Annotated in this window: 41 protein-coding genes and 2 pseudogenes; 19 read left to right on the forward strand and 24 right to left on the reverse strand. The window is 61.5% G+C overall.

All coding sequences use genetic code 11. The annotated features are described in order from the left end of the window. The first annotated feature begins 63 nt into the window (after positions 1-63). Positions 64-1,023 carry an amino acid ABC transporter permease gene (locus CI807_RS08580; protein WP_095014368.1) on the forward strand — a complete coding sequence of 320 codons (960 nt, stop codon included), beginning with the start codon at positions 64-66 and terminating at the stop codon, positions 1,021-1,023. Next, complete coding sequence (locus CI807_RS08585) at positions 1,016-1,750, forward strand: amino acid ABC transporter ATP-binding protein (protein ID WP_028615399.1); 735 nt, start codon at positions 1,016-1,018, stop codon at positions 1,748-1,750. Before CI807_RS08580 ends, CI807_RS08585 begins: the two co-directional genes overlap by 8 nt. Positions 1,751-1,766: 16 nt before the next feature. On the opposite strand, the gene CI807_RS08590 is transcribed toward CI807_RS08585, so the two are convergent. The 12 genes and pseudogenes from CI807_RS08590 to ubiE form a co-directional block, all read right to left on the reverse strand. Continuing rightward, positions 1,767-3,674 (reverse strand): methyl-accepting chemotaxis protein, encoded by a 1,908-nt coding sequence (locus CI807_RS08590; protein ID WP_177409569.1) that lies wholly within the window; start codon positions 3,672-3,674, stop codon positions 1,767-1,769. 183 nt (positions 3,675-3,857) lie between these two features. Further along, entirely contained in the window at positions 3,858-4,730 is an 873-nt protein-coding gene (locus CI807_RS32060) for a methyl-accepting chemotaxis protein (RefSeq protein WP_371857997.1), read from the reverse strand. Then, positions 4,716-5,774, reverse strand: a pseudogene (locus CI807_RS32065) (methyl-accepting chemotaxis protein); the annotation flags it as partial. The gene CI807_RS32060 and the pseudogene CI807_RS32065, both read right to left, overlap by 15 nt. Before the next feature lie 180 nt (positions 5,775-5,954). Next, positions 5,955-6,662, reverse strand: a complete 708-nt coding sequence (locus CI807_RS08600; RefSeq protein ID WP_095014371.1) for a 16S rRNA (uracil(1498)-N(3))-methyltransferase — start codon at positions 6,660-6,662, stop codon at positions 5,955-5,957. Continuing rightward, on the reverse strand, positions 6,659-7,447 hold the full coding sequence (tatC, locus tag CI807_RS08605; RefSeq protein ID WP_010213805.1) for a twin-arginine translocase subunit TatC: 789 nt from the start codon (positions 7,445-7,447) through the stop codon (positions 6,659-6,661). The genes CI807_RS08600 and tatC overlap by 4 nt, the downstream gene beginning before the upstream one ends. Continuing rightward, positions 7,444-7,848 (reverse strand): Sec-independent protein translocase protein TatB, encoded by a 405-nt coding sequence (gene tatB / locus CI807_RS08610; RefSeq protein WP_028615402.1) that lies wholly within the window; start codon positions 7,846-7,848, stop codon positions 7,444-7,446. Before tatB ends, tatC begins: the two co-directional genes overlap by 4 nt. Positions 7,849-7,858: 10 nt before the next feature. Further along, positions 7,859-8,137, reverse strand: a complete 279-nt coding sequence (locus CI807_RS08615; protein WP_003171180.1) for a twin-arginine translocase TatA/TatE family subunit — start codon at positions 8,135-8,137, stop codon at positions 7,859-7,861. Positions 8,138-8,163: 26 nt separating this feature from the next. Continuing rightward, complete coding sequence (locus CI807_RS08620; protein WP_003187881.1) at positions 8,164-8,496, reverse strand: phosphoribosyl-ATP diphosphatase; 333 nt, start codon at positions 8,494-8,496, stop codon at positions 8,164-8,166. 2 nt (positions 8,497-8,498) lie between these two features. Continuing rightward, the gene (hisI, locus tag CI807_RS08625; RefSeq protein WP_012721796.1) at positions 8,499-8,891 is read right to left on the reverse strand and encodes a phosphoribosyl-AMP cyclohydrolase; all 393 of its coding nucleotides are present in this window, start codon (positions 8,889-8,891) and stop codon (positions 8,499-8,501) included. Between the two features lie 41 nt (positions 8,892-8,932). Then, on the reverse strand, positions 8,933-10,537 hold the full coding sequence (gene ubiB, locus CI807_RS08630) for a ubiquinone biosynthesis regulatory protein kinase UbiB (protein ID WP_095014372.1): 1,605 nt from the start codon (positions 10,535-10,537) through the stop codon (positions 8,933-8,935). Beyond that, on the reverse strand, positions 10,534-11,157 hold the full coding sequence (locus CI807_RS08635; RefSeq protein ID WP_095014373.1) for an SCP2 domain-containing protein: 624 nt from the start codon (positions 11,155-11,157) through the stop codon (positions 10,534-10,536). The genes ubiB and CI807_RS08635 overlap by 4 nt, the downstream gene beginning before the upstream one ends. After that, positions 11,157-11,927, reverse strand: a complete 771-nt coding sequence (gene ubiE, locus CI807_RS08640; protein WP_016972732.1) for a bifunctional demethylmenaquinone methyltransferase/2-methoxy-6-polyprenyl-1,4-benzoquinol methylase UbiE — start codon at positions 11,925-11,927, stop codon at positions 11,157-11,159. Before ubiE ends, CI807_RS08635 begins: the two co-directional genes overlap by 1 nt. A 144-nt stretch (positions 11,928-12,071) precedes the next feature. Between ubiE and CI807_RS08645 the strand changes: the two genes are divergently transcribed. The 3 genes from CI807_RS08645 (at position 12,072) to CI807_RS08655 (ending at position 13,883) form a co-directional block, all read left to right on the forward strand. Continuing rightward, positions 12,072-12,347 (forward strand): polyhydroxyalkanoic acid system family protein, encoded by a 276-nt coding sequence (locus CI807_RS08645; RefSeq protein WP_016979171.1) that lies wholly within the window; start codon positions 12,072-12,074, stop codon positions 12,345-12,347. A gap of 105 nt (positions 12,348-12,452) precedes the next feature. Then, on the forward strand, positions 12,453-12,875 hold the full coding sequence (locus CI807_RS08650; RefSeq protein ID WP_095014374.1) for a phasin family protein: 423 nt from the start codon (positions 12,453-12,455) through the stop codon (positions 12,873-12,875). Between the two features lie 12 nt (positions 12,876-12,887). After that, on the forward strand, positions 12,888-13,883 hold the full coding sequence (locus CI807_RS08655; RefSeq protein WP_095014375.1) for a phasin family protein: 996 nt from the start codon (positions 12,888-12,890) through the stop codon (positions 13,881-13,883). A gap of 49 nt (positions 13,884-13,932) precedes the next feature. On the opposite strand, the gene CI807_RS08660 is transcribed toward CI807_RS08655, so the two are convergent. The 10 genes from CI807_RS08660 to CI807_RS08710 all read right to left on the reverse strand — a co-directional run bounded on the left by CI807_RS08660 (position 13,933) and on the right by CI807_RS08710 (position 26,640). Beyond that, positions 13,933-14,553, reverse strand: coding sequence for a TetR/AcrR family transcriptional regulator (locus CI807_RS08660; RefSeq protein WP_095014376.1), 621 nt, complete (start codon positions 14,551-14,553; stop codon positions 13,933-13,935). A 27-nt stretch (positions 14,554-14,580) separates the two neighbouring features. Beyond that, on the reverse strand, positions 14,581-16,263 hold the full coding sequence (phaC, locus tag CI807_RS08665; protein WP_095014377.1) for a class II poly(R)-hydroxyalkanoic acid synthase: 1,683 nt from the start codon (positions 16,261-16,263) through the stop codon (positions 14,581-14,583). A gap of 89 nt (positions 16,264-16,352) precedes the next feature. Next, complete coding sequence (gene phaZ, locus CI807_RS08670; RefSeq protein WP_095014378.1) at positions 16,353-17,198, reverse strand: poly(3-hydroxyalkanoate) depolymerase; 846 nt, start codon at positions 17,196-17,198, stop codon at positions 16,353-16,355. Between the two features lie 134 nt (positions 17,199-17,332). After that, a complete protein-coding gene (gene phaC / locus CI807_RS08680) occupies positions 17,333-19,012 on the reverse strand; it encodes a class II poly(R)-hydroxyalkanoic acid synthase (RefSeq protein ID WP_095014379.1) in 1,680 nt (559 codons plus the stop codon). Positions 19,013-19,261: 249 nt separating this feature from the next. Next, positions 19,262-19,639, reverse strand: coding sequence for a gamma-butyrobetaine hydroxylase-like domain-containing protein (locus CI807_RS08685; RefSeq protein ID WP_016979178.1), 378 nt, complete (start codon positions 19,637-19,639; stop codon positions 19,262-19,264). Positions 19,640-19,742: 103 nt separating this feature from the next. Then, positions 19,743-21,080, reverse strand: a complete 1,338-nt coding sequence (gene hslU, locus CI807_RS08690; protein ID WP_095014380.1) for an ATP-dependent protease ATPase subunit HslU — start codon at positions 21,078-21,080, stop codon at positions 19,743-19,745. Positions 21,081-21,116: 36 nt separating this feature from the next. After that, the gene (gene hslV / locus CI807_RS08695; RefSeq protein WP_003171209.1) at positions 21,117-21,647 is read right to left on the reverse strand and encodes an ATP-dependent protease subunit HslV; all 531 of its coding nucleotides are present in this window, start codon (positions 21,645-21,647) and stop codon (positions 21,117-21,119) included. A 223-nt stretch (positions 21,648-21,870) separates the two neighbouring features. Further along, the gene (locus CI807_RS08700) at positions 21,871-22,572 is read right to left on the reverse strand and encodes an SPOR domain-containing protein (RefSeq protein WP_095014381.1); all 702 of its coding nucleotides are present in this window, start codon (positions 22,570-22,572) and stop codon (positions 21,871-21,873) included. A 1-nt stretch (position 22,573) separates the two neighbouring features. After that, positions 22,574-24,310 (reverse strand): arginine--tRNA ligase, encoded by a 1,737-nt coding sequence (argS, locus tag CI807_RS08705; RefSeq protein WP_095014382.1) that lies wholly within the window; start codon positions 24,308-24,310, stop codon positions 22,574-22,576. 110 nt (positions 24,311-24,420) lie between these two features. Beyond that, positions 24,421-26,640: a primosomal protein N' gene (locus CI807_RS08710; RefSeq protein ID WP_095014383.1), complete on the reverse strand. Its 2,220-nt coding sequence runs from the start codon at positions 26,638-26,640 to the stop codon at positions 24,421-24,423. Positions 26,641-26,855: 215 nt separating this feature from the next. On the opposite strand from CI807_RS08710, the gene rpmE reads away from it, so the two are divergent. The 3 genes from rpmE to CI807_RS08725 all read left to right on the forward strand — a co-directional run bounded on the left by rpmE (position 26,856) and on the right by CI807_RS08725 (position 29,354). Continuing rightward, positions 26,856-27,074 carry a 50S ribosomal protein L31 gene (gene rpmE / locus CI807_RS08715; RefSeq protein ID WP_010213765.1) on the forward strand — a complete coding sequence of 73 codons (219 nt, stop codon included), beginning with the start codon at positions 26,856-26,858 and terminating at the stop codon, positions 27,072-27,074. Positions 27,075-27,109: 35 nt separating this feature from the next. Then, entirely contained in the window at positions 27,110-27,904 is a 795-nt protein-coding gene (locus CI807_RS08720; protein WP_095014384.1) for a thermonuclease family protein, read from the forward strand. 181 nt (positions 27,905-28,085) lie between these two features. After that, a complete protein-coding gene (locus CI807_RS08725; RefSeq protein ID WP_016979185.1) occupies positions 28,086-29,354 on the forward strand; it encodes a malic enzyme-like NAD(P)-binding protein in 1,269 nt (422 codons plus the stop codon). A 255-nt stretch (positions 29,355-29,609) separates the two neighbouring features. Here the strand turns inward: CI807_RS08725 and CI807_RS08730 are convergent, their stop codons facing one another. Then, complete coding sequence (locus tag CI807_RS08730) at positions 29,610-32,069, reverse strand: penicillin-binding protein 1A (protein WP_371857998.1); 2,460 nt, start codon at positions 32,067-32,069, stop codon at positions 29,610-29,612. A 221-nt stretch (positions 32,070-32,290) separates the two neighbouring features. Here CI807_RS08730 and pilM point away from each other — a divergent pair, with 221 nt between their 5' ends. The 10 genes and pseudogenes from pilM (at position 32,291) to hemE (ending at position 46,597) form a co-directional block, all read left to right on the forward strand. After that, complete coding sequence (gene pilM / locus CI807_RS08735; RefSeq protein ID WP_095014386.1) at positions 32,291-32,944, forward strand: type IV pilus biogenesis protein PilM; 654 nt, start codon at positions 32,291-32,293, stop codon at positions 32,942-32,944. After that, positions 32,941-33,495: a PilN domain-containing protein gene (locus CI807_RS08740; RefSeq protein ID WP_095014387.1), complete on the forward strand. Its 555-nt coding sequence runs from the start codon at positions 32,941-32,943 to the stop codon at positions 33,493-33,495. Before pilM ends, CI807_RS08740 begins: the two co-directional genes overlap by 4 nt. After that, the gene (locus CI807_RS08745; protein ID WP_095014388.1) at positions 33,492-34,451 is read left to right on the forward strand and encodes a pilus assembly protein PilP; all 960 of its coding nucleotides are present in this window, start codon (positions 33,492-33,494) and stop codon (positions 34,449-34,451) included. Before CI807_RS08740 ends, CI807_RS08745 begins: the two co-directional genes overlap by 4 nt. Positions 34,452-34,589: 138 nt before the next feature. Beyond that, positions 34,590-35,846, forward strand: a pseudogene (locus CI807_RS08750) (type IV pilus secretin PilQ); the annotation flags it as partial. 4 nt (positions 35,847-35,850) lie between these two features. Next, positions 35,851-36,369 (forward strand): shikimate kinase AroK, encoded by a 519-nt coding sequence (gene aroK / locus CI807_RS08755; protein ID WP_016979191.1) that lies wholly within the window; start codon positions 35,851-35,853, stop codon positions 36,367-36,369. Between the two features lie 125 nt (positions 36,370-36,494). Then, positions 36,495-37,595, forward strand: a complete 1,101-nt coding sequence (gene aroB, locus CI807_RS08760; protein ID WP_095014390.1) for a 3-dehydroquinate synthase — start codon at positions 36,495-36,497, stop codon at positions 37,593-37,595. Positions 37,596-37,605: 10 nt separating this feature from the next. Next, the gene (locus tag CI807_RS08765; RefSeq protein WP_095014391.1) at positions 37,606-39,171 is read left to right on the forward strand and encodes an SPOR domain-containing protein; all 1,566 of its coding nucleotides are present in this window, start codon (positions 37,606-37,608) and stop codon (positions 39,169-39,171) included. A 352-nt stretch (positions 39,172-39,523) separates the two neighbouring features. Beyond that, the gene (gltB, locus tag CI807_RS08775) at positions 39,524-43,969 is read left to right on the forward strand and encodes a glutamate synthase large subunit (RefSeq protein ID WP_095014392.1); all 4,446 of its coding nucleotides are present in this window, start codon (positions 39,524-39,526) and stop codon (positions 43,967-43,969) included. Between the two features lie 32 nt (positions 43,970-44,001). Then, the gene (locus CI807_RS08780; protein WP_010213750.1) at positions 44,002-45,420 is read left to right on the forward strand and encodes an FAD-dependent oxidoreductase; all 1,419 of its coding nucleotides are present in this window, start codon (positions 44,002-44,004) and stop codon (positions 45,418-45,420) included. 109 nt (positions 45,421-45,529) lie between these two features. After that, positions 45,530-46,597: a uroporphyrinogen decarboxylase gene (gene hemE, locus CI807_RS08785; RefSeq protein WP_071482671.1), complete on the forward strand. Its 1,068-nt coding sequence runs from the start codon at positions 45,530-45,532 to the stop codon at positions 46,595-46,597. Positions 46,598-46,654: 57 nt separating this feature from the next. Here hemE and CI807_RS08790 read toward each other — a convergent pair whose 3' ends face one another. Beyond that, the gene (locus tag CI807_RS08790; RefSeq protein WP_371857999.1) at positions 46,655-47,881 is read right to left on the reverse strand and encodes an MFS transporter; all 1,227 of its coding nucleotides are present in this window, start codon (positions 47,879-47,881) and stop codon (positions 46,655-46,657) included. Positions 47,882-48,053: 172 nt separating this feature from the next. On the opposite strand from CI807_RS08790, the gene CI807_RS08795 reads away from it, so the two are divergent. Then, a complete protein-coding gene (locus CI807_RS08795) occupies positions 48,054-48,947 on the forward strand; it encodes a LysR family transcriptional regulator (protein ID WP_095014394.1) in 894 nt (297 codons plus the stop codon). The last annotated feature ends 61 nt before the right edge of the window (positions 48,948-49,008 follow it).

Consider the following 49,008-nt stretch of genomic DNA (forward strand, 5'->3'; position numbering starts at 1 on the left):
GCGCTCTCAGGTTTTTCGCGAGCAAGCTCGCTCCTACAAGTGCGACACACTCCGAGAGTTGAAATGAAACAGAAAAAAGCCCAATGGCCCTGGCACCTGCTGACCGTGGTCGTGCTGGTCGGCCTGGCTGGCGCCTTGTACTACGCCACCTCGCTGATGTCCTACGAGTGGCGCTGGAACCGCGTACCGCAGTACTTCGCCTACCAGGCTGAAACGTCCCAGCGCGCGGCGGATATTTCCACCGTGGTCGAGCTGGTGCGCAAAGGCGATGTCGCCGAAGTGACCCTGCGCAACGACGCGGGCGCCGAGCAGAAGCTGACCGTTGCCGCCAACAGCCTGCAAGTGGCGCGTGGCGACGATGTGGCCGAAGGCGACGTGGTCGGCGTGACCCGTCATTGGGCGTTGGGCCCGCTGATGTGGGGGTTGTGGACCACGTTATGGCTGTCGGTGGTGTCGGGCATCCTGGGACTGGCGATCGGTTTGGCGACCGGCTTGTGCCGGTTGTCCAGCAACCCGACCTTGCGGGATCTGTCGACGATCTACGTCGAACTGGTGCGCGGCACGCCGCTATTGGTGCAGATCTTCATTTTCTATTTCTTTATCGGCACGGTGCTCAACCTGTCCCGGGAATTTGCCGGGATCGCCGCGCTGTCGCTGTTCACCGGCGCTTACGTGGCGGAAATCGTGCGTGCTGGCGTGCAGTCCATCACCCGTGGTCAGAACGAAGCCGCGCGGTCCCTGGGCCTGAGCGCGAGCCAGTCAATGCGCCATGTGGTACTGCCGCAAGCCTTCAAACGCGTGCTCCCGCCGTTGGCCGGGCAATTTATCAGCTTGGTGAAAGACACTTCGCTGGTCTCGGTGATTGCGATTACCGAACTGCTCAAAAGCGGCCGCGAAGTGATCACCACCTCGTTCTCGCCGTTTGAAATCCTGTTTTGCGTCGCAGGCCTGTACCTGCTGATCAACCTGCCGCTGTCAAAAATGGCTAGCCGGCTTGAGCGGAGGCTCGCGCAAAGTGATTGAAGTCCGCGATCTGGTAAAAGTCTTCGACACCCGCGGCCATGTGGTCCGTGCGGTCGACAACGTGACCACCCAGGTGGCCAAAGGCGAAGTGCTGGTGGTAATCGGCCCGTCCGGCTCCGGCAAGTCCACCTTCCTGCGTTGCCTCAATGGCCTGGAAGAATTCGACTCGGGTTCGGTGAGCATCGATGGCCTGCAACTGGCTGACCCGAAGACCGACGTGAACGCCTATCGCCGCGAAGTCGGCATGGTGTTCCAGCACTTCAACCTGTTCCCCCACATGACGGTGCTGGAAAACCTGTGCCTGGCGCAGAAAGTCGTGCGCAAGCGCAGCAAAAAGGAGCGCGAGGCCAAGGCTCTGGCGTTGCTGGAAAAGGTCGGAATTGCACAGAAGGCCAACGAGTTTCCATCACGCTTGTCCGGTGGACAGCAACAGCGCGTCGCGATTGCCCGGGCCCTGGCGATGGACCCCAAGGTCATGCTGTTCGACGAACCCACCTCGGCGCTGGATCCGGAAATGGTCGGCGAAGTGCTGGACGTGATGAAGACCCTGGCTCTGGAAGGCATGACCATGGTCTGCGTCACCCACGAAATGGGCTTTGCCCGTGAAGTGGCTGACCGGGTGCTGTTCTTCGACCATGGCAAACTGTTGGAAGACGCTGCCCCGGCCGCGTTCTTCGATGCGCCGAAGGACCCTCGGGCGCAGGCGTTCCTGCGTCAAGTTCTGTAGGCCCCAGCCAGGGCGGTCAGACCTTGAACCGCCCCACGCACTGCTGCAAATCCGTGCCCAGTCGTGCCAGTTCGATGCTCGCCGCCGCCGTCTGTTCGCTGGCGGCGGCGGTTTGCTCCGAGGCATCGCGAACTTTCAATACACTGCGATTGATCTCTTCAGCGACCGCGCTTTGCTCTTCGGCGGCTGCGGCAATCTGCGGGTTCATTTCCTGGATGACCATCACTGTGCGGGCGATTTCGCTCAGGGCGTCCCCGGCGTTGCGTGCCAGGCCGACGCTGTTGTCGGTCAACGTGCAGCTGTAGTCCAGGATGTCGGCTACTTGCTGCGTACCGCTGTGCAAGCCACCAATCAACCCTTCGATTTCCTCGGCGGACTGCTGGGTCCTTTGAGCGAGACTGCGCACCTCATCGGCGACCACCGCAAACCCTTGTCCAGCCTCGCCGGCCCGTGCGGCTTCAATCGCGGCGTTGAGCGCCAGCAGGTTGGTCTGCTGCGACACGGACTTAATCACATCCAGCACGCTGCCGATCTTTTGGCTTTCCCGTTGTAGCTCCAGCATGGCTTGGCTTGAGCGTGCCATCTCACGGGCGAGGTGCTCAATCTGCGCCACGACATCCGTCACGACCTGATCGCCCAGGTCAGTCTGCTGATTGGCTTGGCCGGCCGCAATCGAAGCTTGCTCGGCATGGCGCGCAACTTCCTGGGCGGTGGCCAGCATCTGATTCATGGCGGTTGCCACTTGCTCGGTTTCCTCTCGCTGATTATTCACGCCCGTACGGGTTTGTTCGGTGACGGCGGAAAGTTCCTCGGCGGCGCTGGCGATTTGCCGCGCGTTATCGCTGATATTGCCAATCAGCCCGCGCAGGTTCTGCGTCATCTGAGTCATGCTGCGTTGCAACTGGCCCAACTCGTCCTTGCGACGGGTCTGCACTTCATGGCTCAGGTCACCTTCGGCAATGCGATGGGCTACCGCCAGCGCTTTGCGCAGCGGTGTCACGATTTGTCCGGCAATCACCCAGGCTGCCAGTGTGCCCAAGAGCAACGCGGCAGCGGTAACTCCGAGGGTCTGGGTGCGGGCTTGCTCGGCTTCATGGTCGCGTCGCTGGGTCTGATCCTGGCTTAACAGATCACTCTGCCCGAGTAACTGATCCAACTGCTGCTCCAACTGGTTTTGCGATTTCTCGGTCGTAAGTTGAGCTTCCTTAAGGCGTGTCAGGCGGGTGCGAATGTCGAGCACGGCATTTTTCAGCGCGCTGCTATCGACCGGCAGCTTCGCGACGGCCGCCTGGGCGAGTTCGAGGTTGCGCTCTGCTTCGCCCACGACCTGGGCATAAGCATCCAGCGAGCTGGCAGCCCAGGCGGGGCTTTGGGCACGATCTTCCGCCTGCTCTATGGCCTGGCGCAGATTTTCGACGGCGTCGAGGGCTTTTTCATCATCTTGATCAGGCAGGTCACTGGCCAGTTGCGCCAGCACGTCGCCGGTCCGCGTGGAGCTTTGTTTCAATTCTTCGCGAGTGTTCTCGCGTGTTTTCACCAGCGAGGGCACGTCCTTGAGTGTAGTTTTGAACGTTGCGCCAATACGGGCCATCTCTTGCAGATACTCAATGGCTTTCGGTGCTTTGAGTCGGTTGGAAAGCTCCTTCAGGTACCCATCGATTTTTTCCATGCTCACGCTCAACTTATTGAGGCTAGTGGCATCGTCAAGGGTGCGGTAAACGATTCTGTCAGCGCGCAATTCCTCGCCAGCGACTGCCAGTTGCGCGAGCACGGTCAGCGTTTGCGAACGATAAAGGGAGGCCGCCAGGGCTTGCCAGCCGGTCACGGCAATGACGAGGCTCAGGGCCAGTACCAGGGAAAAGCCCAGGGCCAGTTTGAGGGTGACACTGGCGTCACCCAATAAGTGAGTCATTCGACGAAGCATGATCAACCTCCGGCAAGGTGAGTAGCGGACGTTATCGTCGTGTGGGGCACCGCAGGTGCTCGAACACGTTGACGTGACTTGAACGCTAGCTCTCTTGGCGGTCGGGTGAGCCTGATAAATGCGTAGGAAATTTCACAGGCTGAAGGCGGCGACCCAGGGCAGGCCGCCGCGCGGTGAGGTGGGTCAGACCCTGAAGCGGCCGACCAGTGTTTGCAAATGGGTACCCAGGCGCGCCAGTTCGGTACTCGACGCAGCGGTCTCCTCACTGGCCGCAGCCGTCTGTTCCGACACATCGCGCACGTTCAACACGCTGCGGTTGATCTCTTCAGCCACGGCGCTTTGCTGTTCGGCGGCGGTGGCGATCTGCGAGTTCATCGCCTGGATGGTCGAGACTGTCCGAGTGATGCTCGCCAGGGCGCTGCCGGCGCGACGGGTCAGCTCGACGCTGCTGTCAGTCAGCCCGCGGCTGTTGTCCATGATGGTCGCCACTTGCTGGGTGCCGCTTTGCAGGCCGACGATCAGTTCTTCGATCTCTTCGGTGGACTTCTGCGTGCGCTGGGCCAGGCTGCGCACTTCGTCCGCCACCACGGCGAAGCCACGCCCGGCCTCACCGGCGCGCGCGGCTTCAATCGCGGCGTTGAGGGCCAGCAGGTTGGTTTGCTGAGCTACGGACTTGATCACATCGAGCACGCTGCCGATCTTGTCGCTCTCGCGCTTCAGGTCGCCCATGGCGACCGTGGAGTTGCCCACCTCGGTGGCCAGGCGTTCGATCTGGGCGATGGCTTCGCCGACCACCTTGTCGCCTTCACGGGCCTGTTGGTCAGCCGCCACGGCGGCTTCAGAGGCTTCCTCGGCGTTGCGCGCGACTTCCTGCACAGTGGCGGCCATTTCGTTCATGGCGGTGGCGACCTGGTCGGTTTCGACCTTCTGGCTGTTGACCCCGGCGCTGGTCTGTTCGGTCACGGCTGACAGTTGCTCGGCGGCGCTGGCGATTTGGGTCACGCCGTCGCTGATACCGCCGATCAACTCGCGCAGGCCGACGGTCATGCTTTGCATGGCCCGTTGCAGTTGGCCCAGTTCGTCCTGGCGCGTGGAGGTCAGGTTGTGGCTCAGGTCGCCGGAGGCGACGCGCTCGGCCACCTTGAGGGTCTGGTTCAGTGGGATGACGATCTGGCGCGTGATCGCCCAGGCGGCCACCAGGCCGAAGATCAGCGCCAGCACGGTCGCCAGCAGCAAGAGTTGTTTGGCCTGCGCGGCGTCGGTGTCGCGCACCACGGTTTGCGAGGTGGTGAGTTTTTCGCTGTGGGACTGCAGGATGTCACCCTGGGCGCTCATGATTTTCAGCGCCTCGGCGGCGGCGGTCTGGGAGTCGCGGTACTGGCTGACGGCCGCGCGGTAGGCCTGCAGCGAGGTGCTGGCCTGCTGCAGGTTGGCCTGGTACTGCGCGGGCAGTTGGCCTTCCAGTTCGGTGATCTTCTTGATGGCGTTATCAATGGCATCGAGGGCCGGCTGTTCAGCCTCGACCTTGGCGCTGTAGGTATAGCCACGCACCTGGAAACGCGCTTGCTGAATCAGTTTGCTCAGGTCGACCACGCTGTTGAACTGGGTGACGCTGTCGCCTTGCAGCAGGCTCTTTTCGACCTCGCTGACTTTTGCCACGGCGTTGTCGGCGGTGTCGCCCAGTTTGCTGCGGGCACCTTCACGCTTGAGCCCGGCCTGGACCATGGCGGCAAAGGCCTTTTTGTATTGGTTCAAGGCGTCTTGTTGCTGTTCCACCAAGGCCTTGTCGTCGGGTTGCTCGATCAGGTCGGCGGCGGTTTTCAGGCCGCTGTCCAGTTTGGTGATCAGGTTGTTGACCGCGTCGGTGCCTTGTTCGCCGCGCCGCATTTCGAAGTCCAGGCGCGCCAGGCGCAAGTCCTTGGTCAGGCCGTTGAGGCTGGAGATATAGCCCAGCTTGTCACCGCGACTGATCACATCGCCCAGGCCGGTCCAGCCGGTGAAGGTGATCAACAACGTCAGGATCAACACTAAGCCAAAGCCTACGCCCAGCTTGCGATTGACACCCACATTCCCCAGTTTCTCGGCTAACCAACGATACATGCTGCGAACTCCCCTGGAACAAGGCTTGGACTTATTCAAAGGTTATCGGCGGTTACAGACTTTTCTGTAGGAGCGAGCTTGCTCGCGAAAAACGTAAGGACGACGTGTTCATCTAGGATGGACGTGTAATCGTTAACGACCTTCGCGAGCAAGCTCGCTCCTACAGGAGGGCGGGCGCCGTTAGAAGAGCCTGGCGAGCAGGGCGGTGACGGCGGTTTCGACGCGCAGGATACGCGCGCCCAGTTGAACGGGTTGCAAGCCGGCCTTGGTCAGCAGGTCCACTTCATACGGAATCCAGCCACCTTCCGGGCCGATCGCCAGGGTCACCGGCTCATCGAGCCCACGCGGGCAGGCCGGGTAATCACCGGGATGACCGATCAGGCCCAGGGTGCCCGCGGTCATGGCAGGCAGGCGGTCTTCGACGAAGGGTTTGAAGCGTTTTTCGATGATGATCTCGGGCAACACCGTGTCCCGCGCCTGTTCCAGGCCGAGGATCAGTTGCTCGCGAATCGCTTCGGGTTCCAGGAACGGGGTTTGCCAGAAGCTCTTTTCGACGCGGTAACTGTTCACCAGCACTACCTTGGGCACGCCCATGGCGGCCACGGTCTGCAACACCCGGCGCAGCATCTTCGGGCGTGGCAGGGCCAGCAGCAGGGTCAGCGGCAGCTTGGCCGGTGGCGGCTGGTCGAAGCTGACTTGCAGCTCGGCTTCGGCGGTTTCCAGGCGCAGCAGTTGCGCATTGCCCATCTGTCCGCCGATGCGGCCGACCCGCAGGCTGTCGCCGACGGCGGCGCGATGGACTTCCTGCATGTGCACCAGGCGCCGATCACGCAGCACCACACGGTCGGCCGCGATGAAGTCGGCCTCTTCAAGGAGCAGCAGGTTCACGGCTGGGTCGCTGGCGGCTGGTCGTCGTCGGGCTGGTCATCCGGGTGTTCGCCGCGCTTGCTGATCAAGCCGCTGAACAGGATGCCGATCTCGAACAGCATCCACATCGGCACGGCCAGCAGGGTCTGGGAGAAGATGTCCGGTGGCGTAAGGATCATGCCGACCACGAAGCAGCCGATGATCACGTACGGGCGGATCTTCTTCAGGTACGCCACGTTGACCACGCCGATCCATACCAGCAGCACCACGGCCACCGGGATTTCGAAGGCCACGCCGAAGGCGAAGAACAGCGTCATCACAAAGTCGAGGTAGCTGGTGATGTCGGTCATCATTTCCACGCCGGCCGGGGTGGCGGCGGCGAAGAATTTGAAGATCAGCGGGAACACCAGGAAGTAGGCGAACGCCATGCCGGTGTAGAACAGCAGGATGCTCGACACCAGCAACGGCACGGCGATGCGCTTCTCATGCTTGTACAGGCCCGGCGCGATAAAGCCCCAGATCTGGTGCAGGATCACGGGGATCGCCAGGAACAGCGAGACCATCATGGTCAGCTTCAACGGCGTGAGGAACGGCGACGACACGTCGGTGGCGATCATCGTCGCACCGGCCGGCAGGTATTGGCGCAGCGGCGTGGAGACGAAGGTGTAGATCTGCTGGGTAAAGGCGAACAACCCGGCAAAGATGATGAAAATGGCCGCTACGCAACGCAGCAGGCGGGTACGCAGCTCGGTGAGGTGCGAGACCAGCGGCATATGCTGGTCGTTTTCCGGTTTATCAGCGCTCATGGGGCTCGCGGCGGCAATGTAGGGTCATGGGGCGCGGGCGACGCGGTGGGCGTCGGCGCAGGCTCGGTGGGCGCGATCGGTGCCACGGGGGCGGCTTCGGCAACAGGCGCGATGCTGTTTTGGGCCACAGGCTCCGCCGGTTTGGCGGGCTCCTGCACCGGTGACAGAATCTTGCGGGCTTCCTGTTCCAACGAAAGGATGTGCTCGTTGTGCAGTTGCCGGCGGATCTCGTCGGCGCCGATTTCCCGTTCAACTTCCTGTTTGATGGCGTTGAAACTGCGTTTCAGGCGCCCGATCCACAGGCCGGCCGTGCGCGCTGCACCGGGCAGGCGTTCCGGCCCCAGTACCAGCAGGGCCACGAGGCCGACGAGCAGCAGTTCAGAGAAGCTGATACCAAACATTAGTCAGTGCTCACGAGTCTTTGCGGGTCGGCTCTTCGACTTTCTCAGCCTGCACGTCGAAGGTGCGACGCTCGGTGATCGGCTGGGTGGCCTGCGGGTGCACAGGCTGCGCCGGAGGCACAGGGTTGGCGGCTGGGTCGGCAGGTTTTTCGTCGTCGTTCATGGCTTTGCGGAAGCCCTTGATCGACTCGCCCACATCGGTGCCCAGGTTCTTGAGTTTCTTGGTGCCGAACACCAGTACCACCACCACCAGAATGACGATCCAGTGTTTCCAGTCAAAAATGCCCATGCTGCAAATCCTCTAGTCTTGGTTATTCAGGCCGACGGGCGCGAGGCTTTCTCGGCATGCCCGGACAAGCCGAAGCGTCGGTCCAGTTCATCCAGCACAGCCTGCGGATGCTGCCCCAGTTGGGCGAGCATGACCAGGCTATGGAACCACAAGTCAGCGGTCTCGTAGATTACATCGCTGTAATCACCGCTGATTTGCGCGTCCTTGGCTGCAATGATGGTCTCGACGGATTCTTCGCCGAGCTTTTCCAGGATCTTGTTCAAACCCTTGTGGTACAGGCTGGCGACGTAGGAACTGTCGGCATCCGCGCCTTTGCGGTCTTCCAGCACCTGGGCCACGCGGTTCAGGGTATCGCTCATGTCTAGTGTCCTGCCGAGTAGATGGCGTGCGGGTCTTTGAGCACCGGCTCCACCACTTTCCATTCGCCGTTCTCGAACACGCGATAGAAGCAGCTGTGACGGCCGGTGTGGCAGGCGATGTCGCCGATCTGCTCGACCTTGAGGATCACCACGTCGGCGTCGCAGTCGATGCGCATCTCGTGCAGGGTCTGCACGTGCCCGGACTCTTCGCCCTTGCGCCACAGTTTGCCACGCGAGCGTGACCAATAGATGGCGCGCTGCTCAGTGGCGGTGAGGCTCAGGGCCTCGCGGTTCATCCAGGCCATCATCAGCACGCGCCCGGTCTTGTAGTCCTGGGCAATGGCCGGCACCAGGCCGTCACTGTCCCATTTGATCTCGTCCAGCCAGTCTTTCATGTTCGGCTCCGGCAATTTGCGACAGTGTATAACCGGATTGGCTATCGACGCACGATCAGATAAACACCCACGGCGACCATGATGCCAGCCGGCCAGTGGCCCAGTTGGTTCAGCGGGCCACCGATGGCCAGCATCACCCCGCCGACCAGGTGCGCAGCGCCCAGCAGGCGCAGGAACCAGTCGTCCTTGCGCTGCTTCCAGGGCGGCGCCGGGTCCTTGGCGTGGGGCTGGGACATACGCTCCAGCAGGTCGCGGGTCATGTTGGCCAGGTGCGGCAGTTGTTCCATCTGGCTATGCAGGTTGCCCAGCACGGTTTTCGGGCTCATGCGCTCGCGCATCCAGCGCTCGAGGAACGGCTGGGCGGTGTTCCACAGGTCCAGGTCCGGGTACAGCTGGCGGCCCAGGCCTTCGATGTTCAGCAGGGTCTTTTGCAGCAAGACCAGCTGTGGCTGCACTTCCATATTGAAGCGTCGCGCGGTCTGGAACAGGCGCATCAGCACCTGGCCGAAGGAAATATCTTTTAACGGTTTTTCAAAGATCGGCTCGCACACGGTACGGATCGCCGCTTCGAATTCGTTGAGCTTGGTTTCCGCTGGCACCCAGCCCGAATCGATGTGCAACTGCGCCACACGGCGATAGTCGCGCTTGAAGAAGGCGAACAGGTTGCGCGCCAGGTAGTCCTGGTCTTCCGGGGTCAGGCTGCCGACGATGCCGCAGTCGATCGCAATGTACTGCGGGCTCCACGGGTTCACGGTGCTGACGAAGATGTTGCCGGGGTGCATGTCGGCGTGGAAGAAACTGTCGCGGAACACCTGGGTGAAGAATATCTCCACGCCGCGCTCGGCGAGCATCTTCATGTCGGTGCGCTGGTCGGCCAGGGTCGCGAGGTCGGTGACCTGCACGCCGTAGATGCGCTCCATCACCAGCACTTTCGGGCGGCACCAGTCCCAATACACTTGGGGCACGTACAGCAGGGGCGAGCCTTCGAAGTTGCGCTTGAGCTGGCTGGCATTGGCGGCTTCGCGCAGCAGGTCGAGTTCGTCGTAGATGGTTTTCTCGTAGTCGGCGACCACGTCCACCGGGTGCAGCAGGCGCGCATCGGCGCTGAAGCGCTCGGCGGCGCGGGCGAGGATGAACAGCCACGCCAGGTCCTGGCCGATGATCGGCTTGAGACCCGGGCGGATCACCTTCACCACCACTTCTTCGCCGGTCTTTAGCTGAGCTGCGTGGACCTGCGCCACGGAGGCCGACGCCAGGGGCTCGACATCGAAGCGGCTGAAGACTTCGCTGATCTTCTTGCCCAGTTGTTCTTCGATCAGCGCCATCGACTGTTGGGAGTCGAACGGCGGCACGCGGTCCTGCAGCAGCATCAGTTCGTCGGCGATGTCTTCAGGCAGCAAGTCGCGGCGGGTCGAGAGGATCTGCCCGAACTTGATGAAGATCGGCCCCAGGTCCTGCAACGCCAGGCGCAGGCGCGCGCCACGGCTGAGCTCCAGCTTCTTGCGCGGGAACCAGCGCCACGGCAGCACATAGCGTACTGCCAGCAGGAACCACGGCAGGGGCAGGGAGAACAGCAGGTCATCGAGTTGGTAGCGGATTACGACGCGCTGGATACGAAACAAACGGCGGACGGCGAGCAGCTTCATGCGTTATCGCTTGGATCAAGGGAACGGCTCAGGCGCTCGAAGCGGGCCTCAAGGCGTTCCAGGTCGATTTTGGCCTTGTCGAGCTCACGAAAGCGCGCTTGCGCCTCACGTTCTCCGACCAGGGTGCGCGATTCTTCGCTCAGGTATTCGGCGAGGTTCTGGTTGAGGCTGGCGAACCCCTGCTGGTACCAGCGCGAACGGCTGCGCAGGTGCCCGCTGATCAACTGGGTGGCCACCGGGCCGATCCAGCGTGACAGCTCGTATTCCCAGTCCAGCTCCAGGTCCTGCAGCACGGCAGCCAGGTCCATCAGCACCGAGCTGTCGCCTTCCAGCTCCACTTCGGCGCTGTGCAGGATGGCGGTCTTGTTGCGGCTCAGGGCCAGGTGCAACAGGCTCGACGCCGGCGCACGCAGGGTACAGTCGGCGTCGGCGGCCCATTGGGCCGCGAGCATCAGGCCTTCATCGCTGGGCAGGATAAACAGCTGCAAGGCGGGGCTGCGGCAGTCGACGGCAATGACTTTGCCATTGAGGTGCGCAAGCCGCGCCAGGGCGGTGCTGTCCAGGCGCAGCACACGGTTGAGACCGTGTTCAACGCTGGCGAGAAGGCCGTTGAGCAGCATCAGGGCTTGATGCCGCGGTGCAGGGCAACGATACCCGAGGTCATGTTGTGGTAGGTCACGCGGTCGAAACCGGCCTCTACCATCATCGACTTCAGGGTTTCCTGGTCGGGGTGCATGCGGATCGATTCGGCCAGGTAGCGATAGCTGTCCGGGTCGTTGAGCACCAGCTTGCCCACCAGCGGCATGAAGGCGAAGGAGTAAGTGTCGTAGACCTTGGACATCACCGCGTTGGTCGGCTTGGAGAACTCCAGCACCAGCAAACGGCCACCCGGCTTGAGCACGCGCAGCATCGAGCGGATCGCGTCTTCCTTGTGGGTGACGTTGCGCAAGCCGAAGGCGATGGTCACGCAGTCGAAATGGTTGTCCGGGAACGGCAGCTTTTCGGCGTCGGCCTGGACGAACTCGATATTGCCGGCCACGCCTTTATCCAGCAGGCGATCGCGACCGACCTTGAGCATCGAGCTGTTGATGTCGGCCAGTACTACTTGGCCAGTCGGGCCAACCAGCTTGGAGAACTTGGCCGCCAGGTCACCCGTGCCGCCGGCGATGTCCAGCACACGGTTGCCAGGGCGAACACCCGACAACTCGATGGTGAAACGCTTCCACAGGCGGTGCATGCCGCCCGACAGTACGTCGTTCATCAGGTCGTACTTGGCCGCGACGGAGTGGAACACCTCAGCGACTTTTTCCGCTTTCTGGCTTTCCGGGACGTTCTTGAAGCCGAAGTGAGTGGTGGGTTCGGCATCGCTGCCTTTGCGCTGATCAGTCATATCGCTGTCACCAAAAGAGAATGCGGGACATGATAATCCCCAAGGCCTGCTTTGTCTTGGCAAGGCTGCAGGTAAGATGGGTGGTCACCGAGACCTTTTGCCGCATCGAAGGTATTCACGTCCCTATAAAGAGGAGTCATTGCAATGGCCCGTATAACCGTTGAGCGCGCACATTCCCTGGGTAAAGAAGGCGCGCGGGCAAAGGCCGACAAGTTGGCGCACAAACTCAAAGAACAATATGGCCTGGAGCCGTCGTGGTCCGGCGACACCTTGAACCTCAAGCGTTCGGGGGTTAAGGGCACAGTAGTCGTCGCCGATGATTCGTTGCGCATCGATGTGGAACTGGGCCTGTTGATGTCGGCCATGAGTGGCACCATCAAGTCCGAAATCGAAAAAGCCTTGGATAAGGCGTTGGCGTGATCCGCCTGTTCTTAGGGTGCCGATTCTAATTTTCCAGCCTACTTTGTGCCCAAGCCCTCAACTCCTGTGGGCCGTTCCTCCACCCTATTCTGCGTGAGGTGCACCATGGCCAAAGTTATCCTGAAGAAAAAAATCGACGCCCAGATCACTACCCTTAGCGAGGTTAAATCCTACGCCCGCAAGATCTGGCTGGCAGGACTTGGCGCTTATGCCAAGGTCGGAAGCGAGGGCAGCGAGTACTTCAAAGAGCTGGTTAAGACCGGTCAACATGTTGAAAGTAAAGGTAAAAAAGTTGCAGTTGAACAACTTGAAGCCGCCAACAGTCAGATTGACCAAGTAAAGAGTAATGTCTCCGCCGTCAAAGGTCTGGTAGAAGTTCAGCTTGATAAAGTTGAAAAAGCTTTTGACACTCGTGTTGCCAGTGCCTTGAATCGAATCGGCATTGCGTCTAAACATGACGTTGAGACACTCTCTGCTAAGCTCGAAGAGCTGACGACATTGCTAGAACGTGTCGCGCGTAAACACTAAGGAGACATCGGGATGGCTGTTAAAAAGACTACTCAGAAAGAAGGCAGCTCGTGGGTCGGGGAAGTTGAAAAATATTCCCGTAAGATCTGGCTTGCTGGTTTAGGCGTGTACTCGAAGGTTAGCAGTGACGGCGGCAAATACTTCGAGACTTTGGTCAAGGACGGCGAAAAGGCCGAGAAGTTGACCAAAACCACAGTGGGTAAAAAAGTTGAAGCGGCCAAGGCAACTGCCGGTTCAGCCAAGTCGAGCATTTCTGACACGTGGGGCAAGTTGGAAGAAACTTTCGACAAACGCCTCAACAGTGCCATTTCGCGACTGGGCGTACCAAGTAAGGCAGAGCTGAAGACGCTGCACAGCAAGGTCGATACCTTGACCAAGCAAATCGAAAAACTCACCGGCGCTAAAGTGGCACCCGCGAAAACGGCTGCTGCAAAACCGGCGGCCAAGCCAGCGGCTAAAACCGCAGCGGCCAAACCGGCTGCGAAACCTGCGGCCAAGCCTCTGGTAAAAGCTGCCGCCAAGCCGGCTGCAAAACCCGCTGCCAAGGCTGCTGCTAAACCAGCCGCCAAGCCAGCGGCCAAAACCGCTGCAGCCAAACCGGCCGCCAAACCGGCTGCTAAACCAGTGGCCGCTAAAGCTGCTGCCAAGCCTGCCGCTAAGCCAGCCGCAAAACCTGCAGCCAAGGCCGCTACCAAACCAGCCGCCAAGCCAGCGGCCAAAACCGCCGCTGCAAAACCCGCTGCCAAGCCAGCCGTTGCGAAACCTGCAGCCAAGCCGGCCGCCGCGAAACCGGCTGCCAAACCTGCTGCAGCCAAGCCAGCGGCAAAACCCGCCGCCGCGAAGAAGCCAGCGGTAGCGAAAAAACCAGCAGCGCCCAAGCCTGCTGTTGCGGCCAAGCCTGCTACTGCGCCAACCGCTTCCACAGCCAACTCGGTGTCCGCACCGACTCCTGCTGCTGTGACCCCGACTGCAACGCCGGCAACCCCGACGCCATCCAGTCAGTCCTGATTTTTCTCAGGATACAAAAAATGCCCGGCCTGCAAAGGTCGGGCATTTTTTATGGGGTGTGATCTACATACTTGAGGGCAAAGCGCTCAGTCGCCTGCCGCGCCGGCGGCAGCAAATGCGGTGCCACCAGCATCATGATCTGGTAGACCACCACCTGCACTTCACCTTCGCGATCAAGAATCCGCTGGTAATCCAACGAAAACAGCAGAGTCATGGTGATCTGCTCCACCAGTTGCCCCAGGGCCTGGGTGCTACTGACCAACTGCCCCGCCGCCTTCAGTCGCGCCAGCAAAGACGCCAGGGTCCGCTTGAGTGCTGTCAGGAGGTTGCGAATCCCCTTGGCCAGCTTCGGCAAACGCCCCGCCAGGTTTGACAAGTCCTGGAACAAGAACCGGTAATGCGCCATGCGCTCGACGATCAGGTGCAGGAACAGCCAGTAATCCTCGGCTTCCAGTTGCGCGTCCGCCGGTGGGTCGAGCAGGGGCGCCAGCTCATTCTGAAAGCGCTCGAACAACCCGAGTACCAGCGGCTCCTTGCCATGAAAGTGGTAGTAGAGGTTGCCGGGGCTGATCCCCATTTCGTTGGCCACCTCCATGGTCGACACGTTCGGTTCGCCCTTCTGGTTGAACAACTGCAGGGCACATTCAAGGATACGGTCGCGGGTCTTCATCCAGTCTTCTTAATGTGATCGTTGAGCTCAGCGCACGCGCACGTAGGTGCCGGGTGCCGCTTCCATCGGTGGGTAATTCTGGTTGCCCAGGGCGGTGAGGGTTTCCCGTTGCACGCCGGAGCGCTGCTGGATCCACGCCAGCCACTGCGGCCACCAACTGCCTTCGACGTGGTTGGCGTCGTAGTACCAGGCACGCGGGTCGCTGCTCAGCTTGGGGTTTTCGACGTAGTTGGCCTTGGGGTTGCCCGGCGGGTTGAGGATGCTCTGGATATGCCCGCTGTTGGACAGCACGAAGCGCCGCTCGCCGCCCAGCAACTGGGTGGAGCGATACACCGCGTCCCACGGCGTGATGTGGTCGTTGATGCCCGCCACGCTGAAGCTGTCTACCGTGACCTTCTGCAAATCGATCGGCGTGCCACACACTTCCAGGCCACCGGGATGGCTGAGCGGGTTGTGCTTGAAGAAGTCCAGCAGGTCGCCGTGCAGCGCGGCAGGCAGACGCGTGTTGTCGTTGTTCCAGTACAGGATGTCGAAGGCCGGCGGTTCCTTGCCCAGCAGGTAGTTGTTGATCCAGTAGTTCCAGATCAGGTCATTGGGGCGCATCCAGGCGAACACCTTGGCCATGTCGCGGCCGTCCAGCACGCCTTGCTGATAGGAGCGGCGCTTGGCGGCTTCCAGGGTCTGCTCGTCGGCGAACAGGGTGGCGGGGCTGTCGATCTGGCTGTCCAGCAGGCTCACCAGGTAACTGGCGCTGGAGATGCGGCGCAGCTGGCGCTTGGCCTGCAGGTGGCCTTGCAGCGCGGCGATGGTCAGGCCACCGGCGCAGGCGCCCATCAGGTTGACCTCACGGGCGCCGGTGATCGCGCGGCAGACGTTGAGTGCTTCCTCCAGCGCAGCGACGTAGGTGGACAAGCCCCATTCGCGATGGCGCACATCCGGGTTGCGCCAACTGACCATGAAGGTCTGCAGGCCGTTTTTCAGGGCGTACTGCACAAAGCTATTGGCGGGGCTCAAGTCGAAAATGTAGTACTTGTTGATTTGTGGCGGCACGATCAGCAGCGGCTTGGCGTACTGCTTTTCGCTCATCGGTTTGTACTGGATCAGCTCCAGCAGCTCATTGCGAAACACCACCGAGCCGGGGGTGGTGGCGACCGTCTTGCCGACTTCGAAGGCGTGCTTGCTCACCTGGCGCGGCAGGCCGTTGTTGTGCAGCAGGTCTTCGAACAGGTTGGTCACGCCGCGCACCACGCTGTTGCCGCCGGAGTTGAGCAGCTCCTTGATCGCCAGCGGGTTGAGCAGGGTGTTGGAAGGGGAGACCGCATCGTTGATCAACGAGAAAGCAAAATGCGCACGGGCGCGGTCATCGGCGCTCAGGGTGCTGTCATCGATCCAGTGACGGGTCTGCTTCTGCCAGCTCAGATAGGCTTGCAGACTGCGCCGGTACAGTGGGTTGAGTTTCCAGGTGGGGTCGGTGAAGCGGCCGTCGTTGGGATTGGGTTCGTGCACGGTTTCACCGAGCAGTACGCGCCCCAGTTGGCCGCTCAACGCCCAGGCGTGCCGAACGGTATGCACCGGGTTGCGCAAACCGTGGGCGGCCACGCTGCGCAGGGTCGACAGCAGGTCCCGACCGCGCAGGCCGGTGATCGCATTTTGCGCATTGATGAACGCAGCAGGGGTGGGCGCCGGGTTCGTCACGGGTCTTTCTCGCATGAGCCAACACTCCTTCGTCAAGCCATCAAACAGGCACGCCAATTCAGAACCATAGCCGGTTCCTGGCAAGTTGCGCGGCGGTGTGGTCCTTACACGGCCGGTCGCGGATGGATCACCGCGCGCATGCGCTCCTCTTCGAGAAATTTCATGATGATCGGCGCCACGGCTTCCGCCCGGGTGATCAGGAACAGGTGGCCGTCATCGATGATGTGCAACTGTGCATTGGGAATGCGCCAGGCCAGCATGCGCATGTTGATCAGCGGGATCAGCGGGTCGTCGTCCCCCGCCAGCACCAGGGTGGGTTGGCGGATCTTGTGCAGCCAGTGGATGCTGGTCCAGCCCAACCCGGCAAACAACTGCCAGTAGTAACCCAGCTTGCCGGCCGAGCGCACTTTGCTCGCGTGTTCGGCGGCCAGTTTCGAGTCGCGGCGGAACGAACCGCCGTAGATCATCGGCGCGATGCGCACCACATGGGACGGTTGGATGTAACGGCGCGGGCTGGCCATCAACCACAACACCTTTGGCTTGCCCGGCACCATCACCGCACCTGCCGCCGTGGCCGCCAGGATCAGCTTCTTGCAGCGTTCCGGGTAGTCGTAGGCAAACTGCTGCGCCAACGCGCCGCCCCAGGACACGCCCACTGCGTTCACCTGGCCATAGTCCAGGTAATCGAGCATGCGTGCAGTGAGCTTGGCCAGAGCGGGAAAGCGGTATGGCCGATTGGGCGTGGATGAACCGCCCACTCCGGGCACATCGAACGCGATCACTTCCAGGTCCGGGTCCAGCGCCTGGACGAACGGAAACACCAACTCAAGGTTGGCGCCGATGCCATTGAAGATCAGCAACGGCGTCAAGTGAGGCTTGCCCGGGCGCACCGCCGTGCGGATGGCCTGGCCATCCAGGTCGATGGTGCGGAAGATGAACGGTTGCGGCATGGGCTTACCCTGCGGGTGAGGTTTCAATCCCTGTAGGAGCGAGCTTGCTCGCGAAGGTCGTCAACGATAACGCGGGGCATCTGGTACCCCGAGGCGGTCTTGGCCCCTTCGCGAGCAAGCTCGCTCCTACAGGATCAGCGTTCGTGCACGTATGTCCCTGGCGCCGCTTCTGCTGCGGCGTAGGTTTTATTCCCCAAACTCGTCGGCGCTTTCTTCAACTTACCCGCCCGCTCCGCCTGCCACGCCTGCCAATGCAGCCACCACGAATCAGTGTGCTTGGTGGCATTCTCCTGCCATTCCAGCGGTTTCTCCGTCAGGCTGTCGCTGGTCTGGTAACGCGCCTTGGGGTTGCCCGGCGGGTTGAGGATGCTTTGGATATGCCCGCTGCTGGACAGCACGAACTCCACCTTGCCGCCAAACAACTGCGCCGATTTGTAGCACGACTGCCACGGTGTGATGTGGTCATTAGTGCCGGCCAACGAATAGATATCGGCGGTGACCTGCTTGAGGTCGATGGGCGTGCCGCACACTTCCAAGGCATCCGCCCGCACCAGTGGGTTGTTCTTGAACAGCTCGATCAGGTCGCCGTGGAAGGCCGCCGGCAACCGCGTGGTGTCGTTGTTCCAGAACAGGATGTCGAACACCGGCGGCTCGTTGCCCAGCAGGTAGTTGTTGACCCAGTAGTTCCAGATCAGGTCATTGGGGCGCATCCAGGCGAACACCTTGGCCATGTCGCGGCCTTCCAGCACGCCGGCCTGGTAGGAATGGCGCTTGGCCGCTTCCAGGGTCTGTTCGTCGACGAACAGCGCCACTTGGGTATCCAGCGTGGTGTCGAGCACGCTCACCAGCAGGGTCAGGGCGTTGACCTTCTTCTCCCCCAGCGCCGCGTAGTGGCCGAGCAGGGCGGTGCAGGTGATGCCGCCGGAACAGGCGCCGAGCATGTTCACATCTTTGCTGCCGGTAATCGCCGTGACCACATCCACCGCTTCCTTGAGCGCCTCGATATAGGTCGACAGGCCCCACTCGCGCTGGGCCTTGGTCGGGTTGCGCCAACTGACGATAAAAGTCTGCTGGTTATTGCGCAGGCAGAAGCGCGCCAGGCTCTTCTCCGGGCTCAAGTCGAATACATAGAATTTGTTGATCTGCGGCGGCACCACCAACAGCGGGCGTTCGTGCACCTGTTCGGTGATCGGCTTGTACTGGATCAGCTCCAGCACGTCGTTGCGAAACACCACCGCGCCTTCGGTCGTGCCCAGGGTCTTGCCCACTTCAAAGGCGCCCATGTTGACCTGGCTCGGCATGCCGCCGTTGTGCACCATGTCCTTGGCCAGGTGGGACAGACCATCAAGCAGGCTCTTGCCGCCGGTTTCAAAGAAACGTTTGACCGCTGCCGGGTTGGCCGCGCTGTTGGTGGGGGCCATGGCTTCGGTCATCAGGTTGATCACGAAGTGGCCGCGGCTGATGTCCTGTTCCGACAGGTTGCTGTCGCCGATCCAGTCGTGCAGTTCCTTGCGCCACGCCAGGTAGGTTTGCAGATAGCGTTTGTAGAGCGGGTTCTGGCTCCAGGCCGGGTCCTGGAAACGACGGTCGTCGCTCTCGGGCACCAACGCGGATTTGCCGAACATCACGTTCTTCAACTCGACGCCAAAATGCGCGACGTGCTTGACGCTGTGCAACGGTTGTTTGATGGCTTGGGTCAGCACCATCTTCGCCGAGGCGAGTAAATCCTTTTTACGTAACGCGATGATCGGGTTGAGCCCCAGGGTGTTTTCCGAGGCCTGGCGTTTCAAGTCATCGTTGTTCTTGTTACTCATCTACGACGCTCCATTGTCCGAAAGACGAGTACCGGGGACCGCTGCGCACCCAGTTTCGATACACAACACAAGCCTGGTACTGCGACTCGGGTGACCGTTGATACCGCATCGTCAAATGCAGGGAACTTGCCAGTTCCATTGGTTACCCGAGTTTAATTTTTTTCGCAAGCGGACCAATCGTTGGTCACGCGACAGGGCATTCAAGCAGATGAAATTAGAAAATGCCCTCTAAAGAGCAAGAGGCCTGGGTTAGAGCATCAGCCGCACGACCGATTGATCCGGATCGCGGGTTTTGCCGGCGGCTTTGAGTTCGGCCAGATAATCGGCCCACAACGCGTCCTGACGCACGGCCAGTTGGTAGAGGTAGTCCCAGGTGAACAATCCGCTGTCATGGCCGTCGTCGAAGGTCAATTTCAGTGCGTACTGGCCGGCCGGTTCTACCTTGATCAACTTCACGTTGAGCTTGCCGAATTGCAGGATGGGTTTGCCGTGACCCTGGACCTCGGCGGAAGGCGAGTGGGTGCGCAGCAGTTCGGCGGGTAGTTGGTACACCTCGTCGGGCCCGTAGGTGAGGCCGAGGGTGTTGGAGGTTTTGTGCAGATTTACAGCGGTGGGAAATTTAGTCATGGCAGGGATCCGTGCAGATCATGTAGGAGCCCGGCTTGCCGGCGATGGCGATCTCAAGAACGCATCGCCGGCAAGCCGGGCTCCTACAAGGGGTTCACATGACTTACAGGATATAACGAGACAAGTCTTCGTTCTGTGCCAATTCGCCCAAGTGGCTGTTGACGTAGTCAGCGTCGATCTTGATCACCTCGCCATTCTGCGCGCCAGCCAGGTCGCCAGCACTGAAGGACACTTCCTCCAGCAGCCGCTCCAGCAAGGTGTGCAAACGACGGGCACCGATGTTCTCGGTCTTCTCGTTGACCTGCCAGGCGATCTCCGCCAGGCGCTTGATGCCGTCCGCTTGGAACTCGATGCCCAAGCCTTCGGTTTTCAGCAGCTCACGGTATTGCTCGGTGAGCGACGCATGCGGCTCGCTGAGGATGCGCTCGAAGTCGCCTGGGGTCAGCGCCTTGAGCTCCACGCGGATCGGCAGGCGACCTTGCAGCTCTGGGACCAGGTCGCTTGGCTTGCTCAAGTGGAACGCGCCGGAGGCGATAAACAGGATGTGGTCGGTCTTGACCATGCCCAGCTTGGTGTTCACCGTGCAGCCTTCGATCAGCGGCAGCAGGTCGCGCTGTACGCCCTCGCGGGACACATCGACACCGCCGGAGTTGCCGCGCTTGGCCACCTTGTCGATCTCGTCGATAAACACGATACCGTGCTGCTCGACCGCTTCCAGTGCCTTGGCCTTGAGTTCTTCCTCATTCACCAGGCGCCCGGCTTCTTCGTCGCGCACCAGTTTCAAGGCTTCCTTCACCTTGAGCTTGCGGCTTTTCTTCTTGCCCTTGCCCATGTTGGCGAACAGGTTCTGCAACTGGCTGGTCATTTCTTCCATGCCAGGCGGGGCGGAGATGTCGACGCCGGAGACTTCAGCGACTTCGATCTCGATTTCCTTGTCGTCCAACTGACCTTCACGCAGGCGCTTACGGAATAGCTGGCGAGTGTTGGAATCCGAGGCCGGCGCGGCGTCTTCGTTGAAACCCATGCGTGCCGGTGGCAGCAGGGCGTCGAGGATGCGTTCTTCGGCGGCGTCTTCGGCGCGGTGGCTGACCTTGGTCACTTCCTGTTCGCGCAGCATCTTCAGGGCGGCATCGGCCAGGTCGCGGATGATCGACTCGACGTCGCGGCCCACATAGCCCACTTCGGTGAACTTGGTAGCTTCGACCTTGATGAACGGCGCATTGGCCAGCTTGGCCAGGCGACGGGCGATTTCGGTTTTACCGACGCCTGTAGGACCGATCATCAGGATGTTCTTGGGTGTTACTTCAACGCGCAGTTCTTCGGGCAGTTGCATCCGGCGCCAGCGGTTACGCAGCGCAATGGCTACGGCGCGCTTGGCATCGTCCTGGCCGATGATATGGCGGTTGAGTTCATGGACGATTTCGCGGGGAGTCATGGACATAGTGTTTGGCGGCCTCAAGCGGAATAAGCCTACGGCTTACTCGGCGAGGTCCTGCTCCTCAATGGTCTGGTTGTGGTTGGTGAACACGCAGATATCACCGGCGATACCCAGCGCGGTCTCGACGATTTCGCGAGCCGACAGGTCGGTTTTCTTCAACAGTGCGCTGGCGGCCGCTTGGGCATAACCACCACCGGAACCCATGGCGATCAGGCCATGTTCAGGCTCAACCACATCGCCGTTGCCGGTGATGATCAGGGAAGCGTCTTTGTTGGCGACGGCCAGCATGGCTTCCAGGCGGCTGAGGGAGCGGTCGGTGCGCCATTCTTTGGCGAGTTCAACCGCAGCGCGCACCAGGTGGCCCTGATGTTTCTCAAGTTGGCCTTCGAAGCGTTCGAAGAGGGTGAAGGCGTCGGCGGTGGCGCCGGCAAAGCCTGCGAGAACCTGGCCGTGGTACAGGCGACGCACTTTCTTGGCGTTGCCTTTCATCACGGTATTACCCAGGGAAACCTGGCCGTCGCCGCCCATGACGACTTTGCCGTGGCGACGTACTGAAACGATGGTGGTCAAGGGGAGAGTCTCCACGCAGCGGGGCGAAAATGCCCTGATGAAAACTCATATGGGGGTGGCGGGGGGGATTTCAACCGTAGGAAGGGTGTGCAGACGAGTGGCAGAAGGTCACTGTAGGAGCGAGCTCACTCGCGAAGGTCGTCAACGATGACGCGGGGAACCTGGTGCCCCGCGGTGATTTTGAGTGCTTCGCGAGCAAGCTCGCTCCTACAGGGCTGCGTATTCAGCGGCTCTGGCGTTGTTGTAACAACAGGTTGCTAAAGCCCGCGCCAGCCAGTTGCTTCTGCGCCACGGTCAGCTGTTCACGGTTGCTGAACGGCCCCACCAGCACGCGATACCAGGTCGCATCCTTCACTGTGCCGGACTCCACCGTCACCGACTGGCCCAGCAGAATGATCTGCGCTCGCACGCGGTCCGCATCCGCCTGTTTCGGGAACGAGCCCGCTTGCAGGAAGAACTTGGTCACCGGCGCGGCTTTGGTCGCGGCAACCGGTGGTGCGGGTGGTGGCGTGATCCCGGCCAGCGCGGCTTGGGCGCGCGCCGTGTCGATTTTCGCCGCTTCCGCCGGAGTGACTGGCGTGGTCGGCACCTGCGGCGTCGGCAGGGTTTTCTCCGGCACGGCGTCAGGCGGCACGATCACTTCCGATTCCGGCAGCAGCGTGTAGAAGTCGTACTTCGGCTTCACCGGTGCCGTCGGGCTTGGCGCCGTCTTGTTGGCTTCGGCCATTTTCGTGGCCTTCTGCTGCTCCTGCTTGACCCGTTTGACGTCATCGCCCTTGCCCGGATCGAGCTTCATCAGGAACACGATAAACGCGCCGACGGTGAGGCCGATCGCCATCCACAACCAGCCCGGGATCGGCTTCTTCGCCGGGGCCTGGTAGCGGCTGGCGCCGCGCTTGGGTGCAGGTTTTTTCTTGGCAGCCAACTTACATACGCTCCAGAGTTTCCAGGCCCAACAGTTCCAGGCCTTGCTTGAGGGTCCGTCCAGCCAGGGCGGCGAGGCGCAGACGGCTTTGCTTCTGGGCTTCGTCGTCGGCGGTGAGGATCGGGCAGTTCTCGTAGAAACTGGAGAACAGGCCGGCGACTTCGTACAGGTAAGTGCACAGGATGTGCGGCGTGCCTTTCTCGCCGACGCTGTTCAGCACTTCGCCGAATTGCGCCAGTTTGGCCGCCAATTCCTGTTCGTGCGGGGCGTCCAGCACGATCTGGCCTTCAACTTCGCTGAAATCCTTGCCCAGCTTGCGGAACACGCCGGCCACACGGGTGTAGGCGTACAACAGGTACGGCGCGGTGTTGCCTTCAAAGTTGAGCATCAGCTCGAAGTTGAAGCTGTAATCGCTGGTGCGGTGCTTGGACAGGTCGGCGTATTTCACCGCGCCAATCCCCACCACGCGGGCGATGTTGCGCAGGTCGGCCTCGGCCAGCTCCGGGTTCTTTTCCTTCACCAGGTTGTAGGCGCGTTCCTGGGCCTCGGTCAGCAGGTCGATCAGCTTCACGGTGCCGCCGTCGCGGGTCTTGAACGGGCGGCCATCGGCGCCGTTCATGGTGCCGAAGCCCATGTGTTCCATGTGCATCGGGTGGGTAACGAAACCCGCGCGACGCGCCACCTCGAACACCTGCTGGAAGTGCAGGGCCTGGCGCTGGTCGACGAAATACAACGCACGATCAGCCTTGAGCACGCCGCTGCGGTAGCGCACGGCCGCCAGGTCGGTGGTGGCGTAGAGATAGCCGCCATCGGCCTTGACGATGATCACCGGCAGCGGCTCGCCTTCGGCGGTCTTGAATTCTTCGAGGAACACGCACTGCGCGCCGTTGCTCTCCACCAGCAGGCCTTTGGCCTTGAGGTCGTTGACCACGTTGATCAGGTCATCGTTGTAGGCGCTTTCGCCCATCACGTCGGCCATGGTCAATTTGACGTTGAGCAGCTCGTAGATTTCCTGGCAGTGGGACAGGGAAATCTCACGGAAGCGGTTCCACAGTTCCAGGCATTCCTTGTCACCGGCTTGCAACTTGACCACCAGGCCACGGGCGCGGTCGGCGAATTCTTCGGATTCGTCGAAGCGCTTCTTGGCGGCGCGGTAGAAGTTTTCCAGGTCCGACAGCTCGTTGCTGGTGATCGGGTTTTCCTGCAGGTAGGCCATCAGCATGCCGAACTGGGTGCCCCAGTCGCCCACGTGGTTCTGACGGATCACGGTGTCGCCGAGGAACTCCAGCACCCGCGCCACGCCGTCGCCGATGATGGTGGAGCGCAGGTGGCCCACGTGCATCTCTTTGGCCAGGTTCGGCGCCGACAGGTCAATCGCCACGCGTTGCAGCGGGCCGGCTTTGCGCACGCCGATCTTGGCGTCGGCCAGGGCAGCGTCCAGGCGCGAAGCCAGGGCCTGGGTGTTCTGGAAGAAGTTGATGAAGCCAGGGCCGGCGATTTCAGCCTTGGTCACGCTTTCGTCCACCGGCAGCGCGGCGATGATTTTCTCTGCCAGGTCGCGCGGCTTCATGCCCGCAGGCTTGGACAGCATCATTGCGATGTTGCTGGCGAAGTCGCCGTGGGTCTTGTCGCGGGTGTTTTCCACCTGGATCGCCGGCGTCAGGCCTTCAGGCAACACACCTTCGTTGACGAGTTGGGTGAGGGCTTGTTGGATCAGCTGGCGAATGGTGTCTTTCATGGTGTTCTCTTTCGACCGCAAGCGGCGGCGCGCGATGCGCAGGTGGAAAAACTGGGCATTATCCGTGGCGAGGGCGGGCTTGCCAACCTTCGCGGGACCTATGGCCAGGCTTAATACAAATCTACCGGGTCTACATCCAATGACCATCGCACTTGCCGGCCGCTGGGCATTTGCTCCAGGGCAAGCAACCAGCTACTTAATAGCCGATGCAGCGGTGCGCGCGAGGTTGCCTGCAAGAGTAGCTGAGCACGATAACGCCCGGCGCGGCGCTCCATGGGGGCGGGTACCGGGCCGAGCAGCTCGATGCCGCTCAGACCCAGTTCGCCGAGTAAACGTTCGGCGGCGCTGCAGGCTTCATCCAGGAAACCTTCGGCCTGCCCCGGTTTGTGGGCTTCGGCGCGCAACAGGGCCAAATGGGAAAAAGGCGGCAGGCCGGCGGCGCGACGTTCACTCAGCGCCTGTTCGGCGAAGGCAAAGTAGCCTTGTTCGGTCAGTTGGATCAGCAACGGATGGTCGGCCAGGTGAGTCTGGATGATCACCCGGCCGGGCTCTTCGGCACGCCCTGCGCGGCCAGCGACCTGCACGATCAACTGCGCCATGCGCTCGCTGGCGCGAAAATCCCCGGAAAATAGCCCGCCGTCGGCATCCAGGATCGACACCAGGGTCACCCGTGGAAAGTGGTGCCCTTTGGCAAGCATCTGCGTGCCGATCAGGATGCACGGGTGGCCTTTCTGAATGGTGGCGAACAGCTGGTTCATCGCGTCCTTGCGCGAGGTGCTGTCGCGGTCGACCCGTAAAACCGGGTAATCCGGGAACAGAATGCCCAGGCGCTCTTCAGCCCGTTCGGTGCCGGCGCCCACCGGTCGCAGGTCGACTTTGCCGCACTGCGGGCAGTGCCGCGGTACGCGTTCCACATGGCCGCAGTGATGGCAGCGCAGTTCGCCGTAGCGCTGGTGCACGGTCATGCGCGCGTCGCAACGCTCACACTCGGACATCCAGCCGCAGTCATGGCACAGCAGTGTCGGTGCAAAGCCGCGGCGGTTGAGAAACACCAGGACCTGTTGGCCGGCGGCAAGGGTCTGGCCGATGGCTTGTTGCATCGGCCCGGAAATCCCGCTGTCCAATGGACGGCTTTTGACGTCCAGGCGCAGGAATTTTGGCTGCTTGGCGCCGCCGGCACGCTCGTTGAGGCGCAGGAGGCCGTAACGCCCGGTGTAGGCGTTGTGCAAGCTCTCCAGGGATGGCGTGGCCGAACCCAGCACAATCGGGATGTCTTCCTGGCGCGCACGCACCAGTGCCAGGTCGCGGGCGTGGTAACGCAAGCCTTCCTGCTGTTTATAGGAGCCGTCGTGCTCCTCGTCGATGATGATCAGCCCAGGGTTTTTCATCGGCGTGAACAGCGCCGAGCGGGTGCCGATAATAATGTCGGCCTCGCCATCCCGTGCGGCCAGCCAGGACTCGAGACGCTCACGGTCATTGACTGCCGAGTGCACCAGCGCGATGCGCGCGTTGAAGCGCTGTTCGAAGCGCGCCAGGGTCTGTGGGCCCAGGTTGATCTCGGGGATCAGCACCAGCGCCTGTTTGCCGGCTTGCAGGGTCTCGCGGATCAGTTGCAGATAGACTTCGGTTTTGCCGCTGCCAGTGACGCCCGCCAGCAGGAACGCATGGAAACTGTCGAAACCTGCGCGAATCGCTTCATAGGCCGCGCGTTGCTCGGGGTTCAGCGGCAATTCCGGTTGGGCCAGCCAGTGTTCGTGGCGGGCATCGGGGGCGTGCTTGCGGATTTCCACCTGCACCAGGCCCTTGGCGAGCAACAGGTCGAGGCTGTCTTTGCTCAGCATCAGCTTGCTTAATAGCTGATGCGCCACGCCATGGGGATGCTGGGCCAGTGTCGCCAGGGCTTCACGCTGGCGCGGGGCGCGGGCGATGCGCGGGTCATCGAGACGCGCGCCGGGTGTCATCGACCAGAAACGTTCCTGACGCGCTTCGGCCAGTTCGCCCTGGCGCAACAGCACCGGCAGCGCCCAGCTCAACGTATCGCCAAGGCTGTGCTGATAGTACTGGGCGGTCCACAGGCACAGCTTGAACAGGGCGGGCGGCAGTGGCGGGGTGGCGTCGAGCATGGCCAGCGCGGGCTTGAGTTTTTCCGCAGGGACTTCGCTGTGATCGGCGACCTCTACCAATATGCCGATCATTTCCCGCCGACCAAAGGGCACCCGCACGCGCATGCCGGGTTGCAACTGCGCGCGCGACACACCGGCCGGGGCCCGGTAATCGAACAGGCGGCGCAGGGGCGAGGGCAGGGCTAGGCGCAAAATGGCGTCGGGCACGCGTGGAGTCTCATATAAAGGCAGGCGGTGGCGCAGGGGCGGGAGCCTAGCAGACAGGGGAGGGCTTGGGTATGCCACGGTTTTCTGATGAAAGGAGGTTTTCAGCCGGATACGCGGCTTGCGCGATTAAAAAGGTCTGGTAGAATCCGCTGCCTAATTACGTGCGGTATTCGACAATAGTGTCGAGTGGCGGCACGCTAGCCCGAGGAAGTGCCATGAAAGCCGATATCCATCCAGCGTACGAAACCATCGAAGTCACCTGCAGCTGCGGCAACAAGTTCGAAACCCGTTCGAACCTGTGCAAGCCACTGGGTACTGACGTATGCAACGAGTGCCACCCGTTCTACACCGGTAAGCAGAAAACTCTGGACACCGGCGGCCGTGTACAGCGCTTCGCTGACCGTTTCGGTGCTTTCGGTGCCAAAAAGGCCTAAGGCCGATCAACTTGGGAGGCCGTTACGGTTTTTCCATGCTGATGAAAAAGGCGTCCCTTGTGGGCGCCTTTTTTGTGCCTGGAATTTGGCTCTCGGTTGCCCAGGCCCAGGGGTTCTGCCCCGCGCCGACCACGTTGGCCCGCGTGGAGGTGCAGCGCGTGGTGGATGGCGACACCGTGCGTCTAAAGGACGGCCGCAGTGTGCGGATGATCGGCCTCAATGCCCCGGAAACCGGCAGGAAGGGTCGCCCCGACGAGCCTTACGCAGTCGCCGCCCGCCAGCGTTTACGGGCATTGGTCGACGCGAGCGAAGGCCGCGTCGGCTTGGTGCCTGGGCGCGAGAGCAAGGACCGCTACGGCCGCACGTTGGCCCACCTCTACGGTGCGGATGGCGAGAATCTTGAGGCGCAATTGCTGGCTGAAGGCCTGGGGTTTCAGGTTGGAGTTGCGCCCAATACCGATCTTGTCGCCTGTCAGCAGGCCGCTGAAAACAGCGCACGTGATGCGCGGTTGGGCCTTTGGCGGCAATCGCCGGTACAAAACGTGGCGCAGCTCAAGCAGTCTGGCTTTGCTCTGGTCAGTGGCCAGGTGAGCAAGATCGAACGCAATCGCGGCGGAATCTGGATCGAGGTTCAGGGCTCAGTGGTATTACGCATTGCGCCCGATCTCGTCAAACAATTCGACTCTGTAATGCTCAGTGGTCTGCAAGGCAAGACAATCGAGGCGCGTGGCTGGGTGCAGGATCGCGCCAAGCGCGGCGGCCTGAAAAACGGCCAGGCACGTTGGATGCTGCCAGTGACCGACCCCGGCATGCTCAAATCGATGGATTAAGAAAAAATTGTAGACATTTTTTTGATCGATTGTGAACAGTTGAGCCCTTGTATCCCGTGGCTCTTGGCCGAAAGTCGTAGCGCAGGGCCCTTGACACCTGTGACTGCCCAGTCTTGTAGGGACTTTGCGACACGCGTATCCTCGGCGGTCCGTCGACCAACAGTAAAAGCGGAATGCCGATATGTCTGATTTGAAAACTGCCGCTCTCGAATATCATGCCCATCCTCGTCCAGGAAAGCTGAGTGTAGAGCTCACCAAAGCCACTGCCACCGCTCGCGACCTGTCGCTGGCCTACAGCCCTGGTGTTGCCGAGCCCGTACGTGAAATCGCCCGCGACCCTGAACTGGCGTACAAGTACACCGGCAAAGGCAACCTGGTTGCAGTGATTTCCGATGGCACCGCGATTCTGGGCCTGGGCAACCTCGGCCCATTGGCTTCCAAGCCAGTCATGGAAGGTAAAGGCGTGCTGTTCAAGCGCTTTGCCGGCATCGACGTTTTCGACATCGAAGTCGACTCCGAAAGCCCGCAGGCTTTCATCGACACGGTCAAGCGCATTTCCATCACCTTCGGTGGCATCAACCTGGAAGACATCAAGGCACCTGAGTGCTTCGAGATCGAAAAGGCCCTGATCGAACAGTGCGACATTCCGGTATTCCACGATGACCAGCACGGCACCGCGATCGTTACCGCGGCCGGCATGATCAACGCCCTGGAAATCGCTGGCAAGACTCTGGCTGACGCACAGATCGTCTGCCTGGGCGCCGGCGCTGCGGCCATCTCCTGCATGAAGTTGCTGGTGAGCATGGGCGCCAAGCTGGAAAACATCTTCATGGTCGACAGCAAGGGCGTGGTCCAGTCCGAGCGTACCGACCTGAACCAGTACAAGGCGATGTTTGCCCACGCGACCGACAAGCGCACCCTGGCTGACGCCCTCGACGGTGCAGACGTGTTCGTTGGCCTGTCCGGCCCGAACCTGCTGAGCGCTGAAGGCCTCAAGTCCATGGCGGCCAACCCGATCGTGTTCGCCTGCTCCAACCCTGATCCAGAAATCTCTCCGGAACTGGCGCACGCCACCCGTAGCGACGTGATCATGGCGACCGGCCGTTCGGACTACCCGAACCAGGTCAACAACGTACTGGGCTTCCCGTTCATCTTCCGTGGTGCCCTGGACGTTCGCGCCAAGCGCATCAACGAAGAGATGAAAGTGGCTGCCGCCAACGCCCTGCGTGAACTGGCCAAGCTGCCGGTGCCTCAGGAAGTGTGCGACGCCTACGGCGGTATCAAGCTGGAATTCGGTCGTGAGTACATCATTCCGAAACCAATGGACAAGCGCCTGATTACCTTGATCTCCGATGCCGTGGCCAAAGCCGCTATCGAGACCGGCGTTGCTACCCTGCCGTATCCGAAGCACTACCCGCTGCAAAGCGTGGATGATGTGTTCAACGGCTAAACCGTTGTAGCGCACCAACAAAAAGCCCCGGCTCTTGCGAGTCGGGGCTTTTTTGTGGCGAATCATTTTGTGCTGGGCAGGCTCTTGTGGTGAGCGGGCTTGCCCCGCGTTGGGCTGCGAAGCGGCCCCTTTCAGGATTACCGCGATACCGAATTGTAAGGTTTTAGGGCCGCTTCGCGCCCCAACGCGGGGCAAGCCCGCTCGCCACAACAGACCCGCTCGCCACAACAGGCCCTCCCTCACAGCGTTATCGCGTTAGAAGAGATCAATCGGCGCAGCCTCATCCGCCGGCAGCGGACTGCCTGGCGCAACACCATTGCCCAGCTCGTTGACCGACGGCGGCGTGTCTTCGCTCTTGAACAGTTCGAAATACGCATTCGGCGTGCTTGGCGACGCTGCACGGCCACTCACCGGGTCGATGCGCAAGCTGAGAATGCCTTCCGGCTCCGGCTGGGTGTGCGGCGGCTTGTCCTTCAGGGCGGCGCCCATGTAGCTCATCCAGATCGGCAGCGCGACAGTGCCACCAAACTCGCGGCGACCCAGGCTTTCCGGCTGGTCATAGCCGGTCCATACGGTGGTCACGTAATCAGCGTTGTAGCCGGAGAACCAGGCATCCTTGGATTCGTTGGTGGTACCGGTCTTGCCCGCAATGTCCGGACGGCCCAGGGCCAGGGCGCGGCGGCCGGTGCCCTTCTTGATCACGTCTTCCAGGATGCTGTTGAGGATGTAGGTGGTACGGCCATCCACGATGCGCTCGGCCACGGCGGGCGCCTGCGGCTCGGTTGCAGCCGTATTGGTGGCAGGTGTGGTACCTGGAGTCGGCTCAATGGTGATGCCGCCATTGCTCGGTGCCGCCAGTCCATCCGTCGCCGCCACGCCGTTGACCACATCCCCCGGCACGCGTGGCGGGTTGGCAGTAAACAGGTTGTCGCCGTTGCGGCTTTCAATCTTGTCGATCAGGTACGGCGCGATCTTGTAGCCGCCGTTGGCAAAGGTGCTCCAGCCGGTGGCGATTTCCATCGGCGTCAGGGTCGCGGTGCCCAGGGCCAGGGACAGGTTTGGCGGCAGGTCCGACTTGGCGAAGCCAAAGCGCGTCATGTAGTCGATGGTCTTGCCGACGCCCATGGCCTGCAGCAAGCGGATCGATACCAGGTTACGCGACTTGTACAGCGCTTCGCGGATGCGGATCGGGCCGAGGAAGGTGTTGGTGTCGTTCTTCGGGCGCCACACCTTGTCCAGGTACTCGTCGACAAACACGATCGGCGCATCGTTGACCAGGCTGGCGGCGGTGTAGCCGTTATCCAAGGCAGCGCTGTAGATGAACGGCTTGAAGCTCGAACCCGGCTGGCGCTTGGCCTGGGTGGCGCGGTTGTAATTGCTCTGCTCAAAGGCGAAGCCGCCGACCAGGGCGCGGATTGCACCATTCTGCGGGTCCAGCGACACCAGCGCGCCTTGGGCCAGCGGCACTTGGCTGAACTTGAGGCTGTCGTCCTTCTGGCGTTGCACGCGGATCAAGTCACCCACCTGGGCCACGTCAGACGGCTGCTTGGGCAGCGCGCCCATGCTGTTGGTGTTCAGGAACGGGCGTGCCCATTTCATGCTGTCCCACGCCACATGGGCTTCGCCGGTGCGGGTCAGTACCTGCACGCCATCTTTCTTCACCTGGGTGACGATGGCCGGTTCCAGCCCGCTGATTGCGCGTTGCTTGCCCAGCTCGGTGGTCCACGCGCTCAGGGTCTTGCCCGGCAGGCGCGACTCAGGGCCGCGGTAGCCGTGGCGCTGGTCGTAGGTGATCAGGCCGGAGTGCACCGAGTCATTGGCGATTTCCTGCAGGTTGCTCGGCACCGTGGTGGTCACCCGGAAACCTTCGGTATAGGCCTCGCTGCCATAGCGGCCAACCATCTCGGCGCGCGCCATTTCAGCAATATAAGGGGCGTTCACTTCCGGCGTCGGCACGTGGTAGCTGGCGTTCAGCGGTTCGGCGATGGCGCTTTCGTAAGCGGCCTGGTCGATCTTGCCCAGCTTGTACATGCGGCCCAGGATCCAGTCGCGACGTTCTTTGCTGCGCGCCGGGTTGGCCAGTGGGTTGAAGCGTGAAGGGGCTTTGGGCAGGCCGGCAATCATGGCCATCTGAGCCAGGCTGGCGTCACGGATGGACTTGCCGTAGTAGACCTGCGAAGCCGCCTCGATGCCGTAGGCGCGGTTGCCCAGGTAGATCTTGTTGACGTACAGCTCAAGGATCTCGTCCTTGGTCAGCTGGCGTTCGATCTGCAGCGCCAGGAGGATCTCGGTGGCTTTACGCGAAAAGCTGCGCTCGCTGGTCAGGAAGAAGTTCTTCGCCACCTGCATGGTGATGGTGCTGCCGCCGGACTGAATGTGTCCGCTTTTTACCAGTTGTGTCGCCGCACGCACCAGGCTGCTGGGGTCGACGCCATAGTGGTTGGCAAAATTATCGTCTTCGGCCGACAGCAGGGCGCTGATGAAATTGGGTGGAATATCGGCAAAACGGATCGGTGTGCGGCGCATTTCGCCGAACTCCGCGATCAGTTTTTCATCGCTGCTGTAGACCCGCAAAGGAATCTGCAACTGGATACTTCTGAGGGCCTCTACCGAGGGCAAACCCGGACTAAGGTAGAGGTAGGCCCCGCTGAGCACGAGCAGCAGCCCGCAAACGATGGCGACAATGGAGTACCCGAAAAACTTCAGCAGACGAATCAAGGCTTTTGGATTTCCAGAGAAAAGAATGAGTTAGGCGTCGGGGCATGCATGGCAAACGATGGATCGACCCGAGCGGCAGATAAAAAGCGGAAAAAAACGCTGGGCATTAAAGCATTTTTCGACTTGGGACGTCATTCGCACCTGTTCAACAAGTCGACCGAATGCATGGCGCCCAGCGGCAATCAGGCGGTATGACAGGCAAAGCTTTAGGGAGTTTTATGGGAAAGGGATTTTTCACGGGAAAAGCCGGCACCTTGCTGGGTGTCGATATCAATGACACGGCCATTCGCTTGATCGAACTCGGCCGTTCAGCTTCAGGCTACACCGTTCAAGGCTACGTCACGCAGGCACTGCCGGCGCAGGCGGTAGTCGACGGCACACTCCTTGATCTTGAGGGCGTAGGGCGCGCTCTGCGCAGCGCGTGGTCGCGGTTGTCGACATCGGTTCGTGGTGCTGTCGCCGCTGTGTCCGGGCCCTCAGTGATCACGCGGATGATCGAGATGGACGCTGGGCTCACAGACGATGAGATGGCCTGGATGATCCAAATGGAGGCGGACCAGTACATTCCCTATCCGCTGGATGACGTGGCTATCGACTTTCAAGTGCGCGGGCCGACGGCCCTGGATCCGAATCGGGTCGAGGTATTGCTGGCCGCATGCTTGAAGGAACACGTGGACGCCCGCGAGGCGGTTTTGTCCTTGGCGGGGCTGGTGCCGAAGGTGATCGATATCGAAGCGTTTGCATTGGCGCGCGCTTGCCGTCAGGATTTCGCCAGCTTCACGCCGAGCCATCGCGTCGATGGTGCACAATGGGCCGTGGATGCCCAGGGGATGGGAATTGCTTGCGGGTTGGCCCTGAGGAGTTTCGCTTGAAGACACGAATCAACTTACTGCCTTGGCGCCAGGCGCTGGCAGAACGGCGCCGCAAGTACTTGCTGGCGTGCTTGCTGGCGTTCGCCTGTGCGGCGCTCGCGGCCGTGTGGCTGGCGGACCAGGTCATCGACCAGGCCATCGATCGTCAAGTGACCCGCAATGACCATTTGGGCAAGGAAGTCGCCCGCCTGGATTCAAGCATCAGGACCATCGATGATCTGCAGGAGCAAAGCCAGCAACTCGCGCAACGCATGAAGGTCGTGCAAGACCTGCATGATGCCCGCTCGTCCGGTGCTCAGCTGTTGGACCAACTGGCACGGGCGGTACCCGACGGCGTGCACCTGCATGAAGTGGTGGCCAAGGGCGATACGGTGAGTATCAGCGGCAGCGCTGAGTCCAGCCAGGACATCGCCCAATTGATGCGGCGCCTGGAAGCGGCGGAAGGTGCCCATTCCACGCGGTTGCAACATGTGCGAACGGATGGCGCGCGCGGCAACAATGAATTCCAGTTGATGGTGCGTCAGGGAGAGTCCTCCGAGGCTCAACCTTGAGCCTGCCAAGGCTCAATCTTTCCGTACTCACTCACAACACCGCAAAATGGCCCCTACCTGGCAAGGCCCTGTTGGGCTGTGCGCTGGCGGGCGTGGTGTTTGTGGTGGGCGACCTTGTGTACCTGAGCCCTTCGCGGGAGCGGTTGCGTCAGGTCGAGGCGCGGGAAGTGGCCCTGCAACAGCAAGTCGCACAAAAGACTGGCCTGGCCGCCAGCCTTGAAGCGCGTACACAGCAGCTCCAGCGGATGCAAGCGAAGGTCGATGAGCTTTTGCGGTCGTTGCCTGGCGAGTCCGGAATGCCTGGCTTGCTGGAGGACATCGCGTCTCTGGCGCTGGCCAATGGCTTGCTGGTCGAGAGTGTCACGCCATTGGATGAGCAGTCTCGACCGTTCTTTCGCGAACAACCCGTGCAGGTCGGCGTCATGGGCGCTTATCACGACCTGGCCATGTTCCTGACGGGACTGGGCAGCCTGTCGCGCATCGCCACGGTGCACGATTTGGCCCTGCGGCGTGATGGCGGGCTGTTGCGCCTTGACCTGTTGGCCAAGACTTACTGGCATGCGCAGGGCGGTGGGCGAGCTGTACAGAGGCAGCCTTTTGTCTACGACTCGTCCGGGGTGCGTGATCCATTTCAACTGTTCGCGGGACAGGTTGACCCTCTGAAGGGGCGACCGGCACCTGCGCCGGACCTCGCACGGCCACGTGGCGTTCTGGAGAGCCTCGCGGTGGGCCAGTTCGAAATGGTCGGCACGCTGTCCAGAGGTGGGCAGGTTTTTGCCCTGCTACGTGCTGCCTCCAAGGTGCATCGCCTGGCGGTCGGGGACTACCTGGGGCCGGACCATGGGCGGGTCACGGTCATCCATGAGCGCGCCATAGAACTGGTCGAACTGTTTCCCGATGGTCAGGGGGCATGGCTGGAGCGCCCGCGAACCCTGTTGTTAAACATCAACTCATAACGGAATCAAACAATGAAAAGGACTTTCTCGTCCTTCGGTGTGGCGCTATGGATAGTGTTCACGGCACCGATGGCTGCTGCTGTGCCCAATCGTATGGATCTGATCCACTTGCCGCCTCCCGGCGTCGCCACACTGAGCGCCTACACAGGCGACAAGCTCACCCTTAACTTCCAGAGCATCGAGTTGCGCACGGCATTGCAACAAATTGCCGATGTGGCGGGCCTCAACCTGGTTGCCAGTGACGATGTACAGGGCTCGATCACTCTGCGTCTCAAGGAGGTGCCCTGGGATCAGGCCCTGGACCTGGTGCTGCAATCCAAGGCCTTGGATAAGCGGCTAAAGGCCGGCGTGTTGCTGGTAGCGCCGGCCGAGGAACTGGCCGCGCGTGAGCTGCTCACGCTGGAATCGCGCAAACAGATGGCCGAGTTGGCGCCGTTGCGCCGGGAGCTGCTGCAAGTCAATTACGCCAAGGCGGCGGACCTGGCAAAGTTATTTCAGTCTGTCACCGGCCTTGAAGGCGTGACGGATGAACGAGGTTCGGTGGCGGTGGATGATCGCACCAACAACATCATCGCCTACCAGACCGGGGAGCGGTTGGAGGAACTGCGGCGGATCGTGGCGCAACTGGATATTCCGGTGCGTCAGGTGATGATCGAGGCGCGGATCGTCGAGGCCAATGTCGATTACGACAAAAGCCTGGGCGCGCGCTGGGGTGGGCGGCTCAATCGCGGCAACTGGGGCGCGGGAGGCATTCCGAAACCTCAGCCTGAAGGCGTGGAACCGCCGGAAAACCCACCCAGTTCACCCTTTGTGGACTTGGGATCACTCACCGGCACCTCGGGCCTGGGCATCGCCTACATCACCGACAACCTGCTGCTGGACCTGGAGCTCACTGCCATGGAGAAAACCGGCAACGGCGAAATCGTCTCGCAACCCAAGGTGGTCACGTCCGACAAGGAAACCGCACGCATCCTCAAGGGCACCGAGATCCCCTACCAGGAATCCAGCTCCAGCGGTGCCACCTCGGTGTCGTTCAAGGAGGCCTCGCTGTCCCTGGAGGTCACCCCGCAAATCACCCCCGACGGCCACGTGATCATGGAGGTCAAGGTCACCAAGGATGAACCCGACTACCTGAACAAACTCAACGACGTCCCGCCGATCAAGAAGAACGAGGTCAACGCCAAGGTGTTGGTCAAGGATGGCGAGACCATCGTTATCGGCGGGGTTTTCTCCAATACCCAAAGCAAAGTGGTAGATAAAGTGCCATTTTTGGGCGATGTGCCGTATCTTGGCCGCCTTTTCCGGCGCGATGTGCTGGCGGAGAAAAAATCCGAGCTGCTGGTATTCCTGACTCCGCGTATTATGAATAACCAGGCGATTGCTGTGAGTCGTTGATTCTGTGCGAAATTTGATTCTTGTAGGACCGATGGGCGCTGGAAAAAGCACCATCGGCCGTTTGCTGGCCAAAGAGCTGCGCCTGCCGTTCAAAGATTCCGACAAGGAAATTGAATTGCGCACGGGTGCCAATATCCCATGGATCTTCGATAAGGAAGGCGAACTGGGCTTTCGTGACCGCGAGCAGGCGATGATCGCCGAGCTGTGCGGCCTCGACGGCGTGGTATTGGCCACCGGCGGCGGAGCAGTGATGCGCGAAGAAAACCGCCGCGCGCTGCATGCCGGTGGTCGGGTGGTCTATCTGCATGCCTCGGTCGAGCAGCAGGTGGGCCGCACCGCCCGCGATCGCAATCGTCCGTTGCTGCGCACAGCCAACCCGGAGAAAACCCTGCGGGACCTGCTCACGCTGCGCGATCCGCTGTATCGGGAAATCGCCGATCTGGTGGTAGAAACCGATGAGCGGCCACCTCGGATGGTGGTCCTCGACATTCTTGAGCGCCTGCAACGGCTGCCACCCCGTTAAAGCCCGGCTCGAAATGCGCTATTCTCGGCGGCGCGCTATCACCCTGTGGGGTGTGGCGTAGAGCCATCAGGTGACGTCAGAACGTGACGTCATCGGTCGTCACACCATCTCTAACGCGGGGACACATGCAGACACTTAAGGTCGATCTAGGCGAGCGCAGCTACCCGATCCATATTGGCGAAGGTCTGCTGGACCAGCCCGAGTTGCTCGCACCGCATATTGCTGGGCGGCAAGTGGCGATCATCTCCAACGAAACGGTCGCGCCGCTGTATCTTGAGCGTCTGAGCCGCAGTCTGTCGGCCTATTCGGTGATCTCCGTGATCCTGCCCGACGGCGAAGCCCACAAAAACTGGGAAACCCTGCAACTGATCTTCGATGGCCTGCTCACCGCACGTCATGACCGCCGCACCACCGTGATCGCCCTGGGCGGCGGTGTGATCGGCGATATGGCCGGCTTTGCAGCGGCCTGCTACCAGCGTGGCGTGGACTTTATCCAAGTGCCGACTACCTTGCTGTCCCAGGTCGATTCGTCGGTGGGCGGCAAGACCGGCATCAACCACCCGCTGGGCAAGAACATGGTGGGCGCGTTCTACCAGCCTCAAGCCGTGCTGATCGACACCGCGACCCTCAACACCTTGCCGCCGCGTGAGCTGTCGGCGGGCCTGGCGGAAGTCATCAAGTACGGGTTGATCTGCGACGAGCCGTTCCTGACCTGGCTGGAAGAGCACGTGGATGCCCTGCGCAACCTCGACCAGGCGGCACTCACCGAGGCGATTTCCCGCTCTTGCGCCGCCAAGGCGCTGGTGGTGAATGCCGACGAACGGGAGTCCGGCGTACGGGCCACTTTGAACCTGGGCCACACCTTCGGCCATGCGATCGAAACCCACATGGGCTATGGTGTGTGGTTGCATGGGGAGGCCGTAGCGGCTGGCACGGTGATGGCGTTGGAGATGTCGCAGCGCCTGGGCTGGATCAGCGCCCAGGAGCGTGATCGTGGCATCCTCCTGTTCCAGCGAGCTGGCTTGCCGGTCATTCCGCCGGAGGAGATGACCGAGGCGGATTTCCTCGAACATATGGCAATAGACAAGAAAGTGATCGACGGTCGACTGCGACTGGTGCTGCTGCGCCATATGGGCGAAGCGGTGGTGACCGACGATTATCCGAAAGAGATTTTACAGGCCACGCTGGGAGCGGATTACCGCGTCCTGGCCCAGCTTAAAGGTTAATAAGATCCCGATGACTAGTTTGCATGCCGACGAGGCGTTCCTCGGCCATTACCAGTTGAGCCACGACCCTTTTGCTCCACGGGTGCCTGGCTTCAAATTTTTCCCGGCCCAGCGCAAGCCAGTGCTCGGCCAACTGCACCACCTCGCGCGCTACAGCCAACTGCTGCTGGTCGTGACCGGCCCGCTGGGCAGTGGCAAGACCCTGCTGCGCCAGGCCCTGGTGGCCAGTACCAACAAGCAGTCGGTACAGAGCGTGGTGGTGTCGGCCCGTGGTGCCGGTGATGCCGCAGGCGTGCTGCGCCAGGTCGCCCAGGCGCTGGACGTGGCCACTGCCGAGCCAAATGCGATCCTCAAGCAAGTGGTGCAACTGGGCCTGACCGGCCAGGAAGTCTACCTGCTGGTGGATGACGCCGAGCAGCTCGACGAGTCCGCCCTGGAAGCGCTGCTAGCGCTGGCAGCCGGTACGCCGGAAGGTCGCCCGCACGTGTTCCTGTTTGGTGAGTCGTCGCTGATCGCCGAGCTCGAGCAGATCAGCGGTGACCAGGAGCTGTTCCACGTCATCGAGCTGCAGCCGTACGAAGAGGAAGAAACTCGCGAATACCTGGCTCAACGCCTGGAAGGCGCGGGGGCCGGTATCGAACTTTTCTCCGCTCAGCAGATCTCTGATATTCACGAAAGCTCCGACGGCTGGCCTGGCACCATCAACCAGGTTGCCCGCGATGCCATGATCGAAGCCATGATTGCCAGCCGCACTGCGGTCAAGCGTCCAAAGATGGGGTTCACTATGCCTAAGAAACACGTATTGGCTATTTCCGCCGTTGTCGTGGTCGCTGTCGCCGCCGCCTGGTTGATCCCAGGCCGCAGCAAGGCACCGACGACGGCCGGCGCGCCAACCGAACAGGCGCAGTTGCCACTGGGCAAACCCACGCCAAACGTCGAGTTCGCCAACTCCGGCCAGCCGACCAACCTGCCGATGGTCGGCCAACCGGTGATGCGTGGTCCGCTTGCCGAAGAGGCCGGTGGCATCTCCGAAGGCGACGACGGCGTGCCGGTGGAAGGCTCCAGCGCCACTCCACCAACCGTGACCACCACTGCCCCGCCTGCGGGCGTGCCAGCCGGTCAGCCGGCTGCAGTTGCCAAGCCGACCCCGGCACCGACTGTCGCCACTGCCAAGCCTGCGCCTGTGACCAAGCCGGTCGCGCCTGCGCCAGTCGCCAAGCCGACCCCGGCTCCAGCGGCCAAACCGGCTGAAAAACCGGCCGCCACCGTTGCCAAGGCCGGCGCTGCTGGTAGCAGTTGGTACGCCAGCCAGCCAACCGGCAACTTCGTGGTGCAGATTCTCGGCACCAGCTCCGAAGCCAACGCCCAGGCGTTCGTGAAAGAGCAGGGCGGCGAGTACCGTTATTTCAAGAAAGTGCTCAACGGCAAGCCTCTCTACGTGATCACCTACGGCAACTTCTCCAGCCGTGCAGCCGCCGATTCTGCGATCAAAACCTTGCCAGCGAAGGTCCAGGCTGGTAAACCTTGGCCTCGCACTGTTGCCAGCGTTCAACAAGAACTCGCAACAACTCGCTGAAGATCCGGCGGCCTTACCCAGGCCGCCCTCCCGGCACCTCAAAAAAATCCGCAAGTGCGTGCTGCCCTTACAGGCCGCGCGCTTTGTGGTGTCTGCGTCACAGTAGCTTTTGAGTCGTAGCGGTCAGAATTAAAAAAGTTTTGACTAGCACAGCATATCGCTTTAAACCTTTCATAAATGCGACATAGATTTGCGACATTTCGTCGCTAAATTTGTGAGCGTCTGTGTCGGTGTGTACAATGACCTCCCTTTTGCCCCCGCTAAGCCGGCGTACGTTCGGCGTGGAAGGTAACCGGTTGAATTGAAAAGAAATTTGCCTCGATATAAGAGGCAGCCTGGTGAGAAAGTGTCTATGAAAGCAGGTCTGTACCAACCCGATGAATTCAAGGATAACTGCGGTTTCGGCCTGATAGCCCATATGCAGGGCGAGCCCAGTCATACCCTTTTGCAAACGGCCATCGAGGCCCTGACCTGCATGACCCACCGCGGTGGGATCAACGCCGACGGCAAGACCGGTGACGGTTGTGGCTTGCTGATTCAAAAGCCCGACCAGTTCCTGCGCGCTGTCGCAAAAGAGCAATTTGCGGTCGACCTGCCCAAGCAGTACGCCGTGGGCATGGTGTTTTTCAACCAGGACCCGGTCAAAGCCGAAGCCGCTCGCGAGAACATGAACCGCGAGATCCTGGCCGCCGGCCTGCAACTCGTCGGCTGGCGCAAAGTGCCAATCGACACCAGCGTGCTCGGCCGCCTGGCCAACGAGCGCCTGCCGCAGATCGAGCAAGTGTTCATCGCAGGCGACGGCTTGAGCGACCAGGACATGGCGATCAAGCTGTTCACCTCGCGTCGTCGTTCGTCGGTGTCCAATGCCGCCGACACCGACCACTACATCTGCAGCTTTTCCCACAAGACCATCATTTATAAAGGCCTGATGATGCCGGCGGACCTCACCGCCTTCTATCCAGACCTGAGCGATGAGCGCCTGCAAACCGCAATCTGCGTGTTCCACCAGCGCTTCTCCACCAACACCCTGCCGAAATGGCCGCTGGCCCAGCCATTCCGCTTCCTCGCCCACAACGGCGAGATCAACACCATCACTGGCAACCGCAACTGGGCCGTGGCTCGTCGCACCAAGTTCGCCAACGACCTGATGGACCTGGAAGAGCTCGGCCCGCTGGTCAACCGCGTGGGCTCCGACTCCTCCAGTATGGACAACATGCTCGAACTGATGGTCACCGGCGGCATCGACCTGTTCCGTGGCGTGCGCATGATCATTCCGCCAGCGTGGCAGAACGTCGAGACCATGGACCCGGACCTGCGTGCGTTCTACGAGTACAACTCGATGCACATGGAGCCGTGGGACGGCCCGGCCGGCGTGGTCATGACCGACGGTCGCTACGCAGTGTGCCTGCTCGACCGTAACGGTCTGCGGCCGGCGCGTTGGGTCACCACCACCAATGGCTTCATCACCCTCGCGTCGGAAATCGGCGTGTGGAACTACAAGCCCGAAGACGTGATTGCCAAAGGCCGCGTTGGCCCTGGCCAGATCCTCGCCGTCGACACCGAAACCGGGCAGATCCTCGACACCGATGCCATCGACAACCGCCTGAAGTCGCGTCACCCGTACAAGCAATGGCTGCGCAAGAACGCCCTGCGCATCCAGGCGACCATGGAAGACAACGACCACGGTTCGGCGTTCTACGACGTCGACCAGCTCAAGCAATACATGAAGATGTACCAGGTCACGTTCGAAGAGCGCGACCAGGTGCTGCGTCCGCTCGGCGAGCAAGGCTACGAGGCGGTTGGCTCCATGGGCGATGACACGCCAATGGCCGTGCTGTCCCAGCGCGTGCGCACGCCGTACGACTACTTCCGCCAGCAGTTCGCCCAGGTGACCAACCCACCGATCGACCCGCTGCGCGAAGCCATCGTGATGTCCCTGGAAGTGTGCCTCGGTGCCGAGCGCAACATCTTCCAGGAGTCGCCTGAGCACGCTTCCCGCGTGATCCTCAGCTCGCCGGTCATTTCCCCGGCCAAGTGGCGCTCGTTGATGACCCTGGATCGCCCGGGCTTCGACCGCCAGATCATCGACCTGAACTATGACGAGAGCCTCGGCCTTGAAGCCGCTGTGCGCAACGTCGCCGACCAGGCCGAAGAAGCCGTGCGCGCCGGTCGTACCCAGATCGTGCTGACCGACCGCCACATTGCGCCGGGCAAGCTGCCGATCCACGCTTCGCTGGCCACCGGCGCGGTGCACCACCGCCTGACCGAAAAAGGTCTGCGCTGCGACTCCAACATCCTCGTGGAAACCGCCACCGCCCGCGACCCGCACCACTTTGCGGTGCTGATCGGTTTCGGCGCTTCGGCGGTGTACCCGTTCCTCGCGTACGAAGTGCTGGGCGACCTGATCCGTACCGGTGAAGTGCTGGGCGACCTCTACGAGGTGTTCAAGAACTACCGTAAGGGCATCACCAAGGGGCTGTTGAAGATCCTGTCGAAGATGGGTATTTCCACCGTCACCTCGTACCGTGGTGCACAGTTGTTCGAAGCCATCGGCCTGTCCGAGGAAGTCTGCGACCTGAGCTTCCGTGGTGTGCCGAGCCGTATCAAGGGCGCGCGTTTCGTCGACATCGAAGCCGAGCAAAAAGCCCTGGCAGCCGAAGCCTGGAGTGCGCGCAAGCCAATCCAGCAAGGCGGCCTGCTCAAGTTCGTGCACGGTGGCGAATACCACGCGTACAACCCGGACGTGGTCAACACCCTGCAAGCCGCCGTGCAGCAGGGCGACTACACTAAGTTCAAGGAATACACCTCGCTGGTGGACAACCGCCCGGTGTCGATGATCCGCGACCTGTTCAAGGTGAAGACCCTGGACACGCCGATGGACATCAGCGAAGTCGAGCCGCTGGAATCGATCCTCAAGCGCTTCGACTCCGCAGGTATCTCCCTGGGCGCCTTGTCGCCTGAGGCTCACGAGGCCCTGGCCGAAGCCATGAACCGCCTGGGTGCGCGTTCCAACTCCGGCGAAGGTGGTGAAGACCCGGCGCGCTACGGCACCATCAAGAGCTCGAAAATCAAGCAGGTCGCGACCGGCCGTTTCGGTGTGACCCCGGAATACCTGGTCAACGCCGAAGTGCTGCAGATCAAGGTGGCCCAGGGCGCCAAGCCCGGTGAAGGCGGTCAACTGCCAGGCGGCAAGGTCAATGGTTTGATCGCCAAGCTGCGTTACGCAGTGCCGGGCGTCACGCTGATTTCGCCACCGCCGCACCACGACATCTACTCGATTGAAGACTTGTCGCAGCTGATTTTCGACCTGAAACAAGTCAACCCGCAGGCCCTGGTCTCGGTGAAACTGGTAGCAGAAGCCGGCGTGGGCACCATTGCCGCCGGTGTGGCCAAGGCCTATGCCGACCTGATCACCATCTCCGGCTACGACGGTGGCACCGGCGCTTCGCCGCTGACCTCCATCAAGTACGCGGGCGCACCGTGGGAACTGGGCCTGGCCGAAACCCACCAGACCCTGCGTGGCAACGACCTGCGCGGTAAGGTGCGTGTGCAGACCGACGGCGGCCTGAAAACCGGCCTCGACGTGATCAAGGCCGCGATCCTCGGCGCCGAAAGCTTCGGCTTCGGCACCGCGCCAATGATTGCCCTGGGCTGCAAATACCTGCGCATCTGCCACCTGAACAACTGCGCCACCGGCGTCGCCACTCAGAACGAGAAGCTGCGCAAGGATCACTACATCGGCACAGTCGACATGGTGGTGAACTTCTTCACCTACGTTGCCGAAGAGACCCGTGAGTGGCTGGCCAAGCTGGGCGTGCGTTCTCTCGAAGAGCTGATCGGTCGCACCGACCTGTTGGAGATCCTCGAAGGCCAGACCGCCAAGCAACATCACCTGGACCTGACGCCGCTGTTGGGCAGTGATCACATTCCGGCCGACAAACCGCAGTTCTGCGGCGTCGAGCGCAACCCGCCGTTCGACAAAGGCCTGCTGGCCGAGAAGATGGTGGAAATCGCAGGCGGCGCGATCAGCGACGCCAGCGGTGGTGAATTCGCTCTGGATATCTGCAACTGCGACCGTTCCATCGGCGCACGCATCTCCGGCGAAATCGCACGCAAGCACGGCAATCAGGGCATGGCGAAAGCGCCGATCACTTTCCGCTTCAAGGGCACTGCGGGCCAGAGCTTTGGCGTGTGGAACGCCGGCGGCCTGCACATGTACCTGGAAGGCGACGCCAACGACTACGTGGGCAAGGGCATGACCGGCGGCAAGCTGGTGATCGTTCCGCCTAAAGGCAGCGTCTACAAGACCCAGGACAGTGCCATCATCGGCAACACCTGCTTGTACGGCGCCACCGGTGGCAAGCTGTTCGCCGCCGGCACCGCCGGTGAGCGTTTCGCCGTGCGTAACTCCGGTGCCCACACCGTGGTGGAAGGCACTGGCGATCACTGCTGCGAGTACATGACCGGGGGCTTTGTCGCGGTACTGGGCAAGACCGGTTACAACTTCGGTTCGGGCATGACCGGCGGTTTCGCCTACGTGCTCGACCAGGACAACACCTTCGTCGACAAGGTCAACCACGAGTTGGTCGAGATCCAGCGGATCAGCGGCGAAGCCATGGAGTCCTACCGGAACCACTTGCAGCACGTGCTGGACGAGTACGTCGAGGAGACCGGCAGCGAATGGGGCCGCAACCTCGCCGAAAACCTCGATGATTACCTGCGTCGTTTCTGGCTGGTCAAGCCCAAGGCTGCCAACCTGAAATCGTTGCTTTCCAGCATCCGTGCCAACCCGCAGTGATATGCGCCTGAAGAGTTTGATGAGGTTTTAACATGGCTGAACGTCTGAATAACGACTTCCAGTTCATCGATGTCGGGCGCAAAGATCCGAAGAAGAAACTGTTGCGTCAACGCAAGAAAGAGTTCGTGGAAATCTACGAACCCTTCAAACCCCAGCACTCGGCCGACCAGGCCCACCGTTGCCTGGGGTGCGGTAACCCGTATTGCGAATGGAAGTGCCCGGTGCACAACTTCATTCCCAACTGGCTCAAATTGGTGGCCGAGGGCAACATCCTCGCTGCCGCCGAACTGTCGCACCAGACCAACACCCTGCCGGAAGTGTGCGGCCGGGTGTGCCCGCAAGACCGTCTGTGCGAGGGTGCCTGCACCCTTAACGACGGCTTTGGCGCGGTGACCATCGGTTCGGTGGAGAAGTACATCACCGACACCGCGTTCGCCATGGGCTGGCGCCCGGACATGTCCAAGGTCAAGCCGACCGGCAAACGCGTCGCCATCATCGGCGCCGGTCCTGCCGGCCTGGGCTGCGCCGACGTATTGGTGCGCGGCGGCGTGACCCCGGTGGTGTTCGACAAGAACCCGGAAATCGGCGGCTTGCTGACCTTCGGTATCCCCGAGTTCAAGCTGGAAAAAACCGTCCTGAGCAACCGTCGTGAAGTGTTCACCGGCATGGGCATCGAGTTCCGCCTGAACACCGAAATCGGCAAAGACGTGACCATGGAGCAATTGCTCGAAGAATACGACGCCGTGTTCATGGGCATGGGCACCTACACCTACATGAAGGGCGGTTTTGCCGGTGAGGATCTGCCGGGCGTGTACGACGCACTGGATTTCCTGATCGCCAACGTCAATCGCAACCTGGGCTTTGAAAAGTCGCCGGAAGATTTCGTCGACATGAAAGGCAAGAAGGTTGTGGTGCTGGGTGGTGGCGACACCGCGATGGACTGCAACCGCACCTCGATCCGCCAGGGCGCCAAGTCGGTGACTTGTGCCTATCGTCGTGACGAAGCCAACATGCCCGGCTCGCGCAAAGAGGTGAAGAACGCCAAGGAAGAAGGCGTGAAATTCCTCTACAACCGCCAGCCGATCGCAATTGTCGGTGAAGACCGCGTCGAAGGCGTGAAGGTGGTCGAGACCCGTCTCGGCGAACCGGACGCCCGTGGCCGTCGCAGCCCCGAGCCGATCCCGGGTTCCGAAGAGATCATCCCGGCTGACGCCGTGGTCATCGCTTTCGGTTTCCGCCCAAGCCCGGCGCCGTGGTTCGAACAGTTCCAGATCCAGACTGACAGCCAGGGCCGCGTCGTGGCCCCGGAACAAGGCCAGTACAAGCACCAGACCAGCAACCCGAAGATCTTCGCCGGTGGCGACATGGTGCGCGGTTCTGACCTGGTGGTAACCGCGATCTTCGAAGGCCGCAATGCCGCCGAAGGGATCCTGGATTACCTGCAAGTCTGAGCTGTGATACCCGCGACAAATTGACCCGATAGACAAAAGGCACGGCTCATACCGTGCCTTTTGCGTCTGGCTCTGAGAAAATGCCCGCACTTTTTTTGCGGATGCCGACATGACTGCCCTCAAGAACGACCGTTTCCTTCGTGCCCTGCTCAAGCAACCCGTGGACGTCACCCCTGTGTGGATGATGCGCCAGGCCGGTCGCTACCTGCCGGAATACCGCGCCAGTCGCGCCAACGCCGGCGACTTCATGAGCCTGTGCATGAACCCGGAGTTCGCCTGCGAAGTCACGATGCAGCCGCTGGACCGCTACCCACAACTGGACGCGGCCATCCTTTTCTCCGACATCCTCACCATCCCTGACGCCATGGGCCAAGGCCTGTACTTCGAGACCGGCGAAGGCCCGCGTTTCAAGAAAGTCGTCAGCACCCTGGCCGATATCGAAGCCTTGCCGATCCCCGATCCGCACAAAGACCTCGGCTACGTGATGGACGCCGTGAGCACCATCCGCCGCGAGCTTAACGGCCGCGTGCCGCTGATCGGCTTCTCCGGCAGCCCCTGGACCCTGGCCACTTACATGGTCGAAGGCGGCTCGTCGAAAGACTTCCGCAAGACCAAGGCCATGCTCTACGACAACCCTCAGGCCATGCACCTGCTGCTGGACAAGCTGGCGCAGTCGGTCACCTCCTACCTCAACGGCCAGATCATGGCCGGTGCGCAAGCCGTGCAGATCTTCGACACCTGGGGCGGCAACCTGTCGGCGGCGGCGTACCAGGAGTTCTCCCTGGCCTACATGCGCAAGATTGTCAGCGGCCTGATCCGCGAACACGAAGGCCGCAAAGTGCCGGTCATCATGTTCACCAAGGGCGGCGGGCTGTGGCTGGAAAGCATTGCCGACGCCGGTGCCGACGCCCTCGGCCTGGACTGGACCTGCGACCTCGGCGAAGCCCGTCAGCGCGTGGGCAACCGCGTCGCGCTGCAAGGCAACATGGACCCGACCGTGCTTTACGCCAAGCCGGAAGCTATCCGCACCGAAGTTGGCCGCATCCTCGCCAGCTATGGCAAAGGCACTGGGCATGTGTTCAACCTCGGCCATGGCATTACCCCGGAAGTGAACCCGGAGCATGCCGGCGCGTTCCTGCGCGCGGTGCATGAGTTGTCAGCGCAGTATCACGAATAACACGCAATACAAATGTGGGAGGGGGCTTGCCCCCTCCCACATTAAAGCCAGAAAAACTCAGGCCTTCGCTTGCCCCAACGGCGGCAACTTCGCCAGCTTCAACGCCACCAGCAACGCGCCGATCAGCAGCGCCACGATAAACGCCCCAATCCCATTCCACCCGGCAAAATGCCAGAAGAACCCGCCGGCCGTCCCGGCAATACTCGACCCCACGTAATAGCAGAACAGGTACAGCGATGACGCTTGCCCCTTGGCCTTCACCGCACGACGGCCGATCCAACTGCTGGCCACCGAGTGGGCGCCGAAGAAGCCGAAAGTGAAGATCAGCATGCCCGGTACCACCAGCCACAGTGGAGTGAACAAGGTCAGGGCCATGCCGGCCAGCATCAGCACGATGGTGCCCCACAGCACGCGGCGGCGGCCGAGGCGGTCGGCCAGTGAGCCGATTTTCGCCGAGCTATAGATACCCGAGAGGTACACCAGCGACAGCAGGCCGACCACGGCTTGGCTCAGGTCGTAGGGATCGGCCAGCAGGCGATAGCCGATGTAGTTGAACATCGTCACGAACGCGCCCATCAGCAGGAATGCTTCGAGAAACAGCCACGGCAGGCCGGCGTCCTTGAAGTGCATGACGAAGCCATCCACCAGGCTGCGCGGCTTGAGGCTGGTTGCGCGGAAGTTGCGCGATTCGGGGAGGATTTTCCAGAACACCATGGCGGCGATCAGCGCCAGGGCGCCGATGATCAGCATGGCGGTGTGCCAACTGACGAAGTCGATCAACACGCCGATGATCAGGCGTCCGCTCATGCCACCAATCGCGTTGCCGCCGATGTACAAACCCATGGCCAGGCCGATGTGCTGCGGATGGATCTCTTCGCTCAGGTAGGTCATGGCCACGGCGGCCAGACCGCTGAGCGACAGGCCCACCAGTGCGCGCATCAATAGGATGCCTTCCCAGGTCGGCATCAGGCCGCTGGCGATGGTCGCCAGCGCGGCGCAGAACAGCGCGGAGACCATCACCGGCTTGCGCCCCAGGCGGTCGGAAATCGGCCCGGTGATCAACAAACCACAGGCGAGCATCGCCGTGGCCACCGACAGGATCAGGCTGCTCTGCGCGGCGTTGATAGAGAACTCCTGGGACAGCGCCGGCATCATCGGCTGCACGCAATACAGCAGCGCAAAGGTGGCGAAACCACCGGAGAACAGCGCCAGCACCGTGCGCATGAACATCGGCGTGCCTTTTTCGATGAACTCGTCATTGAGCTGGGCCACCACCTCATCCAGGGCGGTGGGCGGTACGTCTTGAGCGAGTGGAGCAACAGCAGCTTTCACGGGGACCTCGGGGAGGAAGAGCGTGCCAGGACAGGCAATGCAAAAAAGAATATAGCTCCCTAATGATTCTTTCCAATATATTGTTCGACCTGTTTGATAGCTTTAACGACCTAATGAGGCTCCCATGGAATTGCGTCACTTGCGGTACTTCATCGCCGTCGCCGAAGAACTGCATTTCGGCCGGGCCGCGCAGGTGCTGGGCATCTCGCAACCGCCGCTGAGCCAGCAGATCCAGGCGCTGGAGCAGGAAGTGGGGGCGCGGTTGTTTGAGCGTACCAACCGTCGGGTCGAACTGAGTGAAGCGGGGCGGTTGTTCCTGCAAGAGGCGCGATTGGTGCTGGCGCAGGTCGACAAGGCGGCGGACGTAGCGCGCCGGGCGCAGTTGGGTGAGCTGGGCGAACTGAAGATTGGCTTCACCTCGTCGGCACCGTTCAATTCCAGCATCCCCCAGGCGATCTTTGCGTTTCGCCAGGCATTCCCGGCGGTGCATCTGAACCTGCAGGAGATGAGCAGCACCGAAGTGGCTGAGTCGCTGGTGGATGAGTCGATACAAGTGGGCCTGATGCGGCCGCTGCCGTTGCCAGATTCGCTAAGTGTGGTCGAGTTGATGCGTGAGCCACTGGTGGCGGTGTTGAATGCCGGCCATCCGTTGGTGGAGGGCAGTGAACGTGGCTTGCACCTGGCGCAACTGGCGCAGGAGCCGTTCGTATTTTTCCCACGCACCTACGGCAGTGGCCTCTACGCCCAGTTACTCAACCTGGCGCGTGATGCCGGCTTCAGCCCGCACTTTGCCCAGGAGGCCGGGGAGGCGATGACCATCATCGGCCTGGTAGCGGCGGGCTTGGGCGTGTCGGTGCTGCCGGCGTCCTACCAGCGCATTCGGATCGATGGCGTGGTGTATCGCACGCTGCTGGACCAGGAGGCGATGACGGCGGTGTGGCTGGTGCAACGCAAGGGCGCGCAGACGCCGATGGCAGAGGCGTTTGTGGAGTTGTTGACGCGCAAGGCTGCCCAATAGCCTCCGGCAGGCAGGCAGGTTGTTGTGGCGAGCGGGCTTGCCCCGCGTTGGGCTGCGAAGC

The sequence above is a fragment of the Pseudomonas sp. NS1(2017) genome (assembly GCF_002269425.1).
GTDB lineage: Bacteria > Pseudomonadota > Gammaproteobacteria > Pseudomonadales > Pseudomonadaceae > Aquipseudomonas > Aquipseudomonas reactans.

Coding starts and splice junctions, on each gene's coding strand:
- hisI (WP_012721796.1), bottom strand. CDS start 8,891: ATGAAAGACTGGCTGGACGAGATCAAATGGGACAGTGACGGCCTGGTG.
- CI807_RS08685 (WP_016979178.1), bottom strand. CDS start 19,639: ATGACTAAATTTCCCACCGCTGTAAATCTGCACAAAACCTCCAACACC.
- CI807_RS08725 (WP_016979185.1), top strand. CDS start 28,086: ATGTCTGATTTGAAAACTGCCGCTCTCGAATATCATGCCCATCCTCGT.
- CI807_RS08660 (WP_095014376.1), bottom strand. CDS start 14,553: ATGAAGACCCGCGACCGTATCCTTGAATGTGCCCTGCAGTTGTTCAAC.
- gltB (WP_095014392.1), top strand. CDS start 39,524: ATGAAAGCAGGTCTGTACCAACCCGATGAATTCAAGGATAACTGCGGT.
- CI807_RS08765 (WP_095014391.1), top strand. CDS start 37,606: ATGACTAGTTTGCATGCCGACGAGGCGTTCCTCGGCCATTACCAGTTG.
- hemE (WP_071482671.1), top strand. CDS start 45,530: ATGACTGCCCTCAAGAACGACCGTTTCCTTCGTGCCCTGCTCAAGCAA.
- phaC (WP_095014379.1), bottom strand. CDS start 19,012: ATGAGTAACAAGAACAACGATGACTTGAAACGCCAGGCCTCGGAAAAC.
- CI807_RS08720 (WP_095014384.1), top strand. CDS start 27,110: ATGCTGATGAAAAAGGCGTCCCTTGTGGGCGCCTTTTTTGTGCCTGGA.
- CI807_RS08590 (WP_177409569.1), bottom strand. CDS start 3,674: ATGCTTCGTCGAATGACTCACTTATTGGGTGACGCCAGTGTCACCCTC.
- CI807_RS08780 (WP_010213750.1), top strand. CDS start 44,002: ATGGCTGAACGTCTGAATAACGACTTCCAGTTCATCGATGTCGGGCGC.
- CI807_RS08655 (WP_095014375.1), top strand. CDS start 12,888: ATGGCTGTTAAAAAGACTACTCAGAAAGAAGGCAGCTCGTGGGTCGGG.
- rpmE (WP_010213765.1), top strand. CDS start 26,856: ATGAAAGCCGATATCCATCCAGCGTACGAAACCATCGAAGTCACCTGC.
- CI807_RS08795 (WP_095014394.1), top strand. CDS start 48,054: ATGGAATTGCGTCACTTGCGGTACTTCATCGCCGTCGCCGAAGAACTG.
- CI807_RS32060 (WP_371857997.1), bottom strand. CDS start 4,730: ATGCAAAGCATGACCGTCGGCCTGCGCGAGTTGATCGGCGGTATCAGC.
- CI807_RS08650 (WP_095014374.1), top strand. CDS start 12,453: ATGGCCAAAGTTATCCTGAAGAAAAAAATCGACGCCCAGATCACTACC.
- argS (WP_095014382.1), bottom strand. CDS start 24,310: ATGAAAGACACCATTCGCCAGCTGATCCAACAAGCCCTCACCCAACTC.
- hslU (WP_095014380.1), bottom strand. CDS start 21,080: ATGTCCATGACTCCCCGCGAAATCGTCCATGAACTCAACCGCCATATC.
- CI807_RS08615 (WP_003171180.1), bottom strand. CDS start 8,137: ATGGGCATTTTTGACTGGAAACACTGGATCGTCATTCTGGTGGTGGTG.
- CI807_RS08635 (WP_095014373.1), bottom strand. CDS start 11,157: ATGCTGCTCAACGGCCTTCTCGCCAGCGTTGAACACGGTCTCAACCGT.
- aroB (WP_095014390.1), top strand. CDS start 36,495: ATGCAGACACTTAAGGTCGATCTAGGCGAGCGCAGCTACCCGATCCAT.
- ubiB (WP_095014372.1), bottom strand. CDS start 10,537: ATGAAGCTGCTCGCCGTCCGCCGTTTGTTTCGTATCCAGCGCGTCGTA.
- tatB (WP_028615402.1), bottom strand. CDS start 7,848: ATGTTTGGTATCAGCTTCTCTGAACTGCTGCTCGTCGGCCTCGTGGCC.
- pilM (WP_095014386.1), top strand. CDS start 32,291: ATGGGAAAGGGATTTTTCACGGGAAAAGCCGGCACCTTGCTGGGTGTC.
- phaZ (WP_095014378.1), bottom strand. CDS start 17,198: ATGCCGCAACCGTTCATCTTCCGCACCATCGACCTGGATGGCCAGGCC.
- CI807_RS08645 (WP_016979171.1), top strand. CDS start 12,072: ATGGCCCGTATAACCGTTGAGCGCGCACATTCCCTGGGTAAAGAAGGC.
- CI807_RS08620 (WP_003187881.1), bottom strand. CDS start 8,496: ATGAGCGATACCCTGAACCGCGTGGCCCAGGTGCTGGAAGACCGCAAA.
- tatC (WP_010213805.1), bottom strand. CDS start 7,447: ATGAGCGCTGATAAACCGGAAAACGACCAGCATATGCCGCTGGTCTCG.
- phaC (WP_095014377.1), bottom strand. CDS start 16,263: ATGCGAGAAAGACCCGTGACGAACCCGGCGCCCACCCCTGCTGCGTTC.
- ubiE (WP_016972732.1), bottom strand. CDS start 11,927: ATGACTGATCAGCGCAAAGGCAGCGATGCCGAACCCACCACTCACTTC.
- CI807_RS08580 (WP_095014368.1), top strand. CDS start 64: ATGAAACAGAAAAAAGCCCAATGGCCCTGGCACCTGCTGACCGTGGTC.